A 56,718-nucleotide genomic window follows, 5' to 3' on the forward strand; every position below is an offset into this window, starting at 1 on the left:
GGCGCCGCCCTTGGAGTGGTAGCCGTGGTAGCAGCCCATCAGCGCGATCAGGAAGCCGAAGATCGCCGCCTTCACCAGACCGGAGATCACGTCCAGCGGTTCCAGGAATTCCCAGGTGCGGTTGATGTAGCTGGCGGCGTTGAAGTCCAGCCGGTAGACGCCGACCAGGAAGCCGCCGAACACGCCGATGATGTCGGCGACCACAACCAGCAGCGGCACCATGGTCAGGCCGGCGATCAGCCGCGGCGCCACCAGATACTTGTGCGGGTTGGTCGACAGGGTCGACAGCGCGTCGATCTGCTCGGTCACCCGCATGGTGCCGATCTCCGCCGCCATGGCGGCGCCGATGCGGCCCGCGACCATCAGGCCGGCCAGCACCGGGCCAAGCTCGCGCGTGATCGACAGCACCACCACGGTGGCGATGGCCCCCTCCGCCTGGAAGCGGGAGAAGCCGCTATAGCTCTGCAGGGCCAGCACCATGCCGGTGAACAGCGCCGTCAGCCCGACCACCGGCAGCGAGTAATAGCCGATGTCGATCATCTGCCGCAGGATCTGCCGTGGATAGAGCGGCGGACGCACGCAGTGCGACAGGGCGGATCCGGTGAACAGGGCAAGGCGTCCGGTCGCTTCCAGGAAGATCAGGAAGGCCCGGCCGGTAGCGGCGAGGAAACCCATCAGTCGGCCCGCATCCTTGGTTAGAGACTCGTTTGGGCGATGCGGTCATAGCACCGATGAGCGCCTAGGTCATCCTTGGACTTTGCAATGGCGGGACGAGTTGGTTGTCGCGGCCGGGGGAGAGTTCGGCTGTGTCGGGCAACGATGACACGGATGTCACGGATTAAAACACGGATTTCACGGATATCGCTTCGGCCAGTCATGTCCTTCCAGGCAAAGCAAACACGTTCTCAAGAAAAATAAAAATCCGTGTAATCCGTGTCTAAATCCGTGACATCCGTGTAAATCTTGCCAGACGAAGTCGCGTGCTGGCAAGGCTCCATGCCTCATCTACTCTCCGCCCACATAAACCCGGCGATAGCGCCGGCCGAGCGAGGTCAGGATCTCGTAGCCGATGGTCCCGCCCTCCGCCGCCACGGTGTCGACCGGGCGGTTCGGCCCGATCAGCTCGACCAGCCGGCCGGCATGGGCCACCGACTCCGGCAGGCCGGTGACGTCGATGGTGATGAGGTCCATCGAGATGCGGCCGACGATGGGGGCGGCGACGCCGTCGACGAAGATGTGCCCCTTGCCGCCGAGCGAGCGCATGTAGCCGTCGGCATAGCCGACGCCGATGGTGGCGATCCGCGCCGGGCCGGTGACCTTGTGGGCGGCGCCATAGCCGACCGTCATCGGGGCGTCGCAGTTGCGCACCTGCAAAAGCCTGGCATCCAGCCGCACGGTGCCGCGCATCGGATTCGGCAGATGCGGCGTCGGGTTGACGCCATAGAGCGCGCAACCCGGCCGGGCGAGGTCGAAATGATGGTCCTTGCCGTGGAAGATGCCGGACGAGTTGGCGAAGCTGGCCTTCGCCTTCGGCAGCCGGGCCAGCGCCGCGCGGAAGCGGCCGAGCTGCTCCCCGGTCATCGGGCTGTCGAATTCGTCGGCGCAGGCGAGGTGCGTCATCCAATAGCGGACGTCGATCCCCTCAAGCCGGCCCTGCTCCGCCGCCAGCGTGTCCAGCTCGTCGGGGCCGAGGCCCAGCCGGTTCATGCCGGTGTCGATGTGGATCACCGCCGGCAGAACCTCCCCGCGCGACGCGGCGAAGGCCCGCCACGCCGCGATCTCGCCGAGGTGGTTCAACACCGGCAGGATGCGGTTGGCGATGAACTCCCCCTCGCACCCCGCCGGCAGACCGCCCAGCGAGAAGACCTGAGCCTCCGGCGCCACCGGTTCCAGCGCGCGGCGGACGGCCAGTGCCTCCTCGAACTGGGCGACGACGAAGGTCCGGCAGCCGGAGGCGGCCAGCGCCGGCACGACGCGCGCCACCCCCAGCCCATAGGCGTCGGCCTTGACCACGGCGGAACACTCCGCCGGCGCCACGCGGTCGCGCAGCTGGGTCCAGTTGGCGACGACGGCGCCGAGATCCACGGTCAGGATGGCGCCGGCGCGCGGGTTCAGGTCGCTCGTCACTCTGGTCACTCGTCGGTCTGGTGGTGCTGGTCGAGATCGCCGAACTTGGTGAACTGGCCGTCGAAGTAGAGACGGACGGTGCCGATCGGACCGTGACGCTGCTTGGCGATGATCACCTCGGCGGTGTTGTGCACCTCGCCCAGGCGCTGCTGCCAGCGCTGATAGCGGTCGTTGAACTTGTCGTCGCTCTCGTCGGGCCGGCGCGAAGGCTCGGCGCGCTCAAGATAATACTGTTCGCGGAAGACGAACATCACGACGTCGGCGTCCTGCTCGATCGAGCCCGACTCGCGAAGGTCGGCCAGCTGCGGGCGCTTGTCCTCGCGAAGCTCCACCGCGCGGCTCAGCTGCGACAGCGCCACCACCGGCACGTCCAGCTCCTTGGCGATGGCCTTCAGGCCGCGGGTGATCTCCGAGATTTCCTGCACCCGGTTCTCCGACCCGCGCGACGACGACCCGCGCAGCAGCTGGAGATAGTCGACCACCACCATGCTGAGGCCGGACGTCCGCTTCAGCCGGCGGCAGCGCGTGCGCACCGCGGCGACCGACAGGGCCGGCGTGTCGTCGACATAGAAGGGGCAGCGGGCGAGGTCCTGGCTGGCCTGGACGAACTTGGGGAAATCGGTGTCGCGGATCTCGCCGCGACGGATCTTGTCGCCGGGCACCTGCACCTCGTCGGCGAGGATACGGGTGGCGAGCTGTTCCGCCGACATTTCCAGCGAGAAGAAACCGACCACGCCGCCTTCTTGGCCTGAGGAGCGCATGTGCGCCTTGGCGGCGTTGAAGGCGATGTTGGTGGCCAGCGCCGTCTTGCCCATGGACGGACGCCCGGCGAGGATGATCAGGTCCGACGGGTGCAGGCCGCCCAGCTTGCGGTCGATGTCGATCAGGCCGGTGGTGACGCCGGTGACGTGGCTGGAGCGGCGGAAGGCCGCCTCCGCCGTCGTGATGGCGTGCTTCACCGACTCGCCGAACGCCACGAAGCCGCCCTGCACGTCGCCGGTCGAGGCAAGGTCGAACAGCTGCTTTTCCGCCTCGCCGATCTGGTCCAGCGCGGTGATGTCGAGGTCGTGGCGGTACGCCTCGTTCACCATGTCGGTGCCGACCTCGATCAGCTGCCGGCGGATGAACAGGTCGTGGATGGTCTTGCCGTAATCGCCGGCATTGACCACCGTCACCACGTTGGCGGCCAGCTCCGCCAGATAGGCGCTGCCGCCTTCGACCGCCAGTTCGGGATCGTTGTCGAACAGGGCCTTCAGCGTGACCGGGTTCGCGATCTGGCCGCGGTCGACCATCTTGGTGATGGCGGCGAAGATGCGCTGGTGGGCCGGGTCGTAGAAATGCTCCGGCCGCAGGAACTCGCCGACCTTCTCATAGGCCTTGTTGTTGACCAGGATCGCGCCCAGCAGCGCCTGCTCCGCCTCCTCGTTGTTGGGGGGCGTGCGGTATTCCGCCGTCGGCTTGACCGCGGCGGAGGGGCGGGGATCGAACAGCGATGAGGTCTGGTTGCTCATGGAGGACACAATATCAGAAACAGAACGCGAACGCTCGGTGAAGGGCGGGGAACCCTCCACAAAAGCTGTGCACAGAAGTTATCCACAGGTTGGGAAGTCTGGGGATAACCGGCGGAAGGGCCAATAGGGCCTCAGAGCTTCCGAGGCTGGACCGGCTGCACGGCGTCCGGCATCCCCTCCAGCGCCTCGAACACCCCGTCGATCTGGTCGGCGACGCGGTAGAGGGCGGAGCGGTCGATGCGGGCGAAGCCCTGGGCCACCATGTGGTCGATCAGGCCGAGCAGCGGGCGCCAGTAGCCGTCGACGTCGGCGATGACGATCGGCTTGTCGTGCAATTGCAATTGCTTCCAGGTCAGGATCTCGAAGGCCTCGTCCAGCGTGCCCAGCCCGCCCGGCAGGATGACGAAGGCGTCTGACCGCTCCACCATCATGCGCTTGCGGGTGTGCATGCTGTCGACGACATGCAACTCGGTCAGGCCGGTGTGCTCCACCTCCGCCGACTGGATGTGTTCCGGGATGATGCCGACCACCTCGCCGCCGGCGGCGATCGCGGCGTCGGCGGCGATCCCCATCAGCCCGACCCGGCCGCCGCCATAGACCATGCGGATGCCGCGGCGGGCCAGCCCGTCGCCCAGCGCGTGGGCGGCTTCCTTGTGAACATCGGCGACGCGGCTCGACGCACCGCAATAGACGCAGACGGACGACAGGCTCTTCATCGCGGGTCAACCTTTCTCGCCACCGTCACCCATCGGGGTCGGGGCCGTAAAAAATCTGGCGAATGCCATGGAATATCGGGCGAGGGCGGCGCGTCAACAGCGGCACAGGCACCGTTTAGAACCACGGCATCATCGGGAGGGACCACATGAGCAACCGGGTCGTCAATGTCCTTGCGGCGGCATCCGTCGCCGGTCTGATGTTCGCGCTGTTCGGCATGTCCGCGCAGAGCGCCGGCGCCGCCGATCCGGCGGAGCAGGTGAAGGACCGGCAGCAGACCATGAAGAAGATGGGCGGCGGCATGGGCGCGGTCGCCAAGTTCGTGAAGAACGAGGGCGCCACCGCCGAGGACGCGGCCAAGGGGGCGGAAGCCGTGCTGGCGGTGTCCAAGATGGACCCGAAGAAGATCTTCCCCGAAGGCACCGCCGTCGGCGTCGCCGACAGCGCCGCCAAGCCGGAGCTGTGGAAGAGCTGGGACGAGGCGCAGAAATACTGGAGCGCCGTCCAGCCGGCGGCCGAGAAGCTGAACGTCGCCCTGAAGAGCGGCGACCGCGCCCAGATCGCCCAGGCGCTCGGCGCCACCTCCAAGACCTGCGGGAGCTGCCACGAGGACTTCCGCGTCAAGAAGAACTGACCGGTGCGGCGCCTCCTGACCGCCGCGTCCGTGCTGCTGCCGCTCGCCCTCGCGGGCGGCACTGCGCGTGCCGCCGGCGAGGCTCCCGCCAACGATTCCGGCAGCGATGCCGTCCAGCGGGGCGCCTACATCTTCAACGCCGCCGGCTGCCTCGGCTGCCACACCGATGAAAAGGGCGGTGGTCAGCCCTTGGCCGGCGGCCGGGCGCTGGCGACGCCCTTCGGCACCTTCCACACCCCCAACATCACGCCGGACCCGGTCAACGGCATCGGACGCTGGAGCGATGCCGACTTCATCCGCGCGCTGCGCGAGGGTGTGCGGCCGGACGGCGCCGCCCTGTTTCCGGCCTTTCCCTACGCCAGCTACACGCGGATGACCGACCGCGACCTGCTGGACCTGAAGGCCTATCTGTTCAGCCGCCCGGCGGTCGCGGCGCCCAACAAGCCGCACGACCTGACGCCGCCCTTCTCCTGGCGTTTCCTGCTGCCGGTCTGGCAGTGGATGTACCTGACCCCCGGACCGCCGCCCGACGATCCGGCCAAGCCGCCGGCCTGGAACCGCGGGCGTTATCTGGTCGATGCGCTGGGCCATTGCGCCGAATGCCACAGCCCGCGCACCCTGCTGGGCGGGCTCGACTCCGACCGCTACCTGGCCGGCAATCCGGACGGGCCGGACGGCGACAAGGTTCCGGGCATCACCGGCGCCAAGGGCAAGGGCGGGATCGGGGCCTGGTCGGACGGCGACCTGACGCTGCTCCTGGAGACCGGCCTGACCCCGGACGGCGACGTCGTCGGCGGCGCCATGGGCGAGGTCGTGCGCAACACCACCTCCAAGCTGACGGCCGACGACCGCGCCGCCATCGCCGCCTATCTGAAGACGGTTCCGGCGAAGGAGTGAGTCTTCGGCGCAACAGGCGCCGCTTTGCCGTGGACTCATGATCCTATGGGGCAATCGAGCCCGTTTGGCGGATGGTTCCGCTCCAACGTCGCGATTCTTTTGTGACCTATCCTTCTGCTATAGTCAGTCATCCTGCCATTGTGGCGGGCCGCCGGATGGGTGCTCAGGTGAAACGAAACGCGTTGTTCGCAGCTTTGGGCGTGGCTCTGATGGGGGGAGCGGCGGCGGTCGCCCTTTGGCCGGGGGCCAAGCCGGTCGAGGCGCCGGTGGTTCCAGCGTCCGCTCCGGCTCCCGCCGCACCGGTCCAGACTGCCGCATCGGCGAAGCCCGCCCCCCCGGCGAAGCCCGCCCAAGCCCCGGAACAGACCAAACCTGCGGCTCCCAGCTTCGATGTGGTGCGGGTGGCGCCCGATGGCGCGACGGTGATGGCCGGCCGCGCCGCGCCCGGGTCGGAGGTGACGGTCACCGACGGCGGCAGCCCGGTCGCTTCGGCCAAGGCCGACCAGCGCGGCGAATGGGTGATGCTGCCCGACAAGCCGCTGGCGCCGGGAACCCGCGAACTCAACCTGACCGAGACCCGTCCGGGCGCTGAAACCCCGGTCCCCGCCGACAAGGTTGTGGTGGTGATGGTGCCCGATCCGGCGCCGAAGCCCGCCGCCGAGTCGGCAACTGAAAGCACCCCGACCGCGCCGGTCGCGGTGGCGGTTCCGCGCGACGGGCTGGCCGGCGCGCCGCCGACCATGGGCGGCAGTTCGCTGCTGCAGGCTCCGCCGGTGCCGGACAACGGCGCGCCGGCCCCGCCGGGCGGCGTATCGGTGGAGACGATGGACTACGATCCGGCCGGCCGGGTGGCGCTGGGCGGACGGGCGGCGCCCAACAGCGCGGTCCAACTCTATCTCGACAACATCCTCGTCGGCAGCGCCCACACCGACCCGAAGGGCAATTGGCGCCTGACCCCGGAAAAGCTGATCGACCCCGGCGTCTACACCCTGCGCGCCGATCAGGTCACCCAGGGCGGCAAGGTGGTGGCGCGGGCCGAACTGCCGGTGCAGGTTTCCGCCATGCCGGCGGCCTCCACCGACGGCCGCAACGTCGTCGTCCAGCCCGGCAACAGCCTGTGGCGGCTGGCCCGCCGCACCTATGGCGACGGCATGCTCTACACCACCATCTACACCGCCAACCGCGACCAGATCCGCAACCCGGACCTGATCTATCCCGGCCAGATCTTCGCGCTGCCGCAGGTGAACTGAGGGGGCGCCACGCCACCGGCCGTGAGTTTTCGGAGCTTCTATCGGCCGTCATCCCCGCGAAGGCGGGGCTCCGGAGTTTCCCAAGCGAAACCTATGGGCAGCCCTGGATTCCCGATTCCGCGGGAATGACGGCTGAGGGACGCGCGTGACTGAGACCGGATCCGAACCGGTTCAAACCTCAAGCGTCTCTCAGCAGAACTCGTAAAAAGCTGACAACTCCTCAGTCCTCCGGCATCCGGCCGATGGCGGCCCAGCCGAGCGGGGTGAGGCGCAGCACCTCCGGCCCCTCGCCGGCCGGGTTCGGGTCCAGCGCCACCAGTTCGCGATTCTCGAACCAGGCCCAGCGCGCCACCTCGGCGGTGGTGCCGGGCCAGCCGTCGGCCAGACGCTTCAGAACCTCCAGGTCGGCCGACGCGATGGGGAAGCGCGGCTTGGGCATGATCGCCTTCTTGGCGGGCGCGGGGGCCTCCGGCGCTTTCGCCGGCAGCGGCGGGGCGTCGGACCCGGCGCGGGCGCGGATCCAGTCGGTCTGATAGCTGCGGAGCGCCTGTTCCAGCTCCGCGCGCGCCGACTCCACCGGGCAGCGCAGATAAGCGTCCAGCAGGGCGTGCAGCGTGTTCGTCGCGTCGGTCATGTCCGTCACCAAATCCCCACCCGAAAACCCCGGCCCAAAATCTCGGCCCAAAATCCCGTCCGTCACAGCCATCCCATCCGCCGGAAGCGGACATACAGCACGGCGCAGACCGCAATGATCACCGCCAGCACCGCCGGGTAGCCGTAGCGCCAGTGAAGCTCCGGCATATGCTCGAAGTTCATGCCGTACAGGCCGGCGACCGCCGTCGGCACGGCGAGGATGGCGGCCCAGGCGGCCAGCTTGCGCGTCACGTCGTTCTGCCGCGCCGACGCCAGGATCATACTGGTTTCGAAGGCGAAGGACAGCACCTCGCGCAGCGAGCCGATCTGCTCGTTGACGCGGATCACATGGTCCTGCACGTCGCGGTAATAGGGGCGGATCGCCGGGTCGATCATCGGCAAATCGAAGCGCTCCAGCCGCGAGCAGACCTCCAGCAGGGGCGAGGCGTTGCGGCGCAGCCGCTCCAGGTCGCGGCGCAGCTGGTGGATGCACTCGATCTCCGCCATGCTGGGCGGGCGGGCGATCAGCAGGGCGTCCAGCTCGTCCGCCGTGGCGGCCATCTGGTCCACCACCGGGAAGTAACAGTCCACCACATAATCCATGATGGTGTAGACGATGAAGTCCTCGCCATGCTTCAGCAGATGCGGCGCGCTTTCCGCCCGCGCCCGCACCGGCGAATAGCTGGTCGAGGCGCCGTGCCGCACGGTGACGACATAGCCGCGGCCGGCGAAGACATGGGTCTCGCCCAGCACCAGCTCGCCCTTTTCCAGCCGGGCGGTGCGCAGGACCATGAACAGGCTTTCGCCATAGATGTCCACCTTCGGCCGCTGGTGGGCGTGCAGCGCGTCCTCCACCGCCAGTTCATGCAGGCCGAACTGCTGCTTCACCTCCATCAGCAGCGCCTCGTCCGGCTCCCACAAGCCGATCCAGACGAAGTGGCCTTCTTTCGCGGCCCAGGCGCCGGCCTCGGCAATGGGCACGTCGGCGATGCGCCGGCCCTGGCAATAGGCGGCGCTCGCCACCACCGCATTGTGGGGGGCGTTGTGGGCGGGGGTGGGTTCAGGCGGCAGCGTCATGGAAATGAAAACCGGGTGGGAGGCGGCAGGTCGGCGTCACTCTAAAGAGGTTCCCCGGCAGCGTCGACGGATCCTGCGGCATCGCCGGGGCTGACCGGCCGCCTCAAGCGTTGTTGCTGCCAAGGACCAGCTTCGGAAGTGGGGAAAGGGCGATGTTCCAGTCGGCGGCGCGCGGGATGTATCTTCTGGCGGCGGTGACGCTCAGCCTGTTCTCCCTGCTGTTCATCGGCCTGTCCGCCCTGACGGTGTTCGAAGGGATGGTGGCGCTGGACAGTGCCGCCCTGACCTCCGCCATGCTCGACGGGGTGGGGATGATCGTGCTGGCCATCGCCGTGTTCGAGATCGCCAAATACCTCTACGAGGAAGAGATCGTCCGCGAACGCGAGCTGCGCCGCGCCGACGAGGCCCGCCGCACCCTGACCAAGTTCCTGACCACCATCATCATCGCCGCCAGTCTGGAAGGGCTGGTCCTGGTGTTCGAGGCGCGCACCAGCGAGATCTCCGCCATCGTCTATCCGGTGATGCTGTTGGGGGTGGTCACGCTGCTGGTGGTCGGGCTGGGCGCCTTCCAATGGCTGGCACGCCGGGCCGAGAGCATCCATGTCGACCCCCGAGCCTCCGATGCCGACGAGGCGGAGGAGGACAAGCGGCCGGAGGCGTAGGCGCGAGAAGGGGCCTTCAACAGCCCCGGGTTCCCGCCTGTCCGCCTATGGCCATGCCGCCTTTTGCCACAATTGACCCGCCCATACTGCCTGCGCCAAGCTTGCCGCCGTCCAAGGTGGTGAGGGAGAAGGGGCATGGCCCGCGATACGGGCACTTACACGGCCGTCTACGGCTTTCCGGAATCGGCCGATGCCGCGCGCCGTCTGGCCCAGGTGCTGGACATCCCCTGCCACATTGCCGAGCTGCACCGCTTCCCCGACGGCGAGAGCCTCGTCCGCCTGCCGGAGCCGGTGGAGCGCGCCATCGTCTACCGGTCGCTCGACCGGCCGAACGACAAGCTGGTGGAGCTGACGCTGGCCGCCTCGGTCCTGCGGCGCCAGGGGGCGACCGACCTCTGTCTGGTGGCGCCCTACATGGCCTACATGCGCCAGGACGCCGTCTTCAAACCGGGCGAGCCGGTCAGCCAGGCGGTGGTCGGCGAATGGCTCGGCCGCTGCTTCGACCGCTTCGTCTGCGTCGAGCCGCATCTGCACCGCACCCACACGCTGGACGAGGTGTTCGTCGGCCGCCCCTCCGTCGCGCTGAGCGGCGCCGCGCCCATCGCCGCGCATCTGCGGGCTGCCGGCGTGGCCCCCGGCACCGTCGTCATCGGTCCCGACGAGGAATCCGCCCCGCTGGTGGAGGCGGTCGCCGGGCCGCTCGGCCTCACCGGCATCGTCGGCCGCAAGGAACGGCGCGGCGATCGCGACGTGACGGTGGCTCTTCCCCCCGACGCGCCGATCCATGGCCGGCCGGTGGTGATCGTCGACGACGTCATCAGCTCCGGCGAGACGATCTTCTCCTGCGCCCGCGCGGCGCGGGTGCTGGGGGCGGAGCGGGTGCAGGTCTACGGCGTCCATGCCCTGTTCAGCGACATCGTCGCCGAACGCTTCGCCGCGGAAGGACTCGGCCGCCCGCTGTCCTGTGACGGCGTGCCGCATCCGTCCAACGCCCTGTCCCTCGGCAGCCTGATCGCAGACGCCATCAAGTCTTTCGCAATCCAATGAGAAAGAAGGCGGGTGCGACCATTGTGCCCGCCCTTTCACCGCCATTCGTCGGATTCTATGACCATGGTGGGTTGCGCTTTATGACAATTTTTATATAACTGTCGCAAATTCAGTGCGGCGTCATGCTGATTGTGCGCCGCGTCATCTGTATGGGTGGGCGACATGGCGGGCGATGGGCGGACGGGTGGCCGGACGGACGGGCGGATGGGGGCCGATGCGGGCTTCTTCGGGCTCGAGGCTGAGGAGCGCGGGCTTCTGGCCAGCATGGGGCGGCTGATCGACCGCAGCCTGCCGGACCTGTCGGAGCGTTTCTATGCCCACCTGTCCCGCTGGCCGGAAACCCGCGCTCTTCTGGACGCCCACGGCGATCTGTCCGGTCTGAAGCGCCGGCAGGCCGATCACTGGCGCCTGATGTTCCAGGATGCCGGCTCGCCCGAGCATGAGGCGCGCTGCCGTGCCGCCGGGGAGGCGCACAGCCGCATCGGTCTCGATTCCTCCTGGTATATCGGCGCCTATGGCGTGGTGCTCAGCGATCTGCTGGCCCTGGTCCAGGGGGCGCTGCGCTGGCGCCCGGCCATGGCGCGGCGCGCGGTGGCGGCGGTGGCCCGCGCCGTTTCCTTCGACATGGACCGGACGCTTGCCGGTTATGGCCTGCCGGCGGCGGGTGCGGGCGGGCAGGGTTGCGGCCGCGCGCTGGGTGACTTCGCGTCGTCGCTGATGGACCGGACCATCGAGGTGGCGATGGCGATCAACGACGCGGCGGTCGCCAATGCCCAGATGGTCGGGCAGCTGCGCGCGGTCGATCACGAATCCCAGGGCATCGCCGCCGCGACCGAGGAGACGGTGACCGGCATCCAGGAGATCTGGGCGCGCAGCCGCGACGTCGCCGCCCTGGCGGGGGAGGCGCAGGCGGTGACCGACGACGGTGGCCGCACCGTGCACGAGGCGGTCGCCCGCATGGAACAGATCGCCGGCGCGGTGGAAGGCGCGGCGATGCGGGTCGGCGAGTTGTCGGTCGCCTCCGAACGCATCGCGGAGATCGTCTCCACCATCGAGGCGATCGCCAAGCAGACCAACCTTCTCGCCCTCAACGCCACCATCGAGGCGGCCCGCGCCGGGGAGGCCGGAAAAGGCTTTGCAGTCGTGGCGAGCGAGGTGAAGAGCCTGTCCAACCAGACCGCCCGCGCGACCGAGGACATCCGCCTGCGCATCGACTCCCTGAAGGCGGAGATGGGCGCCATCGTCGCCTCGATGGAGGACGGCACCCGCGCCGTCGCCGCCGGGCAGGCGGCGATCCGTGCGGTCAGCGACCGCATGAGCGACATCGGCGACCATATCGGCCGCACCGAACAGCGCATGTCCGACATCGCCAGCATCCTGACCCAGCAGTCGGCCGCCGCCAACCAGGTGGCCTCCGGCACCTCCCGCATCGCCGAGAGCAGCGCGTCGAACAGCGCCGCCATCCTGCGCAGCGTCCAGGCGACGCGCGGGGTGGAGACGCTGCTGGGCAACCAGCTGAAACAGCTGATGGAACAGGACATCCCCGGCAAGATCGTCAAGATCGCCAAGGTCGACCACGTCATCTGGAAGAAGCGGCTGGCCGACATGCTGGTCGGGCTGGAGACCCTGCGCCCGGACGAGTTGGCGAGCCACGAGGCCTGCCGGCTGGGCAAGTGGTATTACGGCCCGTCGTCGATGGCCTACCGCGCCCATTCGGCCTTCGTCCGGCTGGAGGCCCCGCACCGCCGGGTCCACGACCATGGCAAGGCCGCCGCCCGCGCCTTCGCCGACGGCGACATGGACCGCGCGCTGGCCGGGGTGGCGGAGGTGGAGCGCGCCTCCCAGGAGGTGATCGCCCTGCTCGACGAGCTCGACAAGGCCGGGCTGGCGGGCGGTGCGACGCCGGCTGCGGCGGTGGGCTTCTGACCCGGCCGCCGGTAACACTAACGATCGGGGGAGGAACTGGTGTAGTCTGGCGGGGCAGCCGCCACGGGAGGCGGTCCGGTGTTGGCGAAGCGGTGATGACGATGCGCGGGGGCGGTCCGTTGAGCGGAGGCGTGTGATGTCGAAGGTGACGGACGTCGTGCTTCGGATGTCCCGCAAGCTGACCGAGGACATCGCCGCCCTGGGCCGCCAGCGCGCCGCCGGAAAGCCGAAGACTTTTCCGCGCTTCCGCGAGATCCGGGCGGCCTATCTGGACATCCAGGGGCTGATCTTCTCGATCCAGGAAAGGCTGGAGGCCGCCGGGAAGGAGCTGCCGCCGAACTTCCCGCAATGGGTCATCCGGCAGAAGCTGAGCGCCATCGCCATCTTCACCGACATCAGCCACTCCTTCGTCAGCGACCCGCCGCTGGCGCTGACCGCCTCGCTGGGCGCCTTCGACGTGCTGGTGGCGGAGCAGAAGGCCTTCAACGAAACGCTGCACACCTTCGACACCATGCTGATGGAAGCCGGCATCGACGACAGGATGGCCGACGAACTGGACGCCACCCGCACCAAGATCGAGCAGATCCTGGGCATGATCGAACAGCTCCTTCTGACCAGCCCGAAGATCCTAGAGGAGTTCTGATGCCGGAGCCGGCAGCCGAGTCCAAGGCCGATCCCAAGGCCGATCCTGGGCGGGATCCCCTTGCGGAAAGCCCGCCGGCCGCTGCTCCGGAACCCTCCTTTCGCCGCTTCCTTCGCAATCTGAACTTGCCGGTGGCCGTTCCCGTTCTGGCTTTGATTGCCGGTGCGGGCCTGTCCGTGGTGGCCATGCTCCACTCCGGCCGCCTGCTGCGCCTGGAGGAGGAGCATCGCTTCGCCGCAAGGGTCGAGGAAATCCACGGCCAGCTTGCCGACCGCCTGCGGGTGTACGAACAGGTGGCGCGCAGCGCCGCCTCGCTGGCGATGACCTTCCCCGACCTGCACTGGACGCAGTGGAACCGCTTCGTCGAGGCGCTGGACATGCCGCGGCGCTATCCCGGCATCATCTCCATCGCCTATGCCCGCGCGGTCGCGGCCGACCGGGCTGGCGATCTGGTGGCGTCGATGCGGGCGGCCGGCCTGCCGGACTTCCGCATCTGGCCGGAGACGGCGGGGGCGGAGCGTGTGGTCAACATCTTCGCCGCCCCGGTCAATGAAGGCAACGCGCGGGCCATCGGCTTCGACATGATGTCGGAGGCGATCCGGCGCTCCGCCATCGAACGGGCGCGCGACAGCGGCGAGCCCGCCGCCACCCGCGCCATCACGCTGAAGATCGATCAGGCGGCCGGGGGTGGGCCTTCCTTCATCCTCTATCAGGCGACCTACCGCGGCGACCCGCTGCCGCCGTCGCTGGAGGCGCGGCGTGCGTCCTTCACCGGCGTGGTGCTGACCCCGGTCAGGATCGGCCCGCTGGTGAACGGGCTGATCGACGCAACCCGCCAGGACGCCGGCATCGAGGTCTACGACGTGCCGCCGGCGGATGCCGAGTTTCCGCTGTATCGCAGCCGCCGCCCGCTGGACGCCACGCCCGCCATCAGCCTGACGCGGGAACTGCCGGTCGGCGGCCGGGTGTGGACCGTGCGGTACGACAGCCTGCCCGACGGCCTGTTCACCGCGCAGCACTGGGTGCCCGGCGCGCTGCTGGCCGGCGGGCTGGCGCTCAGCCTCGCGCTGGCGCTGGTCCTGCGCATGGCGCTGGTGACCCATTCCCGCGCGGTGGTGCTGGCCGGGGAGATGACGGCCTCGCTCCGCCTGCAGGAGGCGGAACGGCAGCAGCTGTTCACCCAGGCGCCGCTGGGGATCGCGCTGGTCGGCACCGACGGGCTGGTGATGGACTGCAACCCCGCCTTCGCCGCCGCCGCCGGCCTGCCCTGGCAGGAACTGCTCGGCACCGACCTGCGCCTGCGCTTCGGCGATCAGGCGTCGGTCTTCGCGCTGGAGGCGGCGCTGCAGGGCGAGAGCGGCAAGCTCGAATCCGACCAGCCCCTGCTGCTGGGCGGCCGGCGCAGCCATTTCAGCCTGCATTTCCAGCCGGTCACCGCCGACGGCGCGCTGAAATTCGTCCTGGCCTTCGCCGAGGACATCGGCGAGAAGCGCCGGGCCGAGCAGCACATCCAGTATCTGGCGCATTTCGACGCGCTGACCGGCCTGCCCAACCGCGTCCTGCTGTACGACCGCATCGCCCAGGCCCTGCGCGAGGGGCGGCGCGACGGCACCAAGGTGGCGGTTCTGTTCATCGACCTCGACCGCTTCAAGGTCATCAACGACAGCCTGGGCCACAGCTTCGGCGACGAGGTGCTGCGGTCGGTGGCGCGCCGGCTGCAGGCGGGCCTGCGCGAATCCGACACCGTCGGCCGGCTGGGCGGCGACGAGTTCCTGATCGTCGTCCGCCGGGTGACGGAGCCGAACGACGCGGCCCGCGTCGCCGAAAAGGTGGTTGCGCATCTGGCCAGCCCCTTCGCGGTCGGCGGCCAGAATTTCGTGGTGACGCCCAGCATCGGCATCAGCCTCTACCCCGACGACGCCGAGGATGCCGAAGGTCTGATCCGCTGCGCCGACATCGCCATGTACCATGCCAAGGAGCAGGGCCGGAACGGCTTCCGCTTCGTCACCAGGGAGATGGGCGCCCGATCGCGCGAGCGCATGGACCTGGAGGGCAGCCTGCGCCAGGCGATCCGCGACGGCCAGCTGTTCCTGGTCTACCAGCCGCAGGTCGACACCCTGACCGGCCGCATCGTCGGCCTGGAGGCGCTGATCCGCTGGCGCCATCCCGACGAGGGGCTGATCCTGCCCGGCCGTTTCCTGCCGGTGGCGGAGGAGACCGGTCTGGTCCTGGCGATGGGCGACTGGGTCCTGTTCGAGGCCTGCGCCCAGATCCGGCGCTGGCGCGCCCGTTACGACCTGTCGATCCCGGTTGCGGTGAACGTCTCCGGCGCCCAGTTCCGCGACGGCCAGCTTCCGGCCAAGGTCGCCCGCGCGCTGGACGCCAACGGCCTGAGCGGCCCGGAGCTGGAGATCGAGGTGACGGAAAGCACCCTGATCGACGACGTCGAATCGGCGGCGGCGACGCTGGCGGCCTTGAAGCAGCGCGGAGTTCTGATCGCGCTGGACGATTTCGGCACCGGCTATTCCAGCCTCAGCTATCTGCACCGTCTGCCGATCGACAAGCTGAAGATCGACCGGTCCTTCATCCACGACCTGTCGACCGGCGCCAGCGACTCCTCCGTCCCCCGCGCCATCGTCGGGCTGGGCCGCAGCCTGGGCCTGTCGGTGATCGCCGAGGGGGTGGAGACGCAGGAGCAGCTTCAACTGCTGCGCGACCTCGCCTGCGAAAGCTACCAGGGCTTCCTGTTCAGCCGCCCCATTCCGGTCGAGGAGGTGGAGCGGCTGCTGGAGAAGATGACCGTGGCGCAGACGGTTTCGGTGGGCTGACGGCCGTCGCCGGGAGCGACGGCGTCGGGGGCGTCCCATGCGACGGTGAGGCGCCGGTTGGCGGTGCCCCGCAAGGACCGGCGCGGCGGCGCGCCTTCCAGCCCATGGACGTGGAGACCGGGCAAGTTTTCGCGACAGCCGTTCAGTGGCGTACCAGCAGGTCCAGCGGCACCCGGAGCGCGCCGGCAATGCGGGCCATCGCGTCGAAGCTGCCGGGCTTTTTCCCGTTCTCAATCTCGGACAGGTAGGACGGAGCCACGCCTGCGGCGTCCGCCAACCCGCGGGCGGTGAAGCCGCGATGCTCGCGGAGCACTGTGACCGGATGTTCCCCATCGAGGATGCGCTCCGCGACCTCGAACGGAAACGCCTCCGTCTCCCCCGCAGCGAGCCGTGCCTTCACGGCTTCGGCGTCGGCCAAGTCCCGGGCGTCCGTCACCAGATCGGCCAGGGCCTCGAAGTCGGCCCGGCTGAGGGTGACGCTGTCGGCCGTCTCGGCGATCGGCGTGATGGGCAGAGCGTTCATCGATAGACCTCCTTGCGGTTCCCGACCTTCAGCACCGTGACCAGCAGCGCATCGCCGTCGATCTGGTAGACGGCCCGCCAGTCGCCGTGGCGGATGCGGCCTTGCCCGCCGCCAAACGCCTTTGCCCAGGGATGCGGGTCATAAGGAGCGGCGGCAAAGGTCGATCCGCACCGCTTGCGGCAGAGTCCGGATTTCGGCCGCGAACGCGGTGTGGAAGAGTACGGCGTGCATTGGAAAAATTTGGCTCTGAGCTATGTCCCGGTCAATAAAGATATAGCTCAGGAGCTATATTTAGAAAGCGATATTTGACTGTCGTGACAGTTGGGAACGCGCGACGAGCGGGAGGTGGCGATGAGCCATTACGCACGGCTCCGTTGGCCGCTTCTGACCCATTCCTGACGTTCGAAACGTCCGGTCTCTGCTGCTCTAGTTCTCAACAAGGACATGACAGCCGAAGTTAGCGCGTTCCGCAGAGCGCGCCGTTCGGCGCCGATCACATTGCACTTTTGCCGCATGGCCCGGTTGAGAATTATTGAATCAAGGTTGCTTATCCGTGTGATATCTGCTCAGTTTGAAGGAAATCGTAGGAAACGGCCCTATGACGTTAGCGGTAGAAGCTAGATGCATGCGTGATCGTATGCCTTGGAGTGTAGGACAGAAAATACTTTCATTCCTTGAGCTTCCGAGAGGCCAAGGGTGGGACAAAACTGTCGAAAAGATAGTTTCCGAAGGCGCCAGTCTGGACAAATTTCGTACTTCGTTGCGAGAATATCTCGTTCAACACTATAAATGCGGCGAGAAGATGCTGAGGCTGCATCTTGTCGATGCAGCGATAGGCGAGCAGATCGCTACAGCAATTCGGTCCGCGACGATACCGCCCTCGCCATTCCAGGAGCAATATCCAGCGCTTCTGCCGTCCGATCAGCTTGCGGGCCTGCCAATGGCCCCTACCTTGGTAAGCGTCACCATCGACGAAAGCGGTACAACGGCGATTTTCGCGTCGGTCAGAGTTCTTTCAATCAGGGAAGAATTGCAACGTGAAGACCTGCCCGAGGAGGCTGCCGACGCTTTAAGCGGCTTCGACGAGTTAGTCGGTATTCGCCACGTTAGATGGCAGGCGATGGACGTTGTGAAAGTGTCGCCGGACGGTACTCAGATTGATGTCAGGGTTGATTCCCCTGTCGGCATGCCCTCAAGCGTCGGCGACTTTGCTCATCTCCGCATTCGCCAGGAACTGGCGCTTCTGACGTCTGGGGACCTGTTACCACAACCCGCAAACCTATTCCCGCTCATCGAGCGCATCTATAAGGCGGAGGGAGAGGGCATCGTTGTCGAATTGGCTTTCGGCACCACGACGGCATCGCTCAAGCACGAAAAGATGAGGCGCCGGAAGACGTGTCTGAGGCAGGAGGCATATCATCAAGGAGGCAAGCGCGCGCTCGCATCCGAGATCGAAATCCACCGATTAAGTGTTCTTTGGCCACTCCCGTTGGGGCGCGCATTCTCCCGGCCTGAACTGACCTTGAACGCTACAGTGCGTGGTGCTGGCGCAGCCGACCCGGTCTTAACCAATGCAATAATCCGAAATTGTGCGGACGAAGGGGATTTCGAGCACGTGCGCAGTCGTATGCTACACTTTTTATCGCTTGAGGAATGAAGAACTAAATGAGAACATAGGGGATGGTTGCTGACGCCATCAAGCGGGATCTAGAGGAGCGGGGGGGTAACTCCCCCGTGCTGCAGCTGTGTCTGCGGCTTGTTGAGTACGTGGCGAACCTTCCGCCTAGCCAGCGTGAGATGTTGACCTACCGGACTTTTGTCAAAGCATCTGGGAAGAACCAGATTGACCAAGAATTGATGGCCGCAATAACAATACTCTCGACATCAAATGTTCGGGCATTTGAGTTTCGTGGCCTTTTTGTTGATGATAATGAAGATGAGTACGAAGTATCTGCGGACGACATCGCTTCTGCTCGGGCGTCCGGTGAGTTTATACATCCTCAAACAGGTAAAGCGGTTCCCGATTTCGAGAACCGCATTATACCGTTTTTCTCGCCATCTAAGCGGTTTGGCGCTTGATGAACGGCGAGACTACGCTCCGAGATCTGCGGCTAATGGCGATGAATTCCACGCCAATTCAAGTTATGCTTGATTTGCTTGAAGCTGATAGTCACTCGAAGAAATTATCCTGCGTTGAACGAGGTGTCGATTTTGCTATCCAGGAAATGATTAAAGTTCCTCATCTATATCAAGGCATGAGCGAGGATCAACTCACTAACGCTCTAATCGGTATACTATTAGGAATGGGGTTTAAGCCGACCCATGACACGCAGATCGGCGGTCATTGCGACATCGTAATTCAATTTGATGATGGCTTTTTGTGGATTGGTGAATCCAAAATTCACGGGGCATACGACTGGCTCCTACAGGGCTTTAATCAGCTCGACTCCCGATACTCTACGGGCATGCCCGGACAGGATAGTGGAGATCTGATCATCTTTATTTTCCAAGAGCGGATTGATCGCATCATGGAAAAGTGGGCCGAAACGTTGACTGCTGCACGGCAGGACGTGACCGTGAATGCCTGCGAGCGCAACCCGACCCGACGAATTAGTTCCCATCCTCACGCGCGAACTGGGCGGCCTTTTCGGACACGGCATATCCCCGTCTCTCTTCATTTTGCGCCACGTGATAAAGTTTAGCGAGAACAGGAGCAGCGACCGATTGGGCTTATCGGAGTGGAAAGGTTGCGGCGCATCGTGCTCGCAGTGACCACTTGTTCCGCGGTTGCAGATCAACTTCTTGAACCCCGCTTTTTAGCCAAGTGTTAGCGTCCGCTTCCGACGCTTTGCGGACGTTATCGCTACGGCACCGCAAGGCGCACACAAAGTATACGTCAAACCGGCATCCTTATGGCCTCGCCAAAGCCGCACCCCACTCCGCGCATTTGCAAAATCCCTCATTTTAAGGGAAATATTCCTGTATCCTGCCCCACAAGTCCCCTCGCTTGTGGAGTTCCGCTATGCCCGTCGATCCCCGCACCCTCGCCGCTGAAGCCCTTGGCGACCGCTTCCCCTGCTGGGCCGAAGAACCGCCGGTTCCCGCCGAAGGCTCCCTCGTCCCCGGATCGCAGTTCCATGACGAGCAATGGATCATGGCCGCCGGCATGCTGGCGCGCGGCAACAGCTTCCTGCAGGTCTCGCGCGCCATGGGCTGCAGCCGCACCACGCTCTGGCGCGCCTATTACGGCTCCAAGGATTTCCGTCACAGGGTGTGGTGGGAACGTCAGGCGCTGAACCGCGAGGCCGAACTGCGCCTGTCCTCGATCCGCTCCCTGGTGGCCGAGCAGATCGAGCGGCTGGTCTCCGCCGGTGACCCGGCGACGGTGCGCTGGCTGGCCGAGGGGCTGGGGCTGTTCGCCGGCCTCGACATGCCCACGGCCAAGCCGCAGGCCGCCCGGCCCGACCTTGCGTCCGCCTCTGAAACGCCCGCTCCCGGACCCTCCGCCCCCAGGCCCGAAGACCCGCCCGCCGTCACCGTCCCGGAACTCGACGACGATCTCCCCGGCGAACTGCGCGAGCGTATGCCCCCCGATCCGCACGCCGTCGCCGCCATCCTCGCCCGCCCGGAATCCGCCGGCCAGAAGGGGGTTTTCCCCTGGACCGCCAACGAGTACGAGCACTACCCCAACCTCAACCCCGGCCCGGTGAGCCGCCGCGCCGCCGGTGCCTTCTCCGGTCGCCGGTAGATGGAACATCCGCCGAAACCTGTTCCACGCCGTTCCATCCGCCGCTCCAGCGGTCAGAACCGCACCCCGTCGTCGCCCCCCATCAGATCCAGCGTCGCCAGCGCCATCACCTGGGCCGACTGCACCATGTCGTCGATGCCGACCCATTCGTCGGGCTGGTGGGCGAGGTCGAGGATGCCGGGGCCGTAGGCGATGCAGTCCTTCAACTGGCCGACGCGCACCACATGCTTCTGGTCATAGGTGCCGGGGGAAACCACATGCTGCGCTGGGCGGCCCAGCACCGTTTCGATGGCGGCGGCCACCGCACGCACCACCGGCGCGTCGGCGTCGGTCATCGTCGGCAGGAAGGCCAGCACCTCGCGCAGCTCATACGCGAAGCCGGGACGGGTGCGGCGCAGATCCTCCAGGATGGCGACGATCTCGCCGCGCACCGCCTCGGGGTCCTCCTCGATCAGGTACCGGCGGTCGATCACCATGCGGCAGCGGTCGGGCACCATCGGACTGGGCAGGCCGCCATGGTCCTCGCGCTGGCCGCCGTGGATGGCGTTGATGTTGATGGTGGATTGCCGCGCGCCCTCCGGCACCACCGGCATGTCGGTTCGCTTGGCGGCAAGGCGGGGGATCAGCTCGGTCTCGATCCGGTGCAGCACGGCGCCCATGTGGCGCACCGCGCAGTTGCCGAGGAAGGGCATGGAGCCGTGAGCGACGCGGCCCTTGGTCTCGATCTCCGCCCACCAGACTCCGCGATGGCCGATGCAGACGCGGTCGACGTTCAGCGGCTCCGGAATGATGACGTGGTCGACGCGGGGGCGGGAGAAATAGCCGAGCTTCGCCAGATGCCCGACGCCGCCATAGCCGCCGGATTCCTCGTCCACCGTGCCGGAGATCTCCAGGGCGCCCGCCGTCAGCAGCCCTTCCTCCAGCAGCGATTCCACGGCGATGATCGACGCGGCGATGCCGCCCTTCATGTCGCAGGCGCCGCGGCCATAGACCCGGCCGTCCTTCACCACCCCGCCGAAGGGATCGACGGTCCAGCCCTGGCCGGCCGGCACCACGTCGATGTGGCCGTTGAAATGGACGCATGGTCCCGGACGCGGTGCCTCGATGCGGGCGACGACGTTGGTGCGCGGGTAGCGGTCGCTGTCGCCGGCCGCCCCCTCCGCCCGCACATACTCGACATCGAATCCGCGCGCCGCCAGCCGCCGGCCGATCAGCTCGGCGCTGTCGGTATAGACGTCGCCGGGCGGGTTGACGGTGGGGATGCGGATCAGATCCTGGGTCAGCGCGACCAGATCGTCGCGCCGCGACTCGATCCGGCGGAACAGCAGCTTGGTTGCGGCGTCGGTGTCGGAACGCATGGCCTCTCCCGCGGCAAGGACGGGTCCAGTGTCTCCGCAAGCGGATGGTTCGTCCACCCCGCCTTTCGGGGGCCGTTATTGTGCGGCGCACTTTCCCGGACCGGCCGGGACCGCTACAGTCGCGGCGCCCCTCAGCGGAGAAGCTTCCCATGACCGTCACGCACCCCATCGGGCTGAGCGCCCCGACCCTGGCCGACCCGGTGATCGCCGAGGCCGCGGCCCGCTTCGTCGCCGCCCGCCGCAGCGCGGCCGGCCTTGCCGACTTCCCCGGCCCGCTGCCGGCCGACCTCGCCACCGCCTACGCCATCCAGGCGACGGCGACCGCCTCCTGGCCCGACGAGGTCGCCGGCTGGAAGGTGGCGCGGGTGCCCCCGGCGCTGGAGGAGACGCTGGGCGCCATGCGCTACATCGGCCCGATCTTCGCCCGCACGGTGTCGGCCGCCGATGGCGGGCCGCTGAGCTTCCCGGTCATTCCCGGCGGCTTCGGCGCGGTGGAGGCGGAGTTCGCGGTGCGCATTGCCGCAGACGCCCCCGCCGACAAGCTGGACTACAGCCCGGCGGAGGCCGCCGCCTTCATCGCCGCCGTCCATGCCGCCATCGAGGTGGCGGGCGGGCCGCTGGCGCCGGTCAACACGCTCGGCCCCACCGCCTCCACCTCCGTCTTCGGCAACAACAACGGCCTGATCGTCGGCGAGGAAATCGTCGGCGGCGTCGAGGGCGCGGACGCCCTGCGCGCCGAGGTGCTGATCGACGGCCAGAGCGTCGGCGTCGGCAGCGCCGCCAAGCTGCCGGGCGGCATCGCCGCCGCGGTCGCGGTGGCGCTCGGCATGGCGGCGCGGCTGGGCCGGCCTCTGAAGGCCGGGCAGTGGGTCTCCACCGGTGCCCTGACCGGTGTTCACGCCATCGCCATCGGCCAGCAGGCGCGCATCACCTTCACCGGACTGGCGCCGATGTCGGGCACCGCCGTTACGGCCGGCGCAATCGCCTGACGCAATCCAGGGTATGGCGGCGGTCATGGCCGGCCGCCGCCTTGGTTGAAGCCAAACGGCGGCGGGGATGCTTGAATGGCGGCCCCACTCCAGCCGCCGGAACCGCCGCCTTGTCCCAGTCCAGCCTGTCCCCCGAAGCCGCGGCGACGCGGTTCCTGCCGCCGGTTCAGATCCTGGTCGGGCTGGGACTTGCCGTCGCCGGGGTGATCGCCTTCTCGCTGCGGCCGGTCATCATCAAGCTGGCCTACCGCTACAACGTCGATCCGGTCACGCTGATCATGCTGCGCATGGTCTTCGCGCTGCCCTTCTTCCTGGCCATGGCGCTGTGGTCGAGCGGCCGGAAGGGAGAGCGGGCGCCCATCGCCGGACGCGACCTCGCCCTGACCGTGGTGTTGGGCGTCACCGGCTATTACGCCGCCAGCTTCTGCGATTTCCTGGGCTTGCGCTATGTCTCGGCCGGGATGGGGCGGTTGCTGCTGTTCCTCTACCCGACCATCGTGGTGATCCTGTCGGCCCTGTTCCTCGGCAAGCGGATCGGCCTGCGCGAGGTGGTGGCGCTGGTGGTCTCCTACGCCGGCGTCGCCCTGGTGGTGTGGTCGGAGGTCGGGACCGGCCATCCCGACTTCATGACCGGGGCGGGATTGGTCTTCATGGGCGCCTTCCTCTATTCGATCTATCTGGTCGGCAGCAGCCGGGTGGTGCAGCGGATCGGCTCCATGCGCTTCACCGCCTATGCGATGACGGCGGCCTGCCTGTGCTGCATCCTGCAGTTCCTGGTGCTGCGCCCCCTGTCGGCGCTCGACCTGCCGCTGCCGGTCTATTGGCTGTCGGTGGTGATGGCGGTGGTCTGCACCGTGCTGCCGGTTTTGATGACGGCGGAGGCGCTGCGGCGGGTCGGTCCCAATCTGGTGGCGTTGAGCGGCGCCATCGGCCCGGTCGCTGCCGCTGTCTTCGGCTATCTGGCGCTGGCCGAACCGATGGGCTGGCTGCAGCTGGCCGGTGCCGCCCTGACCGTCGCCGGCGTCATGATCATCAGCCTGTGGAGAACGACCTGAGCCGGCATTTTTTCGTGGAATAACCGCCGCCCCGCCGCCGTCCCATTCCAAAACCATCGGGAAAGAGACAAGCGATGACGAACCAAACCACCGCCTACGAGACCGGCGCCGGTGCCGCCACCGCCGGACAGGACGCGCTGCTGCTGGCGGCCCGCGTGCTGCTGGGCGCCATCTTCGTGCAGAGCGGCTTCGGCAAGCTGATGGCGCTCGGCGGCTTCATCGCCGGGATGGAGAGCCAGGGCGTGCCGATGGCCACCATCGTCGCTCCCATCGGCGCGCTGGTCGAGGCGTTCGGCGGGCTTGCCATCGTGCTCGGCGCCTGGACCCGGCTGGCGGCGCTGGCGGTCGCGGCCTTCACCGTCGCCGCAACCCTGATCGCCCACCGCTATTGGGACGCCGCACCCGACGCCATGAAGATGCAGCAGATCCAGTTCATGAAGAATCTCGCCATCGTCGGCGGCTTCCTGTCGCTGGTGGCGTCGGGGGCCGGGCGCTTCAGCGTCGACGGCTGGCGCGCCCGGCGCTGACCTCACTCGTCATACGCCATCAGCGAGATGCTGGGCACGTCGATGCGGTCGCGGCCGTTCAGGAAGGTCAGCTCCACCAAGAAGGCGGCGGCGCGGACGTCGGCGCCGACCTGACGCAGCAGGTTGATCGCGGCCACCATGGTGCCGCCGGTTGCCAGCAGATCGTCCAGCACCACAACGCGCTGGCCGGGCTTCACCGCGTCGGCCTGCACCTCGATGGTGTCGGTGCCGTATTCCAGGTCATAGGAATGGGCGATCTTGTCGCCCGGCAGCTTGCCGTGCTTGCGCACCATGATGAAGCCGATGCCCAGAGCCAGAGCCAGCGGGGCGGCGACCAGGAAGCCGCGCGATTCGATCCCGACCAGCAGGTCCGGCTTGTGCGGACGCACCGCCTCGGCCAGTTCGTCGATGGCGGCCTTCCAGGCGGCGCCGTTCGCCAGCAGGGGCGAGACGTCGTAGAACAGGATGCCGGCCTTCGGGAAATCCGGGACGCCGCGGATATGGTCTTTGAAGTTCATCGGAAGTCTTGTCCGTAAAGAATCGTATGCCGGCATGAACGGCCCGGTCGGCCGCCCGGCACTCTAGCGGCTGCCCACCCCGGCGCAAAGCCGGGAATGGACGCTTTGGCGGTGCCGCCATTTTACCGCATGGGGTTGACCATCCGACGATGCTCCGCCACGTTCCAGGCGCACCGGCCAGACGTACCGGTGAATGTGCGGATGCGTGCGGCGGAGCCTGTGGCTGGGACTTTAGCGAAGCATGGAACGGCGGACGAGGCCCGGATCGATGCCGGTCCGGAGGACGGCGGGTGGCGGATCGCCGCCGCCGGACGCTGGACCCTGGATGCCGCCGCCGCAGCGTCCGATGCGCTCGACCGCGCGCCGAAACCCCAGGAGGGTGCCGCGGTGCGTCTCGACATGGCGCGGGTGGAGGCGCTCGACACCGTCGGCGCCTATCTGCTGAACCGGCTGGCCGACCGGTTGGGAGTGGCGGGCCACACGGTTGCGGTGGTCGGGCTGCGGCCGGACCATGCCGCCCTGTTCGATGCCGTGCGCGATGCCGGCAAGGCGCCGCCCCATCCGATCGAGCGCGAGCATCACCCGATCCTCGACATGATCGTCCGCACCGGCGAGACGACGGTGAGCGCCGCCAAGGAAATCCTCGATCTCGTCGGTTTCCTCGGTCTCGTCACCGTCACCTTCGCGCGGCTGATCCTGCGCCCGTCGCGCCTGCGCCTGACCTCCGTCCTGTTCCACATCGAGCAGACCGGGCTGAACGCTCTGCCGATTCTTGGGCTGCTGTCCTTCCTGATCGGCGTCGTGCTGGCCTTCCAGGGGGCGGACCAGCTGAAGCGCTTTGGGGCGGAGCTGTATGTGGTCAACCTGTTGGGCATCTCCGTCCTGCGCGAGATCGGCATCCTGATGACGGCGATCATCGTCGCCGGCCGTTCCGGCTCCGCCTTCACCGCGCAGATCGGCACCATGAAGGTGAACCAGGAGGTCGACGCCATCGGCACCATGGGCCTCGACCCGGTGGAGCTGCTGGTGGTGCCGCGGGCGCTGGCGCTGATGATCACCCTGCCGCTGCTGGCCTTCTACGCCGACGTGATGGGGCTGTTCGGCGGGGCGGTGATGGCCTACGCCACGCTCGACATCACCTTCGGGCAGTTCATCCGCCAGCTTCACAGCGCGGTCGGCATCAACACGGTGATCGCCGGCCTGATCAAGGCGCCGGTCTTCGCCCTGGTGATCGCCATGGTCGGCTGCTACGAGGGGCTGAAGGTCTCCGGCAGCGCCGAGAGCGTCGGCATCATGACCACCAAAGCGGTGGTGGAGGGCATCTTCCTGGTGATCGTCATCGATGCGGTCTTCTCTGTCCTCTTCTCCATGCTGGGGGTGTGATGGCCGGCACTCCCGTCATCCGCGTGCGTGGGCTGGTCACCCGCTTCGGCCCGCAGACCGTCCATGACGGCCTCGACCTCGACGTCGAGCGGGGGGAGGTGCTGGGCGTCGTCGGCGGCTCCGGCACCGGCAAGTCGGTGCTTCTGAAGGAAATTCTCGGCCTGATCGACCCTGCTGCCGGTCGGATCGAGCTGCTGGGCCACGACACCGCCGAACTGGACCGGGCGGAGCGCACGGCGCTGCAGGCCCGCACCGGCGTGCTGTTCCAGAACGGTGCCCTGTTCAGTTCCATGACGGTGGCGGAGAATGTGATGCTGCCGCTGAAGGAGCACACCGACTTGTCCCCGTCGCTGATCGCCGAGGTCGCGCGGGTGAAGATCGCCATGGCCGGCCTGCCGCCCGATGCCGGGACCAAGCACCCGGCGCAACTGTCCGGCGGCATGATCAAGCGTGCCGGCTTGGCCCGCGCGCTTGCGCTCGATCCCGACATCCTGTTTTTGGACGAACCGACCGCCGGCCTCGACCCCATCGGCGCCGCCGCTTTCGACACGCTGATCCAGGGGTTGCAGCGCAGCCTGGGACTGACCGTCTTCATGGTCACCCACGATCTGGACAGCCTGACCTCGATCTGCGACCGCATCGCCGTGCTGGTCGACAAGAAGATCCGGGTGGGGACTTTGGCCCAGCATCTGGCCGATCCGCACCCGTGGATCCACGATTACTTTCACGGACCGCGCGGCCGCGCGGCTCTCGACGCGAAAGAGCGCAATGACGCTCGGCGACATGAAGAAGACGCCAGGCGTCTTGCGAAAGGGTAGGGGCACGTCATGGAAACCCGCGCCAGCTATATCCTGGTCGGCAGCTTCGTGCTGGCGCTGGTCGCCGGCCTGCTGGTCTTCACCGCCTGGATCGCCAAGGTCCAGCTGGATGAGACGCGCGAGACCTACCGCATCTATTTCACCGGTTCCGTCACCGGGCTGCAGCAGGGAAGCCCGGTGCGCTATCGCGGCGTGCCGGTGGGCACCGTGTCGGACATCCGGCTCGATCCCGACAACGTGACGCGGGTGCGGGTGACGATCGAGGTGCAGAACGGCACGCCGATCATGTCCGATTCCATCGCCTCGCTGGAGGTGCAGGGGATCACCGGCGGCGCCTATGTCCAAATTTCCGGCGGGGCAATGGGGGGCAAGCGGCTGACCGCCACCGATGCCGACGGCGTGCTGACCATCCCGTCGCGGCCCAGTTCGCTGACCGCGGTGGTGGACAGCGCGCCGCAGCTGGTCAACCGCTCGCTGGAGGTCATCACCAAGCTTGGCGAGATGCTGAACGGCGAGAACCAGAAGGCGATCGGCGACATCCTGGCCAACGCCCGCACCATCAGTGCCGAACTCGCCCGTGCCAGCGCCGGTCTGGAGGAAACCATGGCCCAGGCGCGGCGGACACTGAACGGGTTCGAGGCGGTGGGGCCGCAGCTTGACCGCACGCTGGCCCAGACGCACGACACGCTGGCGACGGTGGATGGCACCGCCAAGCAGCTGGGTGGCGAGGCGCGCGAGCTGCTGCGGTCGCTGAAGCGCACGTCGGACACGCTGAACGGCCTCGTCGCCGAAAACCGCGAGCCGGTGCGCGACTTTACCGCCACAGGACTGTATGAACTGACATTGCTGATCACCCAGCTGCGCGATCTGTCGGGTCAGCTGTCGCGGGTGGTCACCCGGATCGAGAACGACCCGTCGAACTTCCTCTTCGGCGGGACGCGGCAGGGCGTGGAGGTGCGTGGGAAATGAAGCGGGCGACGATGGGGCGGGGCGAGGTCACGGGGCCAATGGTGCGCAGGATGTTGGGGGCCGCCCTGCTGCTGGGGCTGGCCGCCTGTTCGACGCTGAACCCGACGGCGCCGCATCTCTACACCCTGACCCCGCAGGCCACCGTAGCCCCCGGCCCCAAGGCCGACTGGCAATTGCTGGTGGAAACGCCGGCGGCTGCGGCGGGGATCGACACGCCGCGCATCGCCCTGGCCCGCACGCCGACCTCGCTTGACTATTTTGCCGACGTGTCCTGGGCCGACCGGGCGCCGAATATGGTGCAGGGGCTGATCGTCCAGACCTTCGAGGACAGCGGCCGCATCGTCTCGGTCGGGCGCGACACGGTGGGGCTGCGCTCCGACTACGTACTGAAGTCGGAACTGCGTGATTTCCAAGCCGAATACGCCACGCCGGGTGCCGCCATGCCCGACCGGGTGCATGTGCGCCTGTCGGCCAAGCTGGTCGCCATGCCGCGCCGGACCATCGAGGCCGGCGAGACCTTCGAGGCGTCGGCACCGGTGCGCGGCCGCTCCTTCACCGACGTGATCACTGCCTTCGACGAAGCGCTGGGCAAGGTCACCGGAGAGTTGGTGACATGGTCGCTGTCGCAGCGTTTCCGCCCTTCCGGCAGCTGAACGGCCAAGCGCAGGCCCGGCTGCAACCGCAGGTGCGGCAATCGAAAAGACCTTGCCACGCCCGCATAGCCGCGTACGTAATAGGGGTGTTCGCGCAGCGCAGGATCGGGCGATGACGGATTTGTCGGACGTGTCCCGGGAAGAGTTGGAGGCGATGGCCGAGGCGGGACGCGAGGTGCGCCTGTGCCAGCGCGTCCTGGCCAAGACCGGCGACACGGTGGTGGGGGAGCTTCTGCGCGGCCACGGCACGCTGTACGAGTGGAAGCATTATCCGCCGGGTGACGTCTACGACGCCGAATTCCATGCCCAGTATTACTATCACTGCCATCCCGAAGGCGAACGGCCCAATGGGGAGCATGGGCATTTCCACACCTTCCTGCGCCCGCACGGCATGCCGCCGGGCCTGCGGCCGGCGCCGCTGGCCGATTTCTCGGCCCCGGACAACGACAATGACGCGTTGTCCCACCTGATCGGCATCGCCATGGATGTGGCCGGCCAGCCGGTTCGGCTCTTCACCACCAACCGTTGGGTGACCGGGGAGACCTGGTACAAGTCCGACGACGTGATCGCCATGCTCGACGCTTTCGAGATCGACCATGCCCGGCCATCCTGGCCGGCCAACCGCTGGATCACCGCGATGATGCGGCTGTTCCGCCCGACCATCGTCGAATTGCTGCGCGACCGCGACGCCGCCATCCGGCGCTGGGCGGAAAGCCATCCCGACGCCTATGTCTACGAAGACCGCGGGTTGGAGGTCGCCTCGCAGCGCCACATCTCGGTGGAGGAGCAGATCGCCACGGTGGCACTGCATCTGCGCGGGGCACGGCGACGCCGGCCGATCCTGCCGGAGCCGCCCAGCTTCGTCGGGATGCCGTGAGTCGCTCCTTCTCCTGCGGACTTATGGCCAAAGGCCAAGGGCTTATGACCGCAGGGCGTTAAGGAAGGTTCAACCGTTTCGGAAGATCCTTGACGGTGTGGACAAGTCTCCGCCCACATTCGCGCGGGTTTTGCGTTCCGCGACCCCTATGGAGACGGACCAGGGCAGGAAGGGTCCGGCACCCATGAGTGACGGTTTCAAGTCGGGTCATCTGACCCAACAGGACGTGGCGCGGCTTCTGGCCGACCCGTCGCCGAACAGCCGGACCGATCTGGCCGCCAAGCTGGCTCAGCAGTTCGACAGCCCGGAGCTGTCGCAGTCGGAGCGTATGCTGGCGGAGGACATCATCCGCGTGATGGTCACGGACACGGTCCTGCGCGTCCGCCAGACCCTGGCCGAGAATCTGAAATCCAGCCCGTCCCTGCCGCGCGACGTCGCCCTGACCCTGGCCCGCGATGTGGAGGCGGTGGCGATCCCGGTGTTGAGCGTCTCCACCGTGCTGACCCCGGCCGATCTGGTCGAGATCGTGCGGACCGGTGCGGAGGCGAAGAGCACCGCCATCGCTCAACGCCCGACCGTGCCGGCCGTGGTCGCCGACGCGCTGATCGAAAGCGGGTCCGAACACGCGGTCGCGGCGCTGGTCGCCAACGAGGGGGCGGAACTCGGCGAGCAGAGCCTGGGCCGCGTCATCGACCGCTTCGGCGCCAGCGAGGCGGTGCAGGACCCGCTGGTCCACCGCTCCAAGCTGCCGATCACCATCGCCGAACGTCTGGTCGCCGTCGTGTCGGAACGGCTGCGCCAGCATCTGGTCTCGCACCACGAACTGCCGTCGAAGGTCGCGTCGGAGCTGATCCTGCAAAGCCGTGAACGGGCGACCGTCGCCCTGTTCACCGGGGAGAGCGACGAAGGGGCGCTGGACCGTCTGGTGACTCAGCTTGCCCGCACCGGCCGCCTGACGCCGTCGCTGCTGGTCCGCTCGCTGTGCACCGGCGACATCGCCTTCTTCGAGATGGCGATGTCACGCATGGCGAATGTGCCGCTGACCAACGCCCGTCTGCTGATCCACGATGCCGGACGGCTGGGGCTGAAGTCGCTGTATGACAAGGCGAAGCTGCCGCCGGCCCTGCTGCCGGCCTGCCGCATTGCCATCGACGTGCTGAAGGAAACCCCCTATGACGGCGAACCCGGCGACCGCGAGCGTCACCGCCGCCGCGTCATCGAGCGCATCCTGACCCAGTACGAGGATCTGGCGCCGGAAGATTTGGAGTTCCTGCTGGCGAAGCTGGGCGACATGATGCAGCCGGAAAACGCCGCGGCGTGACCGATCCGATCTTCTTCGCCGAGCCGGCTCCACCGCCGGGAGGTGGCCCGGCCGACATTGTCCGCCGGTTGGAACGCCGCATCGCCGAGTTGGAAGCCGCACTGCGCCAGAGCGAGGCGCGGGCCGGGGAGGCGCGCTTCCGCTCCCTGCTGCGCACGGCTGCCAGCATCATCCTTGTGCTGGGAGACGATGGCCGCGTGCTGGAGGCCAACCGTGATGCCGAACGCGCCTTCGGGCTGGAGGCCGGCACCGCCATCGGCCGTCCCTGGACCGAGATGATGGGAGAGCAACCGGCCGGCGCCTTCGCCGCCCAGCTCAAGGTCGCCGCCGAGGGGATGGAGGTCCGCAATTTCGAGCAGGCCCTGCGCGAGCAGGACTGCATGAGCGAGCGGGTGCTTCTGTGGAACCTGAACCGGTTGCCGGAAGCCGACGGCGCGCCGGCGGGCATTCTCTGCGTTGGCCAGGACATCACCCGGCGCAAGCGGGCGGAACTGGCTCTGCGCCAAGCCCGTGACGAACTGGAGATGCGGGTGGCGGAGCGCACCCGCGCATTGATGCAGGAGATCCAGGAACGCCGCCGTGCCGAGCAGGCGCTGATCCAGGCCAAGGAACAGGCCGAACTTGCGAACCGCGCCAAGAGCGAGTTCCTCGCCAATATGAGTCACGAGCTGCGCACGCCGCTGAACGCCATCATCGGCTTTTCTTCGATGATGGAGAGCGAGATCGTCGGGCCGCTCGGCCATCCCAAATACCTCGACTATGCCAAGGTGATCGGCAAGTCTAGCCAGCATCTGCTGGCGGTCATCAGCGACATCCTGGACGTCGCCAAGATCGAGGCCGGCAAGCTGGAAATGCATCCGCAGCCGATCGACGTGCGTGACGCCGTGGAAAGCTCGCTTCTGCTGATCGCCGAACGGGCGGAGGAAGGTGGGCTGACCCTGACCCAGTACATCGCCCCCGAAACGCCCCGCCTGCTGGGCGATCCGGTGCGGGTGAAGCAGATCCTGCTGAACCTACTGACCAACGCGGTGAAGTTCACCCCCAGGGGCGGCAGCGTCGCCCTGCGGGTTCGCCCGGAATGCGGCCGCATCCTGATCGAGGTGGCCGACAGTGGGATCGGCATGAATGCGGACGGCATCGCCATCGCCCTGCAGCCCTTTGGTCAGGTCGACAGCCAGCTGTCCCGCCGCTCCGGCGGGACCGGACTGGGCCTGCCGCTGGTGCGATCCTTCGTCGATCTGCTGAACGGCACGCTGGACATCCGCAGCCGCGAGGGGGAAGGCACGACGGTCAGCGTACGGCTTCCAGTGGCGCCGCCCTACGACGGGGAATAATCAGGTAATGACATGGTCATGAGACAAGGACCGGTTGCGCAGAACGGCGACCGGCAGGATGAGCCGTTGTCGGTCGCGATGGTGTTCGGGATTTCCGGGGTCGATCCGCTGGAATGGGATGCCTGTGCCGCCGGCAAGGGGCCGTTCCTGCGCCATGCCTATCTGAGCGCGGCTGAAGACAGCGGACTGGCCGGACCGGACAATGGCTGGCGGCCCGCCCATATGATCGCAAGGGATGCGTCTGGCCGGACGGTTGGCGCGGCGCCCCTCTATCTGCGCGACCGGTCCACGGACGAGTTCTGGCCCGATCAGCCCTGGGTCGACGGCTTCCAGGCATCGGGCGGGCGCTATTTCCCGAAGCTGGTCGTGGAGGTTCCCTGCACCCCGGTGACCGGCCCGCGGATATTGCTGCGGGAGGGAGCGCCGTCCGGTGTAGCAGATGCACTGACAGGGGCTATGCGTTCGCTGGCCCACAATCATGGCCTGTCTTCCATCCATGTGAGTTTTCCGGACGATGAAGACCGTGCCCGTTTCGAAGCGGCGGGATGGCTGACCCGCCATGCAGTCGATTACGAGTGGCGGAACGAGGGGTATCGTGATTTCACCGATTTCACCGCCGCCCTGTCGAGCCGTCGGCGCAGCGTGATGCTGTGGGAACGCCGCAAGATCATCGAGAGCGGAGTACGCATCCGCGACGTGCCGGGCAGCCGGGTCGGGGAGGCCGATGTCGTGGTGTTCCTGGATTTGCTGGCCGACCTCCATGCCCGCAAGGGACGGCGCCAAGCGCTGACCTTTGATTTCATCATGCGGCTCTGCGCCGCTTTCGGTGACGCCATTACATTGACTTTCGCAGAAATAGGCGGTGATACGATTGGCGCCTTGCTGACCATGGAAGGAGATGGCTGCCTCCATGTCAGAAACTGGGGGGCGAGGGAGGGTGCGCAGCTGGTCCATTTCGAGATCTGCTATTACCGCACTGTCGAGCGGGCGATCGCCCGGGGTTTGAACCGGGTGGACGGCGGGCGCGGCGGCCCGCACAAGCTGGCGCGAGGGTTCCTGCCGAAACTCTCCCATGCCTGCCACTGGTTCCTGCACACCAACATGCGCCGCGCGGTGGCGGAAGGGCTGGAACTGCACAACGCCAAGGTTCTCGCCGCCTTCGCGCAGGAGCAGGCCCGCTCTCCTTTCCGCCGGCACGCCGGCCGATAGCCGCTTGCACGGTGCGGCACGGGGGGCCACTTTGCCTCTTTGAATAGGCGACAGGCGGAGTGGGACATGACGGTCAGCCGGGCAGTGGGGCGGGATGATCTGAAGACGCGCATCGGGCAGGCGCTGGGTGAGGCGAAGGCCGATCTGGTCATCAAGAACACGCGCTTTCTCAACGTCGTCACCGGCGAGATCGCGGAGGGCGACATCGCCGTTTGCGGCGAGGTCATCGTCGGCACCTACGAGTCCTATGACGGGGTGGAGGAGATCGACGGGCGCGGCCTGACCGTGGTTCCGGGCTTCATCGACACTCATGTCCATTGCGAATCCACCTGCGTCACCCCGCAGGAGTTCGACCGCTGCGTCCTGCCCCGCGGCACCACCACCGCCATCTGCGATCCGCACGAGATCTGCAATGTGCTGGGCGAGCAGGGCCTCAACTATTTCCTCGACAGTGCCGGGGGTACGGCGCTCGACCTGTTCGTGCAGCTGTCCTCCTGCGTCCCGGCGACGGAGTTGGAGACCTCCGGCGCCCGGCTGGAGGCGCCGGACCTGATCCGCCACATGGATCATCCGCGCGTGCTGGGGCTGGCGGAATTCATGAATTTTCCCGGCGTCTTCCACAAGGTGGACGGCGTGCTGGACAAGCTGGCTGCCTTCGACGGGCGCCACATCGACGGCCACGCCCCGCTGGTGACGGGGAAGGAACTGAACGCCTATCTCTCCTGCGGCATCCGCAATTGCCACGAGACGACCAGTGCGGGCGAGGCGATGGAGAAGCTGCGCAAGGGCATGCAGGTGCTGATTCGCGACGGATCGGTGTCGAAGGACGTCCATGCCCTTGCCGAAGTCATCGGACCGGAGACCTCGCCATTCCTGGGCTTCTGCACCGACGACCGCAACCCGCTGGACATCGCGGAGGAGGGGCACATGGATCATCTGATCCGCAGCGCCATCCGCCTCGGCGCGCCGGTCGCCCATGTCTATCGCGCCGCCACATGGTCGGCCGCCCGCGGCTTCCGCCTGTACGACCGCGGGCTGGTGGCACCGGGACATCGTGCCGATCTGGTCCTGCTGGACGATCTGGAGGACTGCGCGGTCAACCGCGTCATCCGCAACGGCAAGATCGTCGGGCCGCACAGCTTCGACGGTCGCCCGGCGGTGACGCCGGTGGGCCTCGATTCGGTGAAGCTGGAGCCGGTTGCCGAGGAGGATTTCGCCGTACCGGCCGGTGGTTCGGTCCAGTCGGTGATCGGGCTGGAGCCGGGCAAGATCCTGACCGAACACCGGCGGATCGAGGTGCCCGTGGTGGGCGGCCGGATGGTGGCCGATCCGTCGCGCGACCTGTTGAAAATCTGCGTCTTCGCCCGCCACGTCAGCAACCGCAACATCGGCCGCGGCTTCGTCCAGGGCTTCGGTTTCGCGGAGGGGGCGCTGGCCTCGTCGGTCGGCCATGACAGCCACAACATCTGCGTGGTCGGGGCGAGCGACGCCGACATGCGCGTCGCGGTCAATCGCCTGATCGAACTGCAGGGCGGCTTCGTCGCCGTGCGCAACGGGCAGGTGGTCGGCGAATTGGCCCTGCCTCTGGCCGGGCTGATGAGCCTGGAGCCGTTCGAGACGGTGGAGGTGAAGCTGCGCTCCCTGCGCGCCGCCGTCCGCGCCATGGGCTGTCCGCTGGCCGAGCCTTTCCTGCAATTGGCTTTCCTGCCGCTGCCGGTCATCCCGCACCTGAAGATCACCGACCGCGGCATGGTCGACGTCGACCGTTTCGAGCTGATTGCCGCCTGATTGAGCGGATTGCCCATCAAAGCGGCATCGGCCTGGGGAATGGGCGGCTGGAATTTGGCTTCGCATTGATCGGCACCAGCCACGAAACGACCGCGAACCCGGGAAAAGCCCGCTCCCCGCAGGGGGCGCGGGCTTTTCATGCCTGGATTCACGACCTTAATATTTCGGCCGATTGCCGTCCCTCCTCTGGCATGGGCTTTGCCACGACGACACATTATCTGTTGTTCGTCATCGAGCGAGCCCGATCAGCCATGACCCATCTGGCCCCGGTGATCCACCACTCCCTCAGCCTGCTGCCGGTCCGGCCGCCGGAAACCGTGTCGATGCGGACGCGGGACGGCGTGCGGCTGGATGCGGACCTCTACCGGCCCGATGCCGCCGGCACATGGCCGGTGCTTCTCCTGCGCGTCCCCTGTGGCCGGCGCACCGCACTGACCAGCCACTACGCCCATCCGCGCTGGTACGCGGCGCGCGGCTATGTGGTGGTGGTGCAGGACATGCGCGGCTGCGGCACCTCCGACGGCCGCTTCCGTCCCTTCGAGGCGGAGCGGGAGGATGGGGCCGATGCCGTTGCCTGGGCGGCCTCCCTGCCGGGATCGTCGGGATCTGTGGCGATGTACGGCTGCGGCTATGCCGGAATGGCGCAATGGCTGGCGTTGGCGGAAGCGCCCTCGGCCCTGCGTGCGGTGGCGCCGGCCTTCGCCGGTTGGGACGTCTTTTCCGATTGGGCCTATGAGGGCGGAGCCTTCCGGTTGGCCGACGCCATGCGCTGGGCCCTGCGCACCGCGGCCGACGCCGCGCGGCGGGTCGAGGACGGAACCGGGCATCGGCTGCTGTCGGACGCGGCGTGCAGCCTGCCCATCGACGACGAGATCCCGTCGCGGCCGCAGGCCCTGCGCGACTATGCCCGCTACACCCATTACGACGACTGGTTGACCAACCCGGTGCCCGGCCCGTCCTGGGCCGCGCTGTCGCCCAAGGCGATGCAGGACGCCATGCCGGCCGACGTGTCGGTCCTGCAGATCGGCGGCTGGTACGACCCGCGTCTGGCCGGCATGCTGGATGCCCATGATCGTTTCGCCGCGAGCCAGAGGGCGCCGGTGCGGCTGGTCGTCGGCCCCTGGAGCGCCGATGGACCCGCCGCCGCGCCGGGACAGGCGCCGACGCTCGACACGCTGCAACTGGCGTGGTTCGACCGGGTGCTGAAGGGCGAGGGAGGCGACCGCGGCGGTCCGGTCCGCCTGCATGATGTCGAAACCGGACGCTGGCACGACCTGTCCAACCTGTCGGCGGCCAAAACTGTCCTGCATCTGGCCAGCGACGGCCTCGCCAACCGTCAGGGTGGGCGGCTGGAGTTGGAAATGCCCGATCTGGAGGCGCTCGACGTGGTGGTGCACGACCCGCGCACGCCGGTGCCGACGGTGGGTGGCCATGCGGTGCCGGATGCCGCCGGGCGTCCCGACCGCGCCTCCGTCGACCGCCGCCCGGACGTCGCGACCTACACCAGCCTGCCGCTGGACGAGCCGCTGATGCTGGCGGGGCGGGTGGCGCTGGATGTGTGGGTGGAGGCCGATGCGCCATCCTTCGATGTCAGCGCCGTTCTCTCGGTCCTGAGGCCCGACGGGCAGGTGCTGCCGTTGACCCAGGGCCATGCGCGGGTGGAGCCGGGCGATCCGACCCGTCCGCTGACCATCGCTATGCGGGCGGCCTGCGCCACGCTCGCGCCGGGATCAGCCTTGCGCCTCAGCCTTGCCGGGTCCTGTTTCCCGGCCTATCCGGTCAATCCCGGCACCGGGGCGGAGCCGGGCGAGACCCGCCGCGTCGATGCGCTGCCGATCACCCTGCTGATCCACAGCGGTCCAGACCGGCCGTCGCGCCTGCGCCTGCCGGCCGGACCGGCGGTTTAGGGAGCCTCGTCCCCGTTCGCTTCGTCTTCGCCTTTGCCCGCCGATTCCAGGCAGAAATCCAGGCTCTGGGACAGGAATCGCATCATCAGGTCGCGGAAGGGCGTCTTGTCGCCGACCGACCAAGCCCGCTCGACGAGGTCCAGATACAGGCCACGGTCGTCGGCCTGGACCACAACCGGCGGGTAGCCGGCGCGGTTCAGGATCAGATTGCACAGCAGCAGCGCCGTCGCCCGGTTGCCGGCATGGAAGGGGCGGATGGCGCTCAGCCGGTGATGAGCCTCGAAGGCGGTGTCGGGGCCGGCGTCCGACTTGCGCATCCAGGTCGACAGCGCCGACATCGACACGCGCAGCTTGGCCGGGTCGGGTGCGGTTTCCGCCGGGTCGTCCTTCGGCGGACCGTCGCGGTACTTCCCGGCCTCATCCTCGATCCCGCGATAGAGCACGCTGTGGAAGGCGGTGACGGTGCGTTCGGTGACGGCGCCCGACGGATCGAAGGACAGCCGGGCCATCAGTTCCAGCGCCGCGCGGTGGTTCAGGACGAAGCGCTGCTCCTCCACCCCGCGGTGGCGCAGGATGCTGCCGCGCTCCAGGATCGCTTTGACGTCCGCGCGCTTGAGCGGAATCTCCTCCAGCGCCGCGGCGGCGACGGTCAGATCCAGCTCGAACCGGTCGGCGATGCCATGCACGACCTCCTGCGGCAGGGGACGCGCGGCGTCCAGCGCCCGTTTCTTCTCCGCGATCTCGTCGAGCAGGGCCATCGGTCACTCTGTCGCTGGGCAGGGGACGGTTTGGCGCGATGCGCATCTTGCCGCGCCCCCTGCGGGGATTTGCCGCTTGGACGGGCACGGTTGCCGGTTTTAGGATCCCTGTCAAGATGTCCACAACCCAGCCATGGCCGGCCGCAACCGCCTCAGTTCGCGGGATGTGCCTGCGATCGCGGGTCGCGAGGGGGGAGATCGTTGCGATGAGCTACGTCGTTTGGGACAAGTCCATGAGCGTCGGCGTGCCCGTGCTCGACGACGAGCACCGGCGCCTTCTCGACCTGTTCAACGGCCTGCTGGAAAGCGGCATCACCCCCGCCAACCGGGAGGAGCTGTCCAGTCTGCTCGCCAGCCTCCGCGACTATGTCGCCGTCCATTTCGCACGGGAGGAGGCGATGATGGAGCGCTGCGGCTATCCCGAACTGGACGGCCACCTCGCCGCCCACCGCTATTTCGCCGACGAGGTGGAAAAGCTGGCCCGCGATTTCGACGGGGACAATCCCACGATGCTGCGCATGGACCTGATCCTGCTGCTGAAGGACTGGTTCGTGGAGCACATCCAGCAGACCGACAGCCTGTACAAGCCCTATGTGGTGGAGAAGGTGTAGGGCGTAAGAGTCCCCTCTCCCCCCCGGGGAGAGGGTTAGGGTGAGGGGGGCGCGTCGCGTGCCTTCAATCTATTGAAGCGCGCTTCGGCTATCCCCGAATCCTCTCTGTGCATCCCCTCCCGCCCTGGTAACCCTCTCCCCGGGGGGGAGAGGGTTACCAGGGCGGGAGGGGGCTCTTGCACTCTTTTGCCTGAACTCACTGCTTCGCGGCGGCCTTCTGTTCCGGCAGACCCTTGTCCAGCTTGGCCTGGATGGCGGCCTTGTCGGTGTCGTCGTCGGCGCTGCGCAACGCGCGCATCCACTGGAATCGGGCTTCATTGCGGCGGCCGGCCCGCCAATAGGCATCGCCGAGATGGTCGTTGATGGTCGGATCGACCGGCTTCAACTCCACAGCACGCTCCAGCTTGGCGACGGCGGCCTCATAGTCGCCCAGCGTGTAGAGCGCCCAGCCCAGGCTGTCGACGATGTAGCCGTCGCGCGGGCGCAGTTCCACCGCGCGCTCCACCATCGCCCTGGCCTTGTCCAGATGCTCGCCGCGGTCGATCCAGCTGTAGCCGAGGAAGTTGAGAAGCGACGGTTCGTCCGGCCGCAGCTTCAGCGCCGTCTGCAGGTCGGCTTCGGCCTGCGGCCACTGCTTGGTCTTCTCGTAGCACATGGCGCGGGCGTACAGCAGCGGCCAATGCCGCTCCTGCGGCGTGCCGATCCGCTCCAGCGCCGTGGTGTAGGCGGGGATCGCCTCGGCGTAGCGCTTGGCATAGCGATAAATATCGCCCAGGCGGGTGATCGCGTCGGTGCGCTCCGGCCGTTCGGCGGCCAGATCCTTGAGGATCGCGATGGCCTCGTCGTTGCGCTCCATGCGGGCGAGGCTGTCGGCCTCGCGCATGCGGGCGGTCCAGCCCAGCAGCGGGTCCTTCTCCAGCTTCTTGTAGGCAGCCAGCGCCTCTTCATGGTGGTCGCGTGACGCGGTGATGTCGCCGATCATCAGATGGGCGAGCGCCAGATCGCCGCGCAGGTGCAGCGCGATGCGGCCGAACAGCAGCGCCGGCTCGTCGGCATTCTCATGATGCAACGCGCTGCCCAGATCGAACAGCGCTTCGGCAAGGCCGGAACGGGCATCCGGGACCGGGTGGGTGTCCGACGGGGCGTTCGCCATCGCGGCCAGCGCCGGCTCCACCAGCAGCCCGTCGGGGTTGCTGCCCTGGAAGGCCTCGTAAAGCTTGCGCGCCTCGTCCTTGCGGCCGGTGCGGGTCATGAAGCTGCCGACGATCTGCACGACGCGCAGCGGCGCGTCCGTCTCCGTCACCTTGGCGTAGCGGACCGCCGCCTCGTCGTTGCGGCCGGCAAGATCGAGGATCAGCCCGGCATGCAGGTTGTAGAGCGCTTCGAAGCCTTGCACGCCGGACAGCGGCTGCAACGCCGTCAGCGCCTCGTCCGTCTTGCCGCGGGCCGTTGCCAGCCAGGCGCGGGTCAGCGGCGTCAGGAAGCGACCGAGTCCGTCGGTCGGCAGGCGGGCGGCATAGCCGTCGGCTTCGTCCAGCTTGCCCTTGGCCAGCGCGTCGGCGGCCAGCAGGGTCAGCGCCATCTGCGGCTCGCCTTTTTCATCAAGCAGCCGGCTGGCGTAGCCGATCGCCGTGTCGATCCGGCCCTCGCCCAACCGCAGCAGGAAGGTGCGGCGCAGCAGGGCGGGGTCGTCCGGATCGGCGTCCAGAGCCTGTGCGGTGAAGCGCGCCGCCGCCGTCCAATCATCCTGGTGCTGGGCGTAGCGGCCGGCCAGATAGCTGCCGGTGGCGGAACCGGTGCCGTCATCCGCAGCCGGGCCTGCCCCCGGCCCGGCGGCAAAGGCCGGCACCAGGGTGGTCCCGGCCATCAGAACGGCCAGGGAGATCGGCTGCAACCGGCGTCGCACACTCGTCATGCTCTCGTCACCTCGTTTTCCGAGTCGCTATCCCATCATTTTCGGCAGGGCGCGGGCAAGAGACTTTCGTGCGAGTCCCCTTTTCGCAACCGCTACCGCCACTCCCGCCGCACCTGTTCGATCCGCTCCGGGCGCAGGATGTCGGTGGCGTGGGCGTCCATGTGGGCACGGAGATGTTCCGGCATGCCGGGCGAAAGGGTGGCGCCCTCCACCGACCAGCGGGCCATCCAGGACAGGGTGCGCAGCCATGTCAGCCGGCGCAGCGGCTTCAGCCAGGGCCGCACCTCGTCGGCGAGGTCGCCCGGAACCGCGATGGCCCAGGCTTCGATGAAGGCGTCGACATCGGCCGGGGCCAGTTCCGCATTCACCTCCGGATCCCATTTGGTCGAGGTGTAGAGGCTGGCATGGGCGAGATCGCTGGCCGGGTGGCCGTATTGCAGCTTTTCCAGGTCGGTGAACCACGCCTTGCCGTGGGTGTCGATCAGGAAATTGCCGGGATGCACGTCCACCCCCACAGCGGTCAGCGGCATCGGGGTTTCTCGCGGCGGGGCAAGGTCGCCGGCACGGGCGGCGGCAAGCTCCTCCGCGATCAGCGCGCGCGCCTCGGTGGACAGATCGGCGCGGTCGAACCATTCCGCCTGTCGTTCGACCTGGGCCAGCAAGGCGGCGACCGGATCGGGCGGGGCGGGAAGCGGCTCGTAGAAGTCCGGCGGCGCCATGCGGTGAAGGGCGGCAAGGGCGCGGGCGATGGCAGGCATGTCGTCGGGCAGGGTGGGGGTGCGTCCCTCCACCTCGCCCACCACCAGGGCGCCGAGCGGCAGCGCCTCTCCCGGCGGCAGCAGGCCGGCGAAGCGCGGGGTGTGGCCCGACGGCTCGGCCCGCTGGAAGGCGGTCGCCTGCCGCTCCAGCGCCGTCCAGGCGTCGAGACCGAGTTGGCTCCAGCGCGGGATGCGGGCGACCAGCCGCCGGCCGCGCAGCCGCACATGGTCGTGGGCGACGCCCTTCAGCGGCATAGGCTCCAGCGCGTCGGCGGGCAGGTCGGCAAGGCGCGGAAGCCGGGTCAGCGCGGCGTGCAGGGCCGCAATCGAGAATCCAGCCGGTCCGCTCACGCCATATGCTCGCGCAGGCGGGGCATCAGCTCCACGAGGTTGCAGGGACGGTGGCGGTTGTCGAGCTGCCAGACCAGGATGTCGTCCCAGGCATCGCGGCAGGCGCTGGGCGAGCCGGGCAGGGCGAAGATGTAGGTGCCGTTGGCGACGCCGCCGGTCGCCCGGCTCTGGATGGTGGAGGTGCCGACCTTGGCATAGCTGAGATAGCGGAACAGCTCGCCGAAGCCGGGGATCGCCTTTTCATAGAGCGCCTCGACCGCTTCCGGCGTCACATCGCGGCCGGTGACGCCGGTGCCGCCGGTGGTCAGCACCACGTCGATCTGCGGATCGGCGATATAGGCCTGGACCTGCGCGCGGATCGCCGCGATGTCGTCCTTGACGATGGTCCGGGCGGCGACCTTGTGCCCGGCGCCGGCGATCCGCTCCGCCAGCGCATCGCCGGAACGGTCGTCGGCGGCGCTGCGGGTGTCGGACACCGTCACCACGGCGATGTTCACGGGAAGGAAGGGGCGGTTCTCGTCGATCTTCGGCATGGCGGCAGGCGTGTCCTCATGTCGGGCCGGAGCCCGACAAGGGGGCGCCGGCGGTCAGGGTGTCGGGCTGGCCTCTCCCCGCTCCGCCACCGTTTCCACCGCGACGGGGGTCGCCGGCTTCACCGCGGGCAGCGAGTCCGGACGGGTCGCCACCTCGGTCGGTCGGGCCTCCACCGGGGTGTAGGTAGGCCATTTTCCGTCGGCGACGGCGGTGAGCGACGCGGTCTCCTGGCCCAGCCGCAGCCGGTAGATCCAGAAGTTCGCCATCACCTTCTCCACATAGTCGCGTGTCTCGCCGAAGGAAAGGCTTTCGATGAACAGCAGCGGGTCGGTGATGTCGCTCAAGTCGCGCCGCCAGCGCGCCAGATTGCCCGGGCCGGCGTTGTAGGCGGCGGCGGCCAGGAACAGGTTGCCGTCGATTTCCGGCATGCCCAGCAGTTCCGACAGGTAGCGCTGGCCCAGCTCCATGTTGCGGGACGGATCGAACAGCGCGTCGCGGCTGGCGTCGTCGCTGCCGATGTCGGCGTTGCGTTCACGCACATGCTGGGCGGTGCTGGGCAGGATCTGCATCAGCCCGGTCGCCCCGGCGGAGCTGACCAGACGCGGATCGAAGCGCGATTCCTGGCGCATCACCGCGAAGACCAGCGCGCGGTCCAGCGCGAAGCCGTCGCGCGGCTTCCAGTGCGGCAGCGGGTAGAGCGCCGCGGCATAGGGCGCGCCGTCCGGCCCCGCCACCGCGTTGCCCAGCCGCAGGGACAGCGAGGCGACGCCGGCGCGGTCGGTCAGCGCCACCATCGCCTGTTCGACCAGCTGGTCGCCCTGCGGATCGATGCGTTGCAGCTCCATTCCCGCCAGCTCGCGCTGACCGGCCTGGAGCAGGGCGATGGCGCGGGATCCTGCCGGCTTGGCCGCCATCGCCGCCAACTGGCGTCCGGTCAGTTCCGGCGCCTGCCAGTGCACCTTTTCCAGCCCGTCCATGGTGCGCAGCGCGATCAGGCCATAGAAGGTGTGCGGGTAGCGGGCGGCTGCGGCCAGATGCTCGGCCGCCTCCTTCTCCTTGCCCGGCTTGCGGGCCAGCGCCCGGGCCGCCCAATAGTCGGCCGCCGCGGCCTTCCAGGGGGAACGGGGGCCGGCCGCGGCCATGCCTTCGAAGTGGCGGGCGGCGCGGTCGGTCTGCTTCAGCCGCCAAGCGGCGAGCCCGGCGATCCAGTGCGCTTCCGGCAGCATGTCGCCCGACCGCGCGGCGCTGGCCGAGGCGAGAGTCAGCGCCTGCGCCGTCTCGCCGGAATAGAAGAGGGATGCCGCGATGCGGGCGCGGGCGGCGTCATACTGCACAGTGTCGAGCTTGCCGCCGAACTCGTCCTGGCCCAGCAGGCTCAGGGCGGCGGCGGTGCGGCCGGAGCGCAGCAATTCCTCCACCCGGGCCACCGCCGCGCGGTCGCTGCGGGCGCGGGAAACGGTGCGGCTGCGCGGAGCGACGGTGACGCTGTCGTCATCGTCATCTTCGTTGCTGGCGACGGTGCGCAGGCCGCCCAGCCGTTCCAGCGATCCTACGAGGCGCACGCGCTCCTCGCCCCGCGGCGGCTTCGGCGCACGCTGGCCGGCGGGCTGGCGCTTCTGGGCCAGGCTGTGGACCCGCTCCGCCCCGGCGAGGTCGCCGTAATCCTGCATCCAGCGGGCGAGTTCCTCGTAGCTGGCGCGCCGGTCGGGGTGGAGATAGCGCTGGCGCAGGACGTAACCGACCAGACGGCGGTCCTTCAGCTTCGCCATCTCGGCATCGGCGGCGTCCCAGTCCGCCCGCTCCTGCGCCGCGAAGATGCGGCGGTAACGGGCGGCATCCTCCTCGTCCAGCTGGACGGCGCGGGCATCGGCATCGGTCGCGAGCAGAAGCGGGACGCCGGCAGGGTCGGGGGCCTCATTCACCGTGGGGGCCGCCAAGGGGGTGCCGTCGGCGGGCTCGGGGGCTGCAATTTCGGGGAGCCCCGCGGCCGGATCGCCAAGCGATTCGCCGAAAACGGAGCTGTCGGGGTCAGGCACGGAATCCCCGCCGGGCGGGACGACGGCGTGACCGTCCGGCGCGTGGATGATGAGGGCGGCGCAAGCGGGCCGGAACCCGACCGCGCCGTCGGGTCCCAGGGTGAAAGCCACCGTGAGACCCAGCACCCCCAGAAGGTTCCGCCGCAGCGGGGCCGCGCTCGCGGCCCGGTATGCTGCACTGCAAAATATCCGGAGCATGGCTCCGGGATACCCCACGACCGTGCGAACCGCAAGCAACGGATTCGCACAGAATGTGTCATGGCTGGTATTCGGCAGATGTTACAACGGCTTAACAAGCCTGGAAAAAAGGCTCTAGCCCGTTGGGAAGGTGCCTTTCGGCATGGGTTGATGGCATTTGTGCTGCGCGGCGACCGCAGTCATACGAACGATTTAGCCGGCGCTGCCACATCGCTTTTAGTCTTGGGAATACTTGATGCCTTCTTCGCCGATCCTTTGCTGCAACGCAAGCATGTCCCGCCACGCTTCCCGCTTTGCGATAGGATTGCGCAAGAGGTACGCCGGATGGAGCATCGGCATAAGCGGAACCGCTGTTCCTGCGACTTCATAGGTCTTCCACTGCCCGCGCAGGCGGGTGATCCCTTCCGCCCGGTTCAGCAGGGTCTTGGCCGACACCCCGCCCAGCGCCACCAGCAGCTTCGGCCGCACCAGTTCGACATGTCGTTCCAGAAAGGGCAGGCAGGCGGCGATTTCCGCCTGGGTCGGGCTGCGGTTGCCGGGCGGGCGCCAGGGCAGGATGTTGGCGATGTAGACCTTGCCGCGGTCCAGCCCGATCTGGGCCAGCATGCGGTCCAGCAGCTTGCCGCTGACCCCGACGAAGGGCTTGCCCTGCCGGTCCTCGTCCTCGCCCGGCGCCTCGCCGATCAGCATGACCGGCGCCTGCGGGTTGCCGTCGGCGAAGACGGTGTTCATCGCGGTGGCTTTCAGCGGACAGCCGTCGAAGCTGCGCAGGGCCGCTTCCAGCGCCTCCAGCGTCTGCGCCTCTCCGGCCCTGGCACGGGCCTGGATGCCGGCCTCGCTGGCGCCCAGCGGCTGGTCGGGAGAGGCGAAGAGGGCGGCCGGACGTGCGGCGGCGGGGGGCGCAGGGGCGGGTGCCCGAGTCGGTGCAGGGGCGCGCGCCATGGCGGCGTCGGGTGCCATGCCGGCCGCGGGTGCGCCCGAAGGCAACGCCCGCGCCGCCGGCCGGGCGGTGAGGGTGGCCCAGTCGGTCGGCTCGTCACCGATGGCCTCGTCGCAGCCGATGTCGGCATGCCAGCGCAGCGCGTCTAGGATGTCGCATACGTCAATCATCGTTTGACCTTACCACAGATCGTGTGGTCTTACATGTCCAGATACCCAATTTGGGTGCGGCGCAAACCGTGCTACAAGCACGCGCCCGCAAAACACCATAGGGCGTCCCGAGGGAAACAGTACCAAAACAAGACGGTGGGGGAGTGTGGTGATGGAACGCGAACCGCGCGAGGTCATGGAATACGATGTTCTGATCGTCGGCGCCGGCCCGTCGGGCCTGAGTGCGGCGATCCGTCTGCGGCAGCGCGCGGTCGAAAGCGGCCAGGAGCTTAGCGTCTGCGTGATCGAGAAGGGGTCGGAGGTGGGCGCCCACCTGCTGTCCGGTGCCGTCTTCGAACCGCATGCGCTGGACGAACTGATCCCGGACTGGAAGGAAAAGGGCGCTCCCCTCACCACCAAGGCCCAAGAGGATCATTTCCTCTTCCTGACGGAAACGAAGGCCTACAAGTCGCCTTTCGCCCCGCCGCAGATGAACAACCACGGCAACTACATCATCAGCCTGGGCAATCTGGCCCGCTGGATGGCGACCCAGGCCGAGGAGCTGGGGGTGGAGATCTACCCCGGCTTCGCCGCCGCCGAGGTGCTGTATGACGACAAGGGTGCGGTGAAGGGCGTCGCCACCGGCGACATGGGCATCGGCAAGGACGGCGAGAAGACCGGCAATTACACGCCCGGCATGGAACTGCACGCCAAGCAGACCATCTTCGCCGAGGGCTGCCGCGGCTCGCTGACCAAGACCCTGTTCGAGAAGTTCGACCTGCGTCGCGATTGCCAGCCGCAGACCTACGGCATCGGCATCAAGGAACTGTGGGAGGTCGACCCGTCGCAGTCGAAGCCGGGCCTGATCGTCCACACCATCGGCTGGCCGATGGACCCCAAGACCTATGGCGGGTCGTGGCTGTATCACATGGAAGGGAATCTGGTGTCGGTCGGCTTCGTCGTCGGCCTCGACTACTGGAACCCGCACATGAGCCCGTTCGAGGAGTTCCAGCGCTACAAGACCCACCCGGCGATCCGCCCGACCTTCGAAGGCGGCCGGCGTCTGGCCTATGGCGCCCGCGCTTTGTCGGAGGGCGGCTTCCAGTCGATCCCGAAGCTGACCTTCCCCGGCGGTCTCCTCATCGGCGACGGCGCCGGCTTCCTGAACGTGCCGAAGATCAAGGGCAACCACACCGCAATGAAGTCGGGCATGGTCGCGGCCGAGGCGGTGTTCGACCACCTGACCGGCGGCAACGACAATGGCCCGGAGGTCATCGCCTATCCGGAGCGGCTGAAGCAGTCCTGGGTCTGGCCGGAGCTGTATGCGGTGCGCAACATTCGCCCCGGCTTCCAGAAGGGCCTGTGGGCCGGTCTGGCCAATGCCGCCTACGAGACGGCGCTGAAGGGCAAGTCGCCCTGGACGCTGAAGCACCATGCCGACCACACCACCCTGGTGAAGGCCAGCGAGGCGCCGAAGATCGCTTACCCCAAGCCGGACGGCAAGGTCAGCTTCGACCGCCTGTCCTCGGTCTACCTCTCCAACACCAACCATGAGGAAGACCAGCCGCCGCACCTGACGCTGAAGGACAAGTCCGTCCCGATCAGCGTCAATCTGGCGCTCTACGACGCGCCGGAGCAGCGCTATTGCCCGGCCGGCGTCTACGAGATCGTCCGCAACGACGACGGCAGCGATCCGCGCCTTCAGATCAACGCGCAGAACTGCGTCCACTGCAAGACCTGCGACATCAAGGACCCCACCCAGAACATCAACTGGGTCGTGCCAGAAGGCGGCGGGGGCCCGAACTATCCGGGCGGGATGTAAGGGGGGCGCTTGCCCACTCCCTCTCCCGCGTGAGCGGGGGAGGGTTGGGGAGGGGGCACAGCCGCGCCGCCGGTGCCGGTTGCGCCGGGGGCCACTCCTATCTATAAGGCAGGGGGTAACCTTTCTGCGACGGCGCGATGATCGTTTCCTGTCCGACCTGCTCGACGCGCTACACCCTGTCCGACGAGTCGCTCGGCCAGGACGGACGGAAGGTTCGTTGCGCCCGCTGCGGCCACACCTGGTGGCAGATGCCCGACCGGCCGGAACCCGATGAGGTGGTTCCCGACGCCCTGACGGAAATCCGGCTGGCCAATCCCACCAAGCCCGCCGCGAAGACTGCAGCGAAGACCAAGGTCAAGCCGCCCAAGGCCCCGCGCGCCAAGCCGGCGCGCAGCACGGTTATCGGCTTCGCCGTGCTGGGATTGCTGGTCGCCGGGGCCGCTGCCGGCGCCTATTTAGGCCGTGACGCCATCGTCCGCAGCTGGCCGCCCGCAGCATTGCTCTATGACACCCTCGGCATGCCGGCCGAGCCGCCGGGCTTCGGGCTGGAGTTGCGCAACATCCGTTCCGAACAGAAGATCGAGGGCGGAATCACCGTCCTGCTCCTCGACGGCGAGGTCGCCAACGGCACCGAGGTCGAGCGCACCCTGCCGCCGTTGCGCGTCATCACCTTCGGCCCCGAACACAAGTTGCTGCAGAGCTGGACCATCGAGCCGTCGGCCGAGACCCTGGGCCCCGGCGCATCGGCGAACTTCCACCACAGCCAGCCCGATCCCGGTCCGGTGACCGAGGTGACCATCACCTTCGGCGGCCCGCCCCCGGGAATGGAGCCTCCAGCCGCCGAAAAGCCGGCCGAGAAGGCTCCGGAGAAGGCAGCCGGTCACGCCAAGCCGGCGGCGGACAGCCATGCCGCTCCGGCCAAGGCATCCGGACATTCCAGCGGCCACTGACCCGTCCCGAATCCGGCGGCATCACCGCTCCGGAATGCCGTATTTCCGCAGCTTGTTGGCGATCATCGTGTGCGAGGTGTTCAGCCTTGCGGCCAGCTTCCGGCTGGACGGGAAGCGCGGATAGAGCCGGCGCAGCAGCGTCCGTTCGAATCCCTCCACCGCATCCTCCCAGCTGTCCGCCTCTTCCGCCGGCACCCCGGCCGACTGCATGCCGGCGCCGGCCAACTCCAGGTCTGCGGCGTCCAGCGCGCCGCCGTCGCTCATGGTCATGGCGCGGAAGATGACGTTCTCCAACTGGCGCACATTGCCGGGCCAGCGGTTGGCGAGCAGCGCCGCCGCAGCAGCCGGAGTCAAACGACCGGGCGGCCGGCGGGCCTGCGCCGCGGCACGTGCGATGAAATGGCGGGCCAGCAGCAGGATGTCATGGCCGCGCTCGCGCAACGGCGGGACGCTCAGCGACAGCACGTTCAGGCGGTAGAACAGATCCTCGCGGAAGCTGTGGTCGGCGACCATCGCCTCCAGCGAGCGGTGGGTGGCGCTGATGACGCGGACATCCACCTTCTGCTCGCGCTCGCCGCCCACCCGGCGGAAGCTGCCGTCGTTGAGGAAGCGCAGCAGCTTTGCCTGGAGATAGGCCGACATCTCGCCGATCTCGTCCAGGAAGACGGTGCCGCCATGGGCCAGTTCCAGCAGGCCGGGCTTGCCGCCGCGCTGCGCCCCGGTGAAGGAGCCGGGGGCATAGCCGAACAGCTCGCTTTCCGCCAGATTCTCCGGCACGGCGGCGCAGTTCAGCGCCAGGAAGGGCTTGTCGCGGCGCGGGCTGGCGCGGTGGCAGGCATGGGCGATCAGCTCCTTGCCGGTGCCGGTCTCGCCCAGGATCAACAGTGGCGCCTCCATCGCGGCGACCCGCGCGGCCCGCGCCTTCAGCGCCCTGACCGGCGGCGATTCGCCGAGGATGCGGTCGAAGCCGCCCTCATCGAAATTCTGGATGGCGTCGAGCCGTTCGCCCAGACGTGACGGGGTGAACAGGGTGATGACGGCGCCCGCCGCCTCGACATCGACGATGGGCGTCACCTCCAGCAGGAAGGGCTGGCCGTTCAGCGTCACCTCGCGGCCCGACATCCGGAAGCCGCCGGTGGTCAGTTCGCGCGTCAACCCCGGCTCGCCGAAGAGTTCGCCAATATCAAGCCCGGCGAGGCGCGACTCCGGCAATCCCGCGACCTGGGCCGCGGCGGTGCTCGCCACCACGACACGCCCGGTACGGTCCACCGCCAGCACCGGGTCGGGCAGGGCGGCGAGCAGCGCATCCAGATGCAGCCGCCGCCGTGTGCCCGGCAGCATGTCGATGGCTGCCACCGATCGCACCCCGGCGATGGTGCGCAGCGCGTCGGACAGGGCCGGCAGCGCCGCCGGGTCCAGGCCGGGCGCGTCGATATGGATCAGCGGCGGGTCGACCTCGACGCCGACGACGTTGAGGCGGCGCAGCGCCAGCACAGCGAGGATCTCATGGGCGATGCCGACACGGTCGGTGAAGGTGACTTCGATGCGCATGAGGGTGGTGAGAATTCTGGAGTGGAGGGTTCGAAGCCATCACTGTACACAATCCGTTACGCCGTATCAAAATCTTTACACCCCTCCAAACTCCTGATCTTCAACGATCCGTCTCCGAAATACCCTCCCCCTGTAAACATCTGAATACACCCCAATCCCCGCCATTCCCCCCGCACCACAGCAAATCCGCCATTTTTGCCTCTGGCACACAGTTTGCGATCCACTCCCCCAAGCGAAGTCATCCATCCCCTTGGGAGCCAGTCTCATGCGCGTGATCGTTCTGGGCAGCGGCGTCATCGGTGTCACCACCGCCTATTATCTGGCGCGCGCCGGGCATGAGGTGACCGTCATCGACCGTCAGGCCGGTCCGGCGCTGGAGACCAGCTACGCCAACGCGGGCGAGGTGTCGCCGGGCTATTCCGCTCCCTGGGCGGCGCCGGGGCTGATGCTGAAGGCCGCCAAGTGGATGATGATGAAGCATTCGCCGCTGGTGATCCGGCCGAAGCTGGATCCGGCGATGTGGTCCTGGTGCCTGAAGCTGCTGGCCAACGCCAACGAGGCGAGCTACCAGCTGAACAAGAGCCGCATGGTGCGCGTCGCCGAATACAGCCGCGACTGCCTGAAGGCTCTGCGCGCCGAAACCGGCATCACCTATGACGAGCGCACCCAGGGCACTCTGCAGGTCTTCCGCACCCAGAAGCAGATGGACGCCGCCGGCTACGACATGGCGGTGCTGGAGCGCTATGGCGTTCCCTACAGCCTGTTCGACCGCGACGGCCTGACTTCGGTCGAGCCGGCTCTGGCCCATGTGAAGGACAAGCTGGTCGGCGCGCTGCACCTGCCGGGCGACGAGACCGGCGACTGCTTCCAGTTCACCAACAAGCTGGCCGCCTATGCCGCCAAGCGCGGGGTGGAGTTCCGTTACGGCGTCTCCATCCGCGGCCTGGAGAGCGACGGGCGCAAGATCACCGGCGTGCTGACCGACCAGGGCACGCTGACCGCCGACAGCTACATCGTCGCCATGGGCAGCTATTCGCCCAAGCTGGTGAAGCCGCTGGGCATCGACCTGCCGGTCTATCCGGTAAAGGGTTATTCGTTGACCTTGCCGATCACCGACGCCGCCCACGCGCCGGAATCGACGGTGATGGACGAGACGCACAAGATCGCCGTCACCCGCCTGGGCGACCGCATCCGCGTCGGCGGCACGGCGGAGCTGTCCGGCTTCGACCTGACCCTGCGCGAGAGCCGCCGCGGGCCGCTGGACCATGTGGTCAGCGACCTGTTCCCCAACGGCGGCGACCTGTCGAAGGCGGAGTTCTGGACCGGTCTGCGCCCGAACACGCCGGACGGCACGCCGATCCTGGGGCCGACCCACATCCGCAACCTGTATCTCAACACCGGCCACGGCACGCTGGGCTGGACGATGTCCGCCGGCTCCGCCCGCGTGCTGGCCGACGTGGTCAGCGGCCGCCGGACCGAGATCGACATGGACGGGCTGAGCGTCGAGCGCTACGGCCGCAAGCCGTCGGTGGCGGTGTCCCGCCCGGCCACTGTTCGCCCGGCCTGACCTGAATACGACACCCGCGCCGCCCGGCGGACGCGGGTCATCGCCAGCTCAAGAAGGGCGGCGTCGGTGATCTCGGCTCCATCCAGCCGATGTCGCCCACGCCGCCCTTCGCATTTCTCCACCCGGTGACCGAGGCGCCTGAGATGCAGGATCGCCTCGTAGAGCCGGGTCGCCGGCTCGTTCGCCGGTCGGCTGGTCATGGTTGGACCACCAGAACGACCAGCCGCTTCGGACCGTGAACGCCGTAGGCCAGCGTCTGCTCGATGTCGGCGGTCTTGCTGGGGCCAGACACCAGCAGCGCGTTGGTCGGCATCTCCTGCGCCCATCCCTGTTCGCGCATGGCCTGCAGGAAGGTGTCGTAAAGGGCGTCGGTGCGCAGGATTGCGACGTGGATGTGCGGGACGAGCGAGAGCGTGCGCGGCTCGTCGGCGGTCGGCCACAGGATCAGGCTGCCGGTCTCGGCGATGGCGCCGCGGGTGGTGGTGAGGCCGGCCTCGATGGACTCGAACAGCTGCGGCTTGAGGTCTTCGAGGGGGCGGTCGTAGGGGATGAGGGTAGTGGAGGCGGCATCCCACCCCTCGACCAGCCGCTTCCCCGCCTCCGTTGCCGGAGCGTAGAGCAGCGACCCCACACCCTCCCGCGCCAGGAATTCCCGCAGCACCACCGGCCAGTCGGCCTCCGTCGCGTCGAGGAACTCCGTATGCACCGCCTCCATCAGGCGGCGGATGCGGGGCAGGCGCTCCTCAGGTGCCCAGTGCTTCGCCTCGATCGGCGCGAAATCCGACACGGGCGGGGTCAGCGGGTGGGCGTCGCGCGTCGTGCGCAGCTTCGTCAGGATCGAGTTGCGGGCGTCAGACATCGGGAATCCCCTTGGCGCGGGCGAGGTCGTGCAGGGTGCGGCCGGCGAAGCGCGGCTTGGTGCGGACGTTCGTCCACTCCTTCAGCATGGGCAGCGACGACGGCGCCGCGTTGCCGAGTTTGCTCATTGCCAGCGTGGCGATGCGGTAGGCGGTTGGGGAGGCGTTCATCGCCGCCCAGCCGCTCCACACCATCGATTCCGCACGGCTGGCCTTGGCGCCGCCGTCCTTCACCGCCCCGCCGGGCTTCACCGCCTCGACCCGCAGCCGGCCCATAATCTCGACGATGGGGATCTTCACCGGGCAGATCTCGACGCAGGCGTTGCACATGGTGCAGGCGTGGGGCATGGCGCCGCGCTTGGCCAACCCCTCGATCTGCGGCACCAGGATCTTGCCGATCGGGCCGGGATAGGGTGCCTCATAGGCATGGCCGCCGACCTGGGTGTAGACCGGGCAATGGTTCATGCAGGCGCCGCAGCGGATGCAGCGCAGCGTGTCGCGCAATTCCGGGTCGGCGTAGATGCTGGAGCGGCCATTGTCGAGGATGACCAGATGCACCTCGCGCGGGCCGTCCTTCTCGCCGTCCTTGCGCGGGCCGGAGATCATGTTGACGTAGGTGGTGATCGGCTGGCCGGTGGCGGAGCGCGGCAGCAGGCTGATGACCGGCGGCACGTCCTCCAGCCTTTCCACCACCTTCTCAAGACCCATGAAGGCGATGTGGACCGGCGGCACCGTGGTGCACATGCGGCCGTTGCCCTCATTCTCGATCAGGCAGAGGGTGCCGGTCTCCGCCACCGCCGCGTTGACGCCGGACATGCCGACGTCGGCGGCCTGGAACTTGGCGCGCAGCACCCGGCGGGCGAGGTCGGTCAGATAGGCCGCGTCCTCCCGGCTTTCGGCATCCTTGATCTTGCGCTTGAACAGGTGGGCGATCTGTTTGGTGTTCAGATGGATCGCCGGCATGATGATGTGCGACGGCATGGTGCCGTCCAACTGCACGATGTATTCGCCGAGGTCGCTTTCCAGAACCTCGATGCCGTCCTTTTCCAGCACGGCATTCAGGTGCATCTCCTCCGTCACCATCGACTTGCCCTTGACCACCAACTTGGCGTTGGCCTTGTGCAGGATGTCGAGCGCGATGGCATTGGCCTCGTCCGTCGTGGCGGCCCAATGGACGGTGATGCCGTTGCGGGTGCAGTTCTCCTCCAGCTTCTCCAGCAGTTCCGGCAGTTTCGACAGGGCGCGCAGCCGGACCGAGGCGGCCAGCGCCCGCACGCCATGCCATTCGCCCGTGTCAGAGAACTGGGCGGCGCGCTTGGTCATCAGCCCGTCCATGGCGCGGCGGAAATTGCCGCGCAGCTGCGGGTCGGCCAGCGCCGCGCGCGATGCGGCGGCGAAATCCGGTGCGTTACCGTCCATGGATGCGCTCCTTCAGGAACTGGGCGATGTGCTGGCCGCGCGCGGCCTTGGCGCCGGCCTCCAGCGCGCCGGTGATGTTCAGCAGGCACCCGCAATCGCCCGACACCACGCGGGCGGCGCCGGTGCCCTCGATGTCCGCCACCTTGTCGCCGACCATCGCGGCGGAGATCTCCGGATGGCGTACGGCGAAGGTGCCGCCGAAGCCGCAGCATTCCTTCTCCCGCTTCAGCTCCACCAGTTCGACGTTGGCGAGCTGGCGCAGGAGCGCCTTCGGCTCCTCCACCACGCCCATCTCGCGCTGGGCATGGCAGGAGGCATGCCAGGTGACGCGCACCGGCTCTCCCTGGTCGGTGAGTTGGACGTCCAGCACATGGACCAGGAACTGGGTCAGCTCCCACACGCGGGACGCCACCTGCACCGCCTTGGCCTCGTCCGGCTCGCCGCGGAACAGGTCGGGCCAGTGCTTCTTCATCATGCCGGCGCAGGAGCCCGACGGCACGACGATGGGATCATCGCCGGGGAACAGGTCCAACTGGGCGCGGGCGACCTTCAAGGCGTCGGCGCGATAGCCGGAGTTGTAGGCCGGCTGGCCGCAGCAGCTCTGGCCTTGTGGGAAGACGACGGTCAGGCCCTGCAACTGCAGCAGCTCGATCCCCGCCATCCCGGCGTCCGGGAAGAACAGGTCGACGAGGCAAGTGCCGAAGTAATAGACGCGGGTGGGTTTGGGGGGCTGATGATCCATGAACGTTTCCTCACCGTCATAATTATTGCCCCCACCCCGACCCTCCCCCGCTGGGCGGGGGAGGGGGACAGGAGCTTTGTTCGGTGTTCAGCGGCAGTCCCCGCCCCCGCCCAGCGGGGGAGGGTTAGGGTGGGGGCAAGTGCCCCTCTCAGAAAGCCACCTCCGCCACCCGCGCCCTCTCCTCCACCTTCGCCGTCGCGCAGGCGTCGACCAGATAGGCGATCGACCGGTAGGGGACGCCCGCTTTGTCGGACAGGCCGATCTCGCAAGTGCGGCTGGTGGAATAGCCCGACGCGCAGCCTTCCGGCACCGATGCCGGCAGGTGGCGCAGCGCGTGGGCGTTCAGTTCCGGCGTGGTGAAGCCCTTGTCGCCGGCGAAGCCGCAGCAGCCAACGTCGGGCGGGATCACCACCGTCTCGGCGCAGGCTTTCGCCACCGCGGTCAGGGCGCCGTCCAGCCCCATCCGGCGGGTCGAGCAAGTCAGGTGCAGCATCACCGGCTCCGCCGTCCTGGCGATGTCCAGGCGCGGCAGGGCGAACTCGCTGAGGAACTCCGCCACGTCGAGGATGCGCAGGCCGGCATCGGTCAGGCGCTTCTTCAGGCGCAGGGCGCAGGGGCTGGTGTCCATCACCACCGGATACCGGCCGCCTCGGCTCGCCTTCGACAGGGCCGCCAGCATGGCGTCGGCCTTGGCGTCGGCGGCTTCGATCAGCCCCTTGCTCTCCAGCGGCATGCCGCAGCACTGGCCATCCGCCGCCTCCGGATAGAGGATGCGGAAGCCGGCCTTGCGCATCACCGACTCCACCACCTGTGGAAGCGGACGCTGCTGCGGATCGGTCGCTGCGGGTCCCATGGTCCGGCTGACGCAGCTGGGGGCGTAGACCACGGTCGGCAGGTCTTCGCTGGTGAGAATGTCCGCCTTCGGCGAGAAGGTCGCGGATGTGGGCATGTTGCGGGGCAGAACCGGCAGGTTGCCGCCGGTCAGCACACGGGCTGCCGCCTGAGTGGCGCCATGGCCGATGGTGCGGCGGGCGAGGTCGGCCAGACGCAGGCCGGTGCGGGCGAGGCCCAGCGTGCCTTCCATGTGGTCGGCGACCAGCGTCCCCGCCTTGCGGGCCATGCTGCCGCGCCGCTCGCCGCGCATGGATTTGATCAGAAGCCCGGTCTCGATTCCCACCGGACAGGCGGTGGCGCACAGGCCGCAAGCCGCGCAGGTGTCGATGCCCTGATACTCATAGGCGGCACTGATCTCGGCCAGACGCCCGGCATCGTTGCCGGCCGCCGCCAGCCGTGCCATCTCGCGCCGGCCGACGATGCGCTGGCGCGGTGACAGGGTGAAGCGGTGGGAGGGGCAGGTCGGCTCGCAGAATCCGCACTCGATGCAGGTGTCGACCAGCGGGTCGGCGGGGGGAAGCGGCTTCAGGTTCTTCAGATGGGCCTGCGGGTCGCCGTTCAGGATGACGCCGGGGTTCAGCAGCCCATCGGGGTCGAACAGCCCCTTGATCTCCTTCATCAGCCCATAGGCCTGCGCACCCCATTCCATCTCGACGAAGGGGGCCATGTTGCGGCCGGTGCCGTGCTCCGCCTTCAGCGAACCGTCATAGCGGGTAACCACCAGCACGGCGACATCGTCCATGAAGCGGCGGTAGCGGTCGATCTCTTCCTGGGTGTCGAAGGCCTGGGTGAAGACGAAGTGCAGGTTTCCTTCCAGCGCGTGGCCGAAGATGATCGCCTCGTGATAGCCGTGGCGGACGAACAGTTCCTGCAGCTCGCGAGTCGCTTCGGCCAGCCGGGGCAGGGGGAAGGCGACGTCCTCGATGATGACGGTGGTGCCGGTCTGGCGGATGGCGCCGACCGCCGGGAACAGGCCCTTGCGGATCTTCCAGAAGCCTTCGCAGGCCTTGGCGTCGGTGGTGAAGCCGGTGTCGCCGATGGTGACGCAGTCGGCCAGAACTCTGGCGATCTCCGCCACATTGGCCTCCAGCGCCGCCGCGCTCTCGGCACGGGTCTCCACCAGCACCGCCGCGACCTCGGGGCCGAAGCCGCGGATCTGCGGCGGCATCCCCGGCTTGTCCTGGATCGAGCGGAGGGAGGCGCGGTCCATCAACTCCGCCGCATCGACCGGTGCGGCTTTCAGCAAGGACACGGCGTGGCAGGCCTCGCCGATGTCGGGGAAGAACAGCAGGGCGCTGGCCTTGTGCGCGTGCTCCGGCACGGTGCGCAGCGTGATGGCGGAGATGAAGCCCAGCGTCCCCTCCGACCCGATCATCAGGTGCTGGAGGATGTCGACCGGGTCCTCGTAGTCCACCAGCGCGTTCAGGCTGTAGCCGGTGGTGTTCTTGATGCGGAACTTGTCGCGGATGCGGCCGGCCAGCGCCTCGTCCGCGCGGGTGCGGGCGCTGAGATCGGCCAGCCGGCCGAGCAGTGCGCCATGGCTGTCGCGGAAGCGGCTGCGGCTGGCCGGATCGGCGGTGTCCAGCACCGTGCCATCAGCCAGAACCAGACGCATCGACTCCAGCGTGCGGTAGCTGTTCTGCGCGGTGCCGCAGCACATGCCGCTGGCGTTGTTGGCGGCGATGCCGCCGATCTTGGCGGTGGCGATGGAGGCCGGATCGGGACCGATCTTGCGCCCCA

The 56,718-nt window shown here is 68.0% G+C and carries 51 protein-coding genes (2 of these 51 cut by a window edge); 29 read left to right on the forward strand and 22 right to left on the reverse strand.

Annotated elements, in window-relative coordinates; translation table 11 throughout:
• The 4 genes from ACCD06_RS00555 to ACCD06_RS00570 all read right to left on the reverse strand — a co-directional run.
• Positions 1-675: the 5' portion of an MlaE family ABC transporter permease gene (locus tag ACCD06_RS00555; protein WP_109073578.1), read on the reverse strand. Its footprint begins 102 nt before the window's first position; only the first 675 of its 777 coding nucleotides appear in the window; its start codon is at positions 673-675; its stop codon lies beyond the left edge, outside the window.
• A gap of 330 nt (positions 676-1,005) precedes the next feature.
• Complete coding sequence (gene alr / locus ACCD06_RS00560) at positions 1,006-2,127, reverse strand: alanine racemase (RefSeq protein WP_413337985.1); 1,122 nt, start codon at positions 2,125-2,127, stop codon at positions 1,006-1,008.
• Between the two features lie 5 nt (positions 2,128-2,132).
• Complete coding sequence (locus ACCD06_RS00565; RefSeq protein ID WP_109073576.1) at positions 2,133-3,638, reverse strand: replicative DNA helicase; 1,506 nt, start codon at positions 3,636-3,638, stop codon at positions 2,133-2,135.
• A 131-nt stretch (positions 3,639-3,769) separates the two neighbouring features.
• Positions 3,770-4,354 (reverse strand): TIGR00730 family Rossman fold protein, encoded by a 585-nt coding sequence (locus ACCD06_RS00570; RefSeq protein ID WP_109073575.1) that lies wholly within the window; start codon positions 4,352-4,354, stop codon positions 3,770-3,772.
• Positions 4,355-4,500: 146 nt separating this feature from the next.
• On the opposite strand from ACCD06_RS00570, the gene ACCD06_RS00575 reads away from it, so the two are divergent.
• The 3 genes from ACCD06_RS00575 to ACCD06_RS00585 all read left to right on the forward strand — a co-directional run bounded on the left by ACCD06_RS00575 (position 4,501) and on the right by ACCD06_RS00585 (position 7,133).
• Positions 4,501-4,986 carry a c-type cytochrome gene (locus tag ACCD06_RS00575; protein WP_109073574.1) on the forward strand — a complete coding sequence of 162 codons (486 nt, stop codon included), beginning with the start codon at positions 4,501-4,503 and terminating at the stop codon, positions 4,984-4,986.
• Between the two features lie 3 nt (positions 4,987-4,989).
• Positions 4,990-5,883 carry a c-type cytochrome gene (locus tag ACCD06_RS00580; protein WP_109073573.1) on the forward strand — a complete coding sequence of 298 codons (894 nt, stop codon included), beginning with the start codon at positions 4,990-4,992 and terminating at the stop codon, positions 5,881-5,883.
• A 182-nt stretch (positions 5,884-6,065) separates the two neighbouring features.
• A complete protein-coding gene (locus tag ACCD06_RS00585; protein WP_413337988.1) occupies positions 6,066-7,133 on the forward strand; it encodes a LysM peptidoglycan-binding domain-containing protein in 1,068 nt (355 codons plus the stop codon).
• A 220-nt stretch (positions 7,134-7,353) separates the two neighbouring features.
• On the opposite strand, the gene ACCD06_RS00590 is transcribed toward ACCD06_RS00585, so the two are convergent.
• A complete protein-coding gene (locus ACCD06_RS00590; protein ID WP_413337990.1) occupies positions 7,354-7,767 on the reverse strand; it encodes a hypothetical protein in 414 nt (137 codons plus the stop codon).
• 62 nt (positions 7,768-7,829) lie between these two features.
• Positions 7,830-8,843, reverse strand: a complete 1,014-nt coding sequence (corA, locus tag ACCD06_RS00595) for a magnesium/cobalt transporter CorA (RefSeq protein WP_109073571.1) — start codon at positions 8,841-8,843, stop codon at positions 7,830-7,832.
• Positions 8,844-8,995: 152 nt separating this feature from the next.
• On the opposite strand from corA, the gene ACCD06_RS00600 reads away from it, so the two are divergent.
• The 5 genes from ACCD06_RS00600 (at position 8,996) to ACCD06_RS00620 (ending at position 15,949) form a co-directional block, all read left to right on the forward strand.
• On the forward strand, positions 8,996-9,505 hold the full coding sequence (locus ACCD06_RS00600) for a hypothetical protein (protein WP_413337992.1): 510 nt from the start codon (positions 8,996-8,998) through the stop codon (positions 9,503-9,505).
• 135 nt (positions 9,506-9,640) lie between these two features.
• Entirely contained in the window at positions 9,641-10,552 is a 912-nt protein-coding gene (gene prs / locus ACCD06_RS00605) for a ribose-phosphate diphosphokinase (RefSeq protein WP_413337994.1), read from the forward strand.
• 162 nt (positions 10,553-10,714) lie between these two features.
• The gene (locus ACCD06_RS00610) at positions 10,715-12,478 is read left to right on the forward strand and encodes a methyl-accepting chemotaxis protein (RefSeq protein WP_413337996.1); all 1,764 of its coding nucleotides are present in this window, start codon (positions 10,715-10,717) and stop codon (positions 12,476-12,478) included.
• Positions 12,479-12,614: 136 nt separating this feature from the next.
• Entirely contained in the window at positions 12,615-13,121 is a 507-nt protein-coding gene (locus tag ACCD06_RS00615) for a hypothetical protein (protein ID WP_109073567.1), read from the forward strand.
• Entirely contained in the window at positions 13,121-15,949 is a 2,829-nt protein-coding gene (locus ACCD06_RS00620; RefSeq protein ID WP_413337998.1) for an EAL domain-containing protein, read from the forward strand. Before ACCD06_RS00615 ends, ACCD06_RS00620 begins: the two co-directional genes overlap by 1 nt.
• Before the next feature lie 142 nt (positions 15,950-16,091).
• Here ACCD06_RS00620 and ACCD06_RS00625 read toward each other — a convergent pair whose 3' ends face one another.
• Positions 16,092-16,472 (reverse strand): helix-turn-helix domain-containing protein, encoded by a 381-nt coding sequence (locus ACCD06_RS00625; protein WP_413338000.1) that lies wholly within the window; start codon positions 16,470-16,472, stop codon positions 16,092-16,094.
• Positions 16,469-16,567, reverse strand: a complete 99-nt coding sequence (locus ACCD06_RS00630) for a type II toxin-antitoxin system RelE family toxin (RefSeq protein WP_413338359.1) — start codon at positions 16,565-16,567, stop codon at positions 16,469-16,471. The genes ACCD06_RS00625 and ACCD06_RS00630 overlap by 4 nt, the downstream gene beginning before the upstream one ends.
• 530 nt (positions 16,568-17,097) lie before the next feature.
• On the opposite strand from ACCD06_RS00630, the gene ACCD06_RS00635 reads away from it, so the two are divergent.
• From ACCD06_RS00635 to ACCD06_RS00650, 4 genes are all read left to right on the forward strand, one after another.
• Positions 17,098-18,129 (forward strand): hypothetical protein, encoded by a 1,032-nt coding sequence (locus ACCD06_RS00635; RefSeq protein WP_413338002.1) that lies wholly within the window; start codon positions 17,098-17,100, stop codon positions 18,127-18,129.
• A 23-nt stretch (positions 18,130-18,152) separates the two neighbouring features.
• A complete protein-coding gene (locus ACCD06_RS00640) occupies positions 18,153-18,551 on the forward strand; it encodes a hypothetical protein (protein WP_413338004.1) in 399 nt (132 codons plus the stop codon).
• 35 nt (positions 18,552-18,586) lie between these two features.
• Positions 18,587-19,174: a hypothetical protein gene (locus ACCD06_RS00645; RefSeq protein ID WP_413338006.1), complete on the forward strand. Its 588-nt coding sequence runs from the start codon at positions 18,587-18,589 to the stop codon at positions 19,172-19,174.
• Positions 19,175-19,494: 320 nt separating this feature from the next.
• On the forward strand, positions 19,495-20,220 hold the full coding sequence (locus ACCD06_RS00650) for a hypothetical protein (RefSeq protein ID WP_413338008.1): 726 nt from the start codon (positions 19,495-19,497) through the stop codon (positions 20,218-20,220).
• A 53-nt stretch (positions 20,221-20,273) separates the two neighbouring features.
• On the opposite strand, the gene ACCD06_RS00655 is transcribed toward ACCD06_RS00650, so the two are convergent.
• Positions 20,274-21,578, reverse strand: coding sequence for an acetylornithine deacetylase/succinyl-diaminopimelate desuccinylase family protein (locus tag ACCD06_RS00655; RefSeq protein ID WP_413338010.1), 1,305 nt, complete (start codon positions 21,576-21,578; stop codon positions 20,274-20,276).
• Between the two features lie 149 nt (positions 21,579-21,727).
• Here ACCD06_RS00655 and ACCD06_RS00660 point away from each other — a divergent pair, with 149 nt between their 5' ends.
• The 3 genes from ACCD06_RS00660 (at position 21,728) to ACCD06_RS00670 (ending at position 24,149) form a co-directional block, all read left to right on the forward strand.
• A complete protein-coding gene (locus ACCD06_RS00660; RefSeq protein ID WP_413338012.1) occupies positions 21,728-22,567 on the forward strand; it encodes a 2-keto-4-pentenoate hydratase in 840 nt (279 codons plus the stop codon).
• Positions 22,568-22,677: 110 nt separating this feature from the next.
• A complete protein-coding gene (locus ACCD06_RS00665) occupies positions 22,678-23,622 on the forward strand; it encodes a DMT family transporter (RefSeq protein ID WP_413338014.1) in 945 nt (314 codons plus the stop codon).
• A gap of 74 nt (positions 23,623-23,696) precedes the next feature.
• The gene (locus ACCD06_RS00670) at positions 23,697-24,149 is read left to right on the forward strand and encodes a DoxX family protein (RefSeq protein WP_413338016.1); all 453 of its coding nucleotides are present in this window, start codon (positions 23,697-23,699) and stop codon (positions 24,147-24,149) included.
• A 2-nt stretch (positions 24,150-24,151) separates the two neighbouring features.
• Here ACCD06_RS00670 and ACCD06_RS00675 read toward each other — a convergent pair whose 3' ends face one another.
• Positions 24,152-24,667, reverse strand: a complete 516-nt coding sequence (locus ACCD06_RS00675) for an adenine phosphoribosyltransferase (protein ID WP_109074629.1) — start codon at positions 24,665-24,667, stop codon at positions 24,152-24,154.
• Positions 24,668-24,886: 219 nt separating this feature from the next.
• On the opposite strand from ACCD06_RS00675, the gene ACCD06_RS00680 reads away from it, so the two are divergent.
• The 10 genes from ACCD06_RS00680 to ACCD06_RS00725 all read left to right on the forward strand — a co-directional run bounded on the left by ACCD06_RS00680 (position 24,887) and on the right by ACCD06_RS00725 (position 36,926).
• On the forward strand, positions 24,887-26,050 hold the full coding sequence (locus ACCD06_RS00680) for an ABC transporter permease (protein WP_247871692.1): 1,164 nt from the start codon (positions 24,887-24,889) through the stop codon (positions 26,048-26,050).
• Positions 26,050-26,868: an ABC transporter ATP-binding protein gene (locus tag ACCD06_RS00685; RefSeq protein ID WP_413338019.1), complete on the forward strand. Its 819-nt coding sequence runs from the start codon at positions 26,050-26,052 to the stop codon at positions 26,866-26,868. Before ACCD06_RS00680 ends, ACCD06_RS00685 begins: the two co-directional genes overlap by 1 nt.
• Before the next feature lie 9 nt (positions 26,869-26,877).
• Positions 26,878-27,837, forward strand: coding sequence for an MlaD family protein (locus ACCD06_RS00690; RefSeq protein ID WP_109074627.1), 960 nt, complete (start codon positions 26,878-26,880; stop codon positions 27,835-27,837).
• A 50-nt stretch (positions 27,838-27,887) separates the two neighbouring features.
• Positions 27,888-28,490, forward strand: coding sequence for an ABC-type transport auxiliary lipoprotein family protein (locus ACCD06_RS00695; protein WP_247871693.1), 603 nt, complete (start codon positions 27,888-27,890; stop codon positions 28,488-28,490).
• 112 nt (positions 28,491-28,602) lie between these two features.
• Positions 28,603-29,367 carry a DUF6969 family protein gene (locus ACCD06_RS00700; RefSeq protein ID WP_109074626.1) on the forward strand — a complete coding sequence of 255 codons (765 nt, stop codon included), beginning with the start codon at positions 28,603-28,605 and terminating at the stop codon, positions 29,365-29,367.
• Between the two features lie 184 nt (positions 29,368-29,551).
• Positions 29,552-30,688 (forward strand): DUF2336 domain-containing protein, encoded by a 1,137-nt coding sequence (locus ACCD06_RS00705; RefSeq protein WP_109074625.1) that lies wholly within the window; start codon positions 29,552-29,554, stop codon positions 30,686-30,688.
• Positions 30,685-32,022 carry a PAS domain-containing sensor histidine kinase gene (locus ACCD06_RS00710; RefSeq protein ID WP_413338022.1) on the forward strand — a complete coding sequence of 446 codons (1,338 nt, stop codon included), beginning with the start codon at positions 30,685-30,687 and terminating at the stop codon, positions 32,020-32,022. Before ACCD06_RS00705 ends, ACCD06_RS00710 begins: the two co-directional genes overlap by 4 nt.
• 66 nt (positions 32,023-32,088) lie before the next feature.
• A complete protein-coding gene (locus ACCD06_RS00715) occupies positions 32,089-33,231 on the forward strand; it encodes a GNAT family N-acetyltransferase (protein ID WP_413338024.1) in 1,143 nt (380 codons plus the stop codon).
• A 66-nt stretch (positions 33,232-33,297) separates the two neighbouring features.
• Positions 33,298-35,019 carry an adenine deaminase gene (ade, locus tag ACCD06_RS00720; RefSeq protein ID WP_413338026.1) on the forward strand — a complete coding sequence of 574 codons (1,722 nt, stop codon included), beginning with the start codon at positions 33,298-33,300 and terminating at the stop codon, positions 35,017-35,019.
• Positions 35,020-35,270: 251 nt separating this feature from the next.
• Complete coding sequence (locus ACCD06_RS00725; protein ID WP_413338028.1) at positions 35,271-36,926, forward strand: CocE/NonD family hydrolase; 1,656 nt, start codon at positions 35,271-35,273, stop codon at positions 36,924-36,926.
• Here ACCD06_RS00725 and ACCD06_RS00730 read toward each other — a convergent pair.
• Positions 36,923-37,684 (reverse strand): Fic family protein, encoded by a 762-nt coding sequence (locus ACCD06_RS00730; RefSeq protein ID WP_413338030.1) that lies wholly within the window; start codon positions 37,682-37,684, stop codon positions 36,923-36,925. The two genes, ACCD06_RS00725 and ACCD06_RS00730, sit on opposite strands and share 4 nt — an antisense overlap.
• Before the next feature lie 206 nt (positions 37,685-37,890).
• Here ACCD06_RS00730 and ACCD06_RS00735 point away from each other — a divergent pair, with 206 nt between their 5' ends.
• Positions 37,891-38,295, forward strand: a complete 405-nt coding sequence (locus tag ACCD06_RS00735) for a bacteriohemerythrin (RefSeq protein ID WP_109074271.1) — start codon at positions 37,891-37,893, stop codon at positions 38,293-38,295.
• Positions 38,296-38,491: 196 nt separating this feature from the next.
• Here ACCD06_RS00735 and ACCD06_RS00740 read toward each other — a convergent pair whose 3' ends face one another.
• The 5 genes from ACCD06_RS00740 to ACCD06_RS00760 form a co-directional block, all read right to left on the reverse strand.
• On the reverse strand, positions 38,492-40,210 hold the full coding sequence (locus ACCD06_RS00740) for a tetratricopeptide repeat protein (RefSeq protein WP_413338033.1): 1,719 nt from the start codon (positions 40,208-40,210) through the stop codon (positions 38,492-38,494).
• 92 nt (positions 40,211-40,302) lie between these two features.
• Positions 40,303-41,319: an aminoglycoside phosphotransferase family protein gene (locus tag ACCD06_RS00745; RefSeq protein WP_413338035.1), complete on the reverse strand. Its 1,017-nt coding sequence runs from the start codon at positions 41,317-41,319 to the stop codon at positions 40,303-40,305.
• Positions 41,316-41,852: a molybdenum cofactor biosynthesis protein B gene (gene moaB, locus ACCD06_RS00750; protein ID WP_109151128.1), complete on the reverse strand. Its 537-nt coding sequence runs from the start codon at positions 41,850-41,852 to the stop codon at positions 41,316-41,318. Before moaB ends, ACCD06_RS00745 begins: the two co-directional genes overlap by 4 nt.
• Before the next feature lie 54 nt (positions 41,853-41,906).
• On the reverse strand, positions 41,907-44,015 hold the full coding sequence (locus tag ACCD06_RS00755; RefSeq protein WP_413338037.1) for a lytic transglycosylase domain-containing protein: 2,109 nt from the start codon (positions 44,013-44,015) through the stop codon (positions 41,907-41,909).
• Between the two features lie 288 nt (positions 44,016-44,303).
• Positions 44,304-45,197, reverse strand: coding sequence for a uracil-DNA glycosylase (locus ACCD06_RS00760; protein WP_413338039.1), 894 nt, complete (start codon positions 45,195-45,197; stop codon positions 44,304-44,306).
• Between the two features lie 151 nt (positions 45,198-45,348).
• On the opposite strand from ACCD06_RS00760, the gene ACCD06_RS00765 reads away from it, so the two are divergent.
• Together ACCD06_RS00765 and ACCD06_RS00770 are read left to right on the forward strand one after the other, a co-directional pair.
• The gene (locus tag ACCD06_RS00765; protein ID WP_109074265.1) at positions 45,349-46,998 is read left to right on the forward strand and encodes an electron transfer flavoprotein-ubiquinone oxidoreductase; all 1,650 of its coding nucleotides are present in this window, start codon (positions 45,349-45,351) and stop codon (positions 46,996-46,998) included.
• A 137-nt stretch (positions 46,999-47,135) separates the two neighbouring features.
• Positions 47,136-47,948, forward strand: coding sequence for a zinc-ribbon domain-containing protein (locus ACCD06_RS00770; protein WP_413338042.1), 813 nt, complete (start codon positions 47,136-47,138; stop codon positions 47,946-47,948).
• A 21-nt stretch (positions 47,949-47,969) separates the two neighbouring features.
• Here the strand turns inward: ACCD06_RS00770 and ACCD06_RS00775 are convergent, their stop codons facing one another.
• A complete protein-coding gene (locus ACCD06_RS00775; protein ID WP_109074263.1) occupies positions 47,970-49,499 on the reverse strand; it encodes a sigma-54-dependent transcriptional regulator in 1,530 nt (509 codons plus the stop codon).
• 265 nt (positions 49,500-49,764) lie between these two features.
• Between ACCD06_RS00775 and ACCD06_RS00780 the strand changes: the two genes are divergently transcribed.
• Positions 49,765-51,066 (forward strand): D-amino acid dehydrogenase, encoded by a 1,302-nt coding sequence (locus tag ACCD06_RS00780; protein WP_109074262.1) that lies wholly within the window; start codon positions 49,765-49,767, stop codon positions 51,064-51,066.
• On the opposite strand, the gene ACCD06_RS00785 is transcribed toward ACCD06_RS00780, so the two are convergent.
• From ACCD06_RS00785 to ACCD06_RS00805, 5 genes are all read right to left on the reverse strand, one after another.
• The gene (locus ACCD06_RS00785) at positions 51,009-51,266 is read right to left on the reverse strand and encodes a hypothetical protein (RefSeq protein ID WP_413338044.1); all 258 of its coding nucleotides are present in this window, start codon (positions 51,264-51,266) and stop codon (positions 51,009-51,011) included. The genes ACCD06_RS00780 and ACCD06_RS00785 overlap by 58 nt on opposite strands.
• Complete coding sequence (locus ACCD06_RS00790) at positions 51,263-51,925, reverse strand: LutC/YkgG family protein (protein WP_413338046.1); 663 nt, start codon at positions 51,923-51,925, stop codon at positions 51,263-51,265. Before ACCD06_RS00790 ends, ACCD06_RS00785 begins: the two co-directional genes overlap by 4 nt.
• A complete protein-coding gene (locus ACCD06_RS00795) occupies positions 51,918-53,342 on the reverse strand; it encodes a LutB/LldF family L-lactate oxidation iron-sulfur protein (RefSeq protein ID WP_413338048.1) in 1,425 nt (474 codons plus the stop codon). Before ACCD06_RS00795 ends, ACCD06_RS00790 begins: the two co-directional genes overlap by 8 nt.
• Positions 53,332-54,084 carry a (Fe-S)-binding protein gene (locus ACCD06_RS00800; RefSeq protein ID WP_413338050.1) on the reverse strand — a complete coding sequence of 251 codons (753 nt, stop codon included), beginning with the start codon at positions 54,082-54,084 and terminating at the stop codon, positions 53,332-53,334. Before ACCD06_RS00800 ends, ACCD06_RS00795 begins: the two co-directional genes overlap by 11 nt.
• 148 nt (positions 54,085-54,232) lie before the next feature.
• A protein-coding gene (locus ACCD06_RS00805; RefSeq protein ID WP_413338052.1) for an FAD-binding and (Fe-S)-binding domain-containing protein crosses the window boundary here: on the reverse strand, positions 54,233-56,718 show its 3' portion. It continues 385 nt past the right edge of the window; only the last 2,486 of its 2,871 coding nucleotides appear in the window; its start codon lies beyond the right edge, outside the window; its stop codon occupies positions 54,233-54,235.

The sequence above is a fragment of the Azospirillum sp. CT11-132 genome, assembly GCF_047302835.1.
Lineage (GTDB): Bacteria > Pseudomonadota > Alphaproteobacteria > Azospirillales > Azospirillaceae > Azospirillum.

What these genes read in the sequence shown, in the direction of transcription:
- ACCD06_RS00565 (WP_109073576.1), bottom strand. Translation starts at nt 3,638, where the DNA reads ATGAGCAACCAGACCTCATCGCTGTTCGATCCCCGCCCCTCCGCCGCG.
- ACCD06_RS00570 (WP_109073575.1), bottom strand. Translation starts at nt 4,354, where the DNA reads ATGAAGAGCCTGTCGTCCGTCTGCGTCTATTGCGGTGCGTCGAGCCGC.
- ACCD06_RS00575 (WP_109073574.1), top strand. Translation starts at nt 4,501, where the DNA reads ATGAGCAACCGGGTCGTCAATGTCCTTGCGGCGGCATCCGTCGCCGGT.
- ACCD06_RS00590 (WP_413337990.1), bottom strand. Translation starts at nt 7,767, where the DNA reads ATGACCGACGCGACGAACACGCTGCACGCCCTGCTGGACGCTTATCTG.
- corA (WP_109073571.1), bottom strand. Translation starts at nt 8,843, where the DNA reads ATGACGCTGCCGCCTGAACCCACCCCCGCCCACAACGCCCCCCACAAT.
- ACCD06_RS00600 (WP_413337992.1), top strand. Translation starts at nt 8,996, where the DNA reads ATGTTCCAGTCGGCGGCGCGCGGGATGTATCTTCTGGCGGCGGTGACG.
- prs (WP_413337994.1), top strand. Translation starts at nt 9,641, where the DNA reads ATGGCCCGCGATACGGGCACTTACACGGCCGTCTACGGCTTTCCGGAA.
- ACCD06_RS00610 (WP_413337996.1), top strand. Translation starts at nt 10,715, where the DNA reads ATGGCGGGCGATGGGCGGACGGGTGGCCGGACGGACGGGCGGATGGGG.
- ACCD06_RS00615 (WP_109073567.1), top strand. Translation starts at nt 12,615, where the DNA reads ATGTCGAAGGTGACGGACGTCGTGCTTCGGATGTCCCGCAAGCTGACC.
- ACCD06_RS00620 (WP_413337998.1), top strand. Translation starts at nt 13,121, where the DNA reads ATGCCGGAGCCGGCAGCCGAGTCCAAGGCCGATCCCAAGGCCGATCCT.
- ACCD06_RS00625 (WP_413338000.1), bottom strand. Translation starts at nt 16,472, where the DNA reads ATGAACGCTCTGCCCATCACGCCGATCGCCGAGACGGCCGACAGCGTC.
- ACCD06_RS00635 (WP_413338002.1), top strand. Translation starts at nt 17,098, where the DNA reads ATGCGTGATCGTATGCCTTGGAGTGTAGGACAGAAAATACTTTCATTC.
- ACCD06_RS00640 (WP_413338004.1), top strand. Translation starts at nt 18,153, where the DNA reads ATGGTTGCTGACGCCATCAAGCGGGATCTAGAGGAGCGGGGGGGTAAC.
- ACCD06_RS00645 (WP_413338006.1), top strand. Translation starts at nt 18,587, where the DNA reads ATGGCGATGAATTCCACGCCAATTCAAGTTATGCTTGATTTGCTTGAA.
- ACCD06_RS00650 (WP_413338008.1), top strand. Translation starts at nt 19,495, where the DNA reads ATGCCCGTCGATCCCCGCACCCTCGCCGCTGAAGCCCTTGGCGACCGC.
- ACCD06_RS00655 (WP_413338010.1), bottom strand. Translation starts at nt 21,578, where the DNA reads ATGCGTTCCGACACCGACGCCGCAACCAAGCTGCTGTTCCGCCGGATC.
- ACCD06_RS00660 (WP_413338012.1), top strand. Translation starts at nt 21,728, where the DNA reads ATGACCGTCACGCACCCCATCGGGCTGAGCGCCCCGACCCTGGCCGAC.
- ACCD06_RS00670 (WP_413338016.1), top strand. Translation starts at nt 23,697, where the DNA reads ATGACGAACCAAACCACCGCCTACGAGACCGGCGCCGGTGCCGCCACC.
- ACCD06_RS00675 (WP_109074629.1), bottom strand. Translation starts at nt 24,667, where the DNA reads ATGAACTTCAAAGACCATATCCGCGGCGTCCCGGATTTCCCGAAGGCC.
- ACCD06_RS00685 (WP_413338019.1), top strand. Translation starts at nt 26,050, where the DNA reads ATGGCCGGCACTCCCGTCATCCGCGTGCGTGGGCTGGTCACCCGCTTC.
- ACCD06_RS00690 (WP_109074627.1), top strand. Translation starts at nt 26,878, where the DNA reads ATGGAAACCCGCGCCAGCTATATCCTGGTCGGCAGCTTCGTGCTGGCG.
- ACCD06_RS00695 (WP_247871693.1), top strand. Translation starts at nt 27,888, where the DNA reads ATGTTGGGGGCCGCCCTGCTGCTGGGGCTGGCCGCCTGTTCGACGCTG.
- ACCD06_RS00700 (WP_109074626.1), top strand. Translation starts at nt 28,603, where the DNA reads ATGACGGATTTGTCGGACGTGTCCCGGGAAGAGTTGGAGGCGATGGCC.
- ACCD06_RS00705 (WP_109074625.1), top strand. Translation starts at nt 29,552, where the DNA reads ATGAGTGACGGTTTCAAGTCGGGTCATCTGACCCAACAGGACGTGGCG.
- ade (WP_413338026.1), top strand. Translation starts at nt 33,298, where the DNA reads ATGACGGTCAGCCGGGCAGTGGGGCGGGATGATCTGAAGACGCGCATC.
- ACCD06_RS00725 (WP_413338028.1), top strand. Translation starts at nt 35,271, where the DNA reads ATGACCCATCTGGCCCCGGTGATCCACCACTCCCTCAGCCTGCTGCCG.
- ACCD06_RS00730 (WP_413338030.1), bottom strand. Translation starts at nt 37,684, where the DNA reads ATGGCCCTGCTCGACGAGATCGCGGAGAAGAAACGGGCGCTGGACGCC.
- ACCD06_RS00735 (WP_109074271.1), top strand. Translation starts at nt 37,891, where the DNA reads ATGAGCTACGTCGTTTGGGACAAGTCCATGAGCGTCGGCGTGCCCGTG.
- ACCD06_RS00740 (WP_413338033.1), bottom strand. Translation starts at nt 40,210, where the DNA reads ATGACGAGTGTGCGACGCCGGTTGCAGCCGATCTCCCTGGCCGTTCTG.
- moaB (WP_109151128.1), bottom strand. Translation starts at nt 41,852, where the DNA reads ATGCCGAAGATCGACGAGAACCGCCCCTTCCTTCCCGTGAACATCGCC.
- ACCD06_RS00760 (WP_413338039.1), bottom strand. Translation starts at nt 45,197, where the DNA reads ATGATTGACGTATGCGACATCCTAGACGCGCTGCGCTGGCATGCCGAC.
- ACCD06_RS00765 (WP_109074265.1), top strand. Translation starts at nt 45,349, where the DNA reads ATGGAACGCGAACCGCGCGAGGTCATGGAATACGATGTTCTGATCGTC.
- ACCD06_RS00770 (WP_413338042.1), top strand. Translation starts at nt 47,136, where the DNA reads ATGATCGTTTCCTGTCCGACCTGCTCGACGCGCTACACCCTGTCCGAC.
- ACCD06_RS00775 (WP_109074263.1), bottom strand. Translation starts at nt 49,499, where the DNA reads ATGCGCATCGAAGTCACCTTCACCGACCGTGTCGGCATCGCCCATGAG.
- ACCD06_RS00780 (WP_109074262.1), top strand. Translation starts at nt 49,765, where the DNA reads ATGCGCGTGATCGTTCTGGGCAGCGGCGTCATCGGTGTCACCACCGCC.
- ACCD06_RS00785 (WP_413338044.1), bottom strand. Translation starts at nt 51,266, where the DNA reads ATGACCAGCCGACCGGCGAACGAGCCGGCGACCCGGCTCTACGAGGCG.
- ACCD06_RS00790 (WP_413338046.1), bottom strand. Translation starts at nt 51,925, where the DNA reads ATGTCTGACGCCCGCAACTCGATCCTGACGAAGCTGCGCACGACGCGC.
- ACCD06_RS00795 (WP_413338048.1), bottom strand. Translation starts at nt 53,342, where the DNA reads ATGGACGGTAACGCACCGGATTTCGCCGCCGCATCGCGCGCGGCGCTG.
- ACCD06_RS00800 (WP_413338050.1), bottom strand. Translation starts at nt 54,084, where the DNA reads ATGGATCATCAGCCCCCCAAACCCACCCGCGTCTATTACTTCGGCACT.